Consider the following 57,455-nt stretch of genomic DNA (forward strand, 5'->3'; position numbering starts at 1 on the left):
CGGGAACACCGTAAAGAGGCAGTTCCTGTAGAGGCCTCGCAGTTCTTCATCACTTGGTTCGCGGATCAAACGAACCTTGCCGTCCAGATACTCCGTGTTCTCCATCTGCTGCATCAGATCTTCCACCATGGACGCAGGCCGCCCCGCAAAAACCAGCGTGGGAATATCTTCGTACGCCTTTTCACGCAGTAACCGCGCCCAGACCTGAAACATCAGAATATGATTCTTGCGTGCCTCAAGGGTGGAAACAAAGAGAACATAGTTCCCGGCAGGAGGTAGCCCCGGAGCCTCTGCCTCTCTGGTCGCAACCGTCATATCCCCAAACCCCCCACCCATGGGCACGACCCACGGCGCCTGATTCAGATGAAGCCTGCGTTGGACAAGGAAGTCCTGAACATCCTTTCTCGTGGCCTCACTGATCACCATGATATCGCTGCATTGCGGCACCACATTCTCCAACCACGCAGAGAATGTTGAGACCACCTGCGGGGGAAACCATTCTGGACATGTCAGTGGAATGAGATCGTAAATCAACAATACCGGCTTGAGGCCATATGTCTTGCGGATCGCGTGAAGCCGCTCGCCAAAAGCAGCATCCGCCCATGCAGCGCCCATAACAAGAAAGATATCTCCAGGCTTCATGCCTCCTTCGCAAGAAACGGGTCCCGCTATCCGAATGGGTGCCCTTTGCGAAGATGTCGAGTATCGGACAGCGGACCGGCTTCTTAAATCCCTTGCCATCCGCAGAACGCGCATCTGCAGAGTGCCCGCTCGCAACAATGGCCGCCCCAGCGGCTCCGGCATCTGCTCAAAGTTTCGAATCAACGCGTGCCGTATTCTATTGAACTGTCTGAAAACCATTGCTTTGGCAGATGGTAACTTCAGATTTTTCGGAACAGACGGCGCTTTCCGAACAGACTCAGTGGCAGCGCTCGCTTCGTCATCCGCCAGTGAAGCAAAGAGATTTTTGACATCCTGAGCGGACACGATACAGGCAGGGTTTCCATCAACACCCTTGCGCACATACCCGATATGCACCTCCTCCGAATGAGGAATGCATCCGTGCAAAACCTGGAGAATTTCATAGACCTGACGCTGTATACCACTCGGTCTGCGATTATGCTCCGCGTACTGGAAGATATCCTGCATATCAATCCAGATGGTATATGCCGCCATGCTTCTCCCTGATCTCAGGCAGCCGCCCGATCACCTGTCTTTAATGGTTTTTTAACTCAACTGGCCGGTGGTATGAAGCACGCTTCTCAAGAATACAATATGGCATCGACAGTTGAGACATCGCACCTGCCGAAGTTATGAAATTCTTTGAAATATTCTAAGATTTACAAGCTACATAGATCAGCAACAGTCATGCCAATTTCTTAGGAACGCTCTCTCGTCTGACATCGCATTGCCTGTCACACTTTCACAAGACTTAAGAGGCCACCCCCTCAACTCCGGCTTCGGGCGCGAACCATGCTGAAAACCAGCTTCCTGCCGATCTTATTGCTTGCTCGAAAATTTTTTACATTTCGATCAATGATTTTATAACGGAATCCCGGCGCATTCTTGAAAATGCAACGTTCGGTCATAAAATGTGAGTTTTGATTTTCGCATAAAAGCCTATCTCTGAGGCCGATAAGTTACAACGATCTGACAGTGATGAAAGTTTCCCTCCCCTGATGTCGGACGAACAACCGTCTCTACAGCCACTAAAAGCGGTCGGCGGCCGGCGTGTCATGAAAAATGTGAGCGTTCTTTTGGGAGGGCGCGCCATCAATGCCCCGCTCAGCCTCGTTCACATCTGGTTGGCAACTCACCTCCTGGGCAGTCATGGATTTGGCTTGGTCGCCATGATGTACGCATTTGCACGGACAATGAGTGATCTCGTAGATTTCCAGTCCTGGCAAACGGTTCTGAAATATGGACTACATCCTTTGACTGATGGAGATTTCTCCGGTTTCCAGCGCGTTGTAGCGTTCAGTTTTCTACTGGATGGCATTGGCGGCCTGACAGGCTGTATAGGAGGCATCACCATCAGCCTGTCAGGCATGACGCTGCTGGGGTGGCCTCCGGAAATTCATGTCATAGGTGTCATTTTCTGTGTTTCGATCCTCTTCATGGCCTCAGCGACCCCGACAGGACTACTCAGCGTCTTTAACCGGTATGATCTGATTTCCATTCAGGGAGTAGCTGCGACAATTGTCCGCGTGATCGGCACAGCCGCACTTACCTTCACTGGCGCATCCGTCATGGCGCTCGCTACAGTATGGATTTTAGCGGAAGTTGTTGCGTGGGCCACTTTAAGCGTCATGGCCCTGCGTGAACTGATGCGTCGGAACCTGATCCGAGGTCTCCCTACGGAACTTTGGAAGCTTCTGCCGGATCTTGCCAACGGATTTTTTTTTCGCACCCACCCGGGCCTCCGGCGGTTTGCATTGGCAACGAACCTCAATTCTGCTCTGGCCCTGACTTTCAATCATATCGGAACGCTGGTCGTCGGGGCCTATGCGGGACCCGCCAGTGCGGGCTACTGCCGCATCGCCAGCCAGATTGCTTCTGGCATCGCCAAACCGGCCTCCATCATACAGACAACGGTTTACCCTGAAATGGCCCGCTTGTGGCGTGAACATGCCATGACCCGCCTGTATCGACTAACCTTTCAGGTAGCTCTGGCAGCCGGCGGCATTGGCACATGCCTGCTGATTGCGACGCTACTGGCTGGAAAACCACTTCTCCAACTCTATATTGGCCATAGCGGAGCGGTTCAGACACTCCCCGTGATCCTGTGGCTCCTTGCTGCAGAAGTCGTCGCTGTCTGGGGGCTTCCGCTGGAGCCTCTGCTTTTCACAACCAATCGCTCGGGGGCGGCCACTTCTGTCCGCCTTCTGGATTGCCTCGTGTTTTTCCCTGGTCTGGTACTGGTTGTTCGCCGCTATGGACTGGACGGTGTGGGCCCCATGACTCTCTTGGGCGTCACACTCCTGATCGGTCTGCAGCTTTTCCTTGTCCTTCGAACCCCTACATTGCGGACGGCAAACGGACTATGAAAGTCGTCTTTCCCTTGATTGCACAGCGTCATCAGACGCTGCATGCCCTGCCAATCGCGCTCGAAATGTCCGCGCGGTACCCTGAAATATCCGTGCATGTTGCCTGCCTGACCAGCAGCCATCTTGAACTGGCCCGCTCACTGGCAGCCCTCTACCCGGAATCGCGGGTTCAGTTCGATCTTCTCCCCATTTCGGAGAATCTGCGCCACCGCATCGAAGCTCAGGGCCTCCGTGTACTGGACAGACTTCTGGGCCTTTTCTTTTCACGTCGGTATTTCCGTGGCTTCGAAGCAATCATCGTCCCTGAAGCAACCTCCCTGCAGCTTCGCAACATGGGTGTGCGCACACCTCGCATGATCTGGACAGGCCATGGCGCAGGTGACCGGGCTATCGGCTTTGCACAGCATCTACGGAAATTTGATTACCTGCTTGTGCCAGGCAGAAAAGTCGAAGACCGCATGCTGAAGAACGGTATTATCCGTCCGGGATTTTATCATCGTGGAACATACGCGAAATTTGATCTGGTTCGGCGAATGCATGCCCGCAGACAGCCGCTGTTCAGCAATAATCGCCCAACGGTTCTGTATAACCCGCATTTCGTACAGCGTTTCTCATCCTGGAAAGCCATGGGGCGTGACCTTCTGGACTTCTTCGCCAGACAGGACCAGTACAATGTGATCTTCGCGCCGCACTTCCGTCTCTTTGACAATAATCGTGATGAGGGAGAAGCCCTCAAACGGGATTATGAGAGTGTTCCGCACCTTATCGTTGATCCTGGCAGTCAACGCAGCATCGATATGACCTACACCATGGGTGCAGATCTCTATCTCGGGGATGTCAGCAGTCAGGTTGCAGAATTCATGATAAAACCCCGTCCTTGTCTGTTTCTGAACGCTCATGAGGCAGACTGGCAGAATAATCCGAATTATCAGTCATGGACGCTCGGGCCTGTTACGGATAATATCACTCATCCCGCTGATGAAATTGTTAAGGCGTTTGAGACGCACTCACGTTTCCTTGAGATTCAGCGTCAATATGTACTAGAGACATTCGAAACTCTAGGCGAACAGCCTACGGCACCTGCTGCTGCGGATGCCATCGTCGATTTTTTACAGAAAGCCGCCTGATGTCCGGCGACCCCAATGGAGCTAGTCTAGGTTTGACCGAGGACAACCAGAACCCCATCGCCCATCCCGCTCCAACGCCAAGCCGTTCAGGTCTGGTCAGACGGTACGGAGATTTCCCAAGCTTCGCCGCAGCGCTTGATTATGCAGCCCAGGGCGAGAGTGGATTCAACATCTACTCCGGACGTGGACAGCTTCTGGAAGCCCTGCCCTACCGCGTCCTGCGCGAACAGGCGATTTCGATGGCCCGACGCCTTCTGGGCCTCGGACTGGCTCCCGGAGACCGTGTCGCGATCGTCGCGGAAAGCGACGGCGATTTCGCCCGCATTTTCTTTGGCTGTCAGTATGCAGGCCTGGTTCCTGCTCCCCTGCCCCTGCCGGTCGCCTTTGGCGGCAAGGAAGGCTATGTCTCCACGCTTCGTGGCATGATCCAGGTGGCAGCAGCCCGCGCAGTCGTTGTGCCAGATGTCATTGGAAGCTGGACGTCCGATATCGTGGACGGTCTGGACCTGATCTTTGGCGGCTCTCCCGCCGATCTGCATCGCCATGCCGAGGCTAGCGTCGATCTGCCGGAAATCAGCTCTGAAGAACTGTCCTATCTCCAGTTTTCGTCGGGCAGCACACGCTTTCCGATGGGTGTTTCCGTCACCCAGGCCGCCGGTATGGCCAATGCCCGTGCTATTGCCCGGGATGGTCTGAAGGTTCATCCGGCAGAAGATCCCCGCGATGATCGCTGTGTGTCCTGGTTGCCTCTTTATCACGATATGGGGCTGGTCGGCTTCTTCCTGACGCCACTGACATGCCAGTTGACGGTCGATCTTCTCCCGACACGCGAATTTGCACGCCGTCCGCATGTCTGGCTGGATCTGATTTCCCGCAATCGTGGCACAATCGCCTACAGCCCCTCTTTTGGGTACGAGCTGTGCTCGCGCCGTAGCGGTCAGGCCGATCTGGATCTGTCCTGCTGGCGTATTGCAGGCATTGGTGGCGACATGATCCGCCATCATATCCTCGAAGGATTTGCCGAGCGTTTCGCCTCAAATGGCTTTGATGCACGCGCTTTCGTTGCCAGCTATGGCATGGCCGAAGCCACGCTCGCCATCAGTTTTGCTCCACTGGACACCGGCATCCAGACCGATACGATCGACCTGCGGACTCTGGAGAAGGATGGACTTGCCCAGCCTTCCAACGACCCGTCTCATGCTCTCCGAACATTCGTCCTCTGCGGCGAGCCTCTACCTGAGCATGAAATCGAAGTTCGCGATCCGTCAGGAAAAGTATTGCCTGACCGCCATGTCGGATGCGTCTTCGTGCGTGGTCCCAGCCTGATGTGTGGCTATTTCCGGCGCCCTGAAGAAACGGAAGCGGTTCTGGATGCTGATGGCTGGCTGAATACCGGTGACTTGGGCTATCACCTGAACGGACAGATTGTTGTCACAGGGCGCGCCAAGGATCTCATCATCATCAATGGCCGCAATATCTGGCCTCAGGATCTTGAATGGTCTGCCGAAAGCGAGATCAGCACTCTGCGCTCCCGTGACGTTGCTGTTTTTTCGGTTGAAACCGAAACTGGCGAGAACATCGTGGCTCTGGTGCAATGCCGCGCCACCGAAGAAGAAAACCGCAACAGTCTGCGTGATGAGGTGACAACTCTTTTCCGTCGCCTTCACGGCGTTGATGTGAAAGTTGTTCTGGTTCCCCCGCGCACACTGCCACAGACATCTTCCGGAAAGCTGACGCGTGCCCGCGCCAAGGCCATGCTTCTCTCGGGTCAGTTCGATCTGGAACAAGAGACAAGTTCAGCAGCCTGAAAAAACGTCAGCCCGCTCCCCCTTGCACAGATGGGGGTAGCGGACTGACGTGCTTTGACGCATAAAGCGTCCCCAAAACTGCACAGAAGACCGAGAGTTCAATTTCATGACTGACAGCGTCGCCGGCATCTCCGGCATGATCATCGAAAAACTGCTCGCCAACCCGAAAGTTCCGCGGGACATCAATGGCAACAGCAAGATCGTCGAAGATCTGGCTTTCGATAGCCTCGCTGTCATGAATTTCGTCATGGAGATTGAAGACGAGCTGGACGTCTCTGTCCCGCTCGACAAACTGGCCGATATCCGGACCATTAACGATCTGGCAGCATGCCTGCACACTCTCAAGGCCAGCCAAGCGTGATCGATATCTTTGCCAAACATGCCGCACTTCGCGCTGCTTATGAAGGATTGACGGCGGTCTCGCCCCGTAATCCTTTTGAAGTCGTGATTGAACGGCCGCTTTCGGCAACCGTAGGGTTGATCGAAGGACGGGAGACACTCCTGTTCGGCACGAACAACTATCTTGGTCTTAGCCAGTCTTCGCGCGCGGCTGAGGCTGCCATTGAAACTGCCCGTACCATGGGTGTTGGCACGACAGGTTCCCGAATTGCCAATGGCACGTTCGGCTTACATCAGCGGCTTGAACAGCGCCTTGCGTCTTTCTTTGGCCGCAAGCATTGCATGGTGTTCTCGACCGGATATCAGGCCAATCTGGGAACGATCTCCGCGCTTGTGAACAAGGACGACGTCCTGCTTCTCGATGCCGACAGCCATGCAAGCATTTATGATGGCGCAAAGCTGTCCGGCGCGCAGGTCATCCGGTTCCGCCACAATGATCCGGTCGATCTGGAAAAGCGTCTTGCACGCCTGAAAGACCATCCGGGCGCGAAGCTGATCATTGCCGAAGGCATCTATTCCATGACGGGGAATGTCGCCCCGCTGGACAAGTTCGTGGACATCAAGACGCGTTACGGCGCTTACCTGATGGCAGATGAGGCGCACTCTTTCGGCGTCCTAGGCGAGCATGGCCGGGGTGTTGCAGAAATGCAGGGATGTGAAGACGGGATCGACTTCATTGTCGGCACGTTCTCCAAGTCTCTGGGCACGGTTGGTGGCTACTGCATCACGGACCATGACGGCGTAGATCTGATGCGCCTGTGCTCACGCCCTTACATGTTCACAGCATCCCTCCCTCCGGAAATTATTGCTGCAACCCTTGCGGCTCTGGACGACATGGAAGCGCATCCGGAACTGCGCGTGAAGTTGCAAGAAAATGCCGCCCGCCTTCACGCAGGCTTAAAGGCTGCCGGACTCCAGACAGGTGAACATATTTCTCCGGTCGTGGCTGTGACGCTTGAGACCATTCCGCAGGCCGTTGGCTTTTGGAATGCCCTGTTGGAAAACGGCGTATACGTAAACCTGTCGCTACCGCCAGCAACGCCTGACAACCGCCCCCTTCTGCGGTGCTCCGTCATGGCGGCACACAGCGCTGAGGAAATTGACAAAGCCGCAGCCGTTTTCAAGGCTGTAGCAGAACACTTCCAAGCCTGAAATTGCTCATCCAGGCATAAAAAAAGGACCTCTTCGGAGGTCCTTTTTTGTGTCTCAGTTTTGCGTCTGAGACTGCTTTCTTAAACGCTGCATCCGTTTCAGAAGAATAGGCAGAAATATGAGTGGGTGCTTTCTTTCCGCCTCGGAGAGGTTGAGATCCAATCCTGTATGGCGGTGAATTTTCCAGGCAAGATACGATGCGCCGTTTTCAAAAGTAAAAGCTGCCTTTACCAAGCGTACCACATTCCGAGGTTTCCCTGTCTGTCCGACCAGGGCCCATCGTCGAGCCGCACGCTTACGAGCGGAGAAAGACAAAACGGGTTCCAGCCTGTTACCAGTAGCCGAGTAACGCAAATGAGCCCGCGCCCATCCCAGCGGAAGCATCGCAGCAAACCGCTCTTCCTGACCAGCGATCAGACTGTGCCCTCGCCCCTTCTTTTCAACCCGTAGTTCAGAGGCATATGTCCGCGCGAAAAGAGATTGCCAGTATTCAACAGCCGTCATGCCCGGCTGCCCCAGAAGAGCCGCCCAGCAAGACGCCGTCGTCACGCATCGGGCAATCAGATCAAGCAGCGTATCAGCTGCCTTGGCGTTCCGCACCCAGATGAGCCTGACAGGCTGACAAAACCTGGCCCACAAAGTCGTATCTAGTGTGCCGAGCGTTGTCCGCTCTTTAAACTGCTGTTGTGACAGAACGGCGATCTTGGCACGTAAAGTGCGCTGTCCGGCCTTAAACTCCGCATAACGCACATTGGGCGGTAACAGAAGATTGCCCGTTCGCGAGATTAATCCGCCTGTAAAGCCGGAGGCATCTTCCGTGACAATATAGAAATCGAGAATGCCTTCGAAGTCTTCCGTCCTCAGGACAGAGCCGTAAAACAGAACGCCAAGAGGCACCTGCGGGCAAGCCAATGCCAAAGCGTCCGCAAAAGCCACGACATCCGGATAAACCGGGGTCGTCAGTTCCCCGATCAGGAACTTTTCAAGCGCGTCAGGCATGGAGAAAACGGAATGCCGGTCCGCGCTCAAGGCGGATCTGCTCATGCTCGGACGGAGTAAAAACCTCTCCATCCAGAACGAAATCGCTTTTCGTCGTCAGCATCATGTCATCCGTCCGACCACTGACATAGTCCGGATGGCGACGCAGCCAGCGGGGTGCACGACCACACAGAAGTGCAGCAGTTGCGCGTGAGAGATTTTCCGGATGAGCGCCGACATCAAGGTAGCGAAGCCCCTCGACATTCGGTTCTGCATCCCAGAAAGGCCAGATCCCGCGTGAAAGTTTGGACAGGCCAGTCGTTAGGAGCATGAAGCTGTTTCCATCATAGGCATGACCGGACGTTTCAACCCTGAGAGGCTCACCCTCGAGCCAGCTTTCCCGGCTTTTACGAAACATGAGACTGACAACGGTACTCAGCAGCGTAAAGCCAACAGCCAGATCATGGGGAGCGAAACGTACCACTGTCGGGGAATGCGCAATCCTGACGGCCCGTGCATACCCTGTACAGCCGCCAAAAAGCCCCAGAACCGGAACACGATCTGTCTGCGGCCACGATAACCGGATCGGCGTACGGATACTGGAGCGCATGGCGGCCCCTTGCTGAAGGCGCTGGATCGCCTCCATCCCGCGCAGCCCGAACCCGACATCATTGGCGATCAGGTTGGTATTCCCGGAAGCCAGAACAGCAATATCCGGCAAGCGGTCTGCAGGATAGGCGCGAGCGATCGCTGTCAGCACTGTACTGACAGTGCCATCTCCACCATCAATCACGATCGTCCGCACATCCCTTTCGCAAAGATGGCGAACATGTTCCGTCATGCCCTCCCGACTGTCTGACGGAACAAAATTTTCGCCCAGAAGAGTCTTGGCTTCCGCAGCAAAGGCGGAGCCGCCGCGCCTGTTCTTGCGGCTGCGAGCATTATGGATAAGAGCAAATCGCACTATGAGGGAATTCTTCGTGTTATGTTCGGAGCTATGCGGGCGGGTCTAGCACGGCTATGATGCTTCCACCAGAATATGGGTATTCCCTTCTGGTGGAAAGACTGACTAAGGCCACGTTTCTCAAATGTCCCATACACGTCCCGCAGAAACACGCAGTCCGCGGAACACGCGTGCCGTCACGCTGGCCCATCTGTCAGACCCTCATCTTCCACCACCACCCGTGCATTGGCTTCAGGCTCTCAACAAGCGGGCTCTGAGCCTTCTGTCCTGGAAAAAGCACCGACGCCATGTGCATCTGGCTGCAACCTGCTCGGCCATCGTGGAAGACATTGCCAGAAATGATGTGGATGCCATTCTGGTCAGTGGCGACCTAACGAATTTTGGAACACCCGATGAATTTGCCCTCGCTGCGAACTGGCTGAAGCAGCTTCCGGCAACCGCCATGGTCATTCCTGGAAATCATGATTGCATGATTCGCCAGCCAGCCGAAAAAGGCCTCCTTCAATGGAAGTCGTGGTCTGCCGCGTCGTACCCCTACGCCCGCACTCAGAATGGGGTAGCCGTTATCGGCGTGAATTCAGGCGTGCCGACGCCGCCTTTCATGGCCTATGGCCGGGTTGGCCGCAGACAGCTTGCACGGCTTGAAATTCTCCTGACCGAACTTGGAAATGCGGGGTTATGCCGCGTGGTCATGATTCATCATCCCCCAAGACGCGGCTTGGTAACCTGGCGGAAATCGCTGCACGACTACAGAGCGTTTGCGCAGGTTCTGAAGCGGACGGGAGCGGAAATCGTTCTGCACGGACATTCTCATGATGCGACCCTGACCCATATTCCCGGAACAGATATTCCCCTACTCGGCGTAGCGTCAGCCTCCCTCACTGACAAACGCGAACATCGTCAGGCCTGCTGGAATCACCTTGTTATTCATCCGCAAGGTGATGGCTGGGCCATTGGCATGTCACGCCGTAAGCCAGATGGCCAGATTACGGAAAAGGCATCCTGGGTACGCCCCCGGAACAGCCAGGCATGAAGCAGCGCGCAACCATTCTGGACCGGTATCTTTTGACACAGATGATACCGCCGTTCATCATTGCCCTCGTTGCTATGCTGGTCGCTCTTCTGCTGGAACGGCTGCTGGTTCTGTTTGATTATCTGGCTTCCGCGGGCAGTTCTCTGGCAACCTGCATCAAGCTGCTGACAGACCTCCTTCCGCATTACTTTGGAATTGCGATCCCCGCCGCGCTCTGCATTTCGGTTTTTCTCACCATTCGTGGAATGAGTGATCATAACGAAATTGATGCACTTGAGGCCGGGCGTGTTTCTCTTCTGCGGATCAGTCGGCCCTTCATGTTCGTAGGTCTGGCGCTTGGAGCTGCCAGCGTCCTGCTTTATGGGTATATCCAACCTGTTGCCCGCTATGATTATCGGGCAGGCTTCTATTTTGCCGCTCATACGGGATGGGCGCCCCACCTTCAGGCTGGCATGTTCGCATCGACATCCAGCACGGCTGTCATGACAGCCGATAATGTGAGCCATGCTGGCACAAGGATGAAGCGGATCTTCATTCGGGAAGTTAACAAAAACGGTATTGCTCACATCATCACAGCAAAAACAGGCGAACTGACCATTTCCAACAAGCTTCAAAGCACTCAGCTTGATTTATGGAATGGGGAAATCGTTGATGATCCCTTCCCCAACAGCGGAAATTTCAAACCTACAGTTACGCATTTTTCCCATGTCGTTCGCATCATTGATCGCCCGACGCAGGAAAACTCCTTCCGCTCCCGAGGCGCGGACGAACGCGAACTGACCCTCTTTGAACTGGCGCATGATCTGCGATACGGCGTACCCGGCATCGAATATCGCACACTTCGTGCAGAAATGGATTTCCGTGTTGCGCACGCTCTGGCCATTCCTTTCATCCCGCCTCTGGCAGTAGCGCTGGCCATTGGCTCAAGGCGACGCAGATCGGTCTGGGGACTGATCGCTGTGTCCGCCATTCTCGTTGGATTCGATCAAACCCTGATGTTCGGCCATAGTCTGGCAGCTACAGGGCGTCTTCCGATCTGGCTGGCCATCTGGGTACCTCTGGCCCTTTTCTGTATCGCGTGTCCCGCCACACTTCTTCGCCGTTCGCGCGGGTCGTGGAGGCGTCGCAAGCTGGTTCGTCCCTCATGACTGCACATGCTCCACAACATGTGCTGTACCGATATCTGAACCGCTCCTTGCTGGGCCGTTTCATGCTATGCGGTGCAGTCCTTGTTTCCCTGCTCGAAATTCTGGCACTCCTTGAAAAAACGACGCTCATTCTGAACCGGAATCTGGGCTTTCGTGGTATCCTCACATTTGCGTTCCTGCATCTTCCTGCACTGAGTGTAGAGATTATGCCGCTGGCTTTCATGGTCGGGGCGCTGTTTCTACTCATGCAGATGACGCTCTCGTCGGAAATGGCCGCACTTCGCGCATCCGGCCTCTCGACCGTAGGTCTGTACCAGCGGCTTTTACCAGCCGTTCTGATTGTCGGATTCACAGCGACAACCCTTCAGTACTGGGTTGTTCCTCCCTGCGAAAATGCTCTTGCGACGTGGTGGAACAAAACCGATCCGGATGCAGCAAAACCAGATGCACCGACAAAACGCCTTCTCTGGTTTCGCGCGGGACCGACCCTTGTGCGCATCGGACAGTATGCGCACGGAGGATCGTTCCTGCGGGACGTCACGATTTATCACCGGGATGCGACAGGTCTTCTGACCGGCACAGAGCATGCGGCCACCCTCTCTTACGATGGTCAGTTCTGGCACCCTACAGGGGCGCAGGATCTGACGCTGACGGATAATGGTGCGTTTGTAAAAGTAACGGGAGGCGACAATCGCTTCGATATCCCGGCTACCCCCGGAATGATCATGACCCTCTCCGAAGACAATGCTGCTGTTACCCCAGCGCAGATCGGAGCTATTCTTCATAAGGGCGCGCCTGCCAGTCTGCCGCGTGCGACCTATCGTATGGCCCTGTTCAGCGGGATTATTCTTCCTCTTCAGATTGCAGTAATGCTTCTATTGGCGCTGCCAGTGATCTATATCCCTCCACGGGCAGGACTTCGAAATCCACTTCCGGTCTATGTACTGGCGGCCGGGATGGGTTTTGTAATCCTGCAAGGAATGATTTCCGCACTCGGAAACGCCGGGACGCTTGCCGCGCCACTGGCGGCCAGTGCGGGACCGCTGCTGGGCGCCCTCCTCGGGTTGACCTGGATTCTGCGGCTGGAGGGAAAATGAGCACGTCCAAACCCTGGCATAACATGTCGTCCCTGCGCACAGGTCGCAGTTTTGATCTTGGCAAGATGTCGCTACCCCAGTTGTGGATTGCCTATCTCACCTACCCGACGATCCTGCTATATTTTGCGCTGATCCTTGCAGCCGCTTTCGGCGCCCTGCATTTCTCGCACAGTCTCTGGAAGACACTGATCCCTGTACCAGTCGTCATCGCCGTGTATCCTCTGGCCTGGTACATGATCCATCGCTACATCCTCCATGGACGCTGGCTGTACAGGAACCACTGGACCGCGGCGCTGTGGAAGCGTATCCATTTCGATCATCATCAGGACCCGCATCTTCTGGATGTGCTGTTCGGCTCACCGCTCAACACGGTTCCGACAATGGCGATCATCACCATGCCAATCGGGTATCTCATCAGCGGCTGGAGCGGTGCGTTCTGTGCTCTCTCCACAGCGCTGGTCATGACGTGCATTTACGAGTTCTTCCACTGCATCCAGCACCTGGCCTACAAGCCACGCTGGAAGTGGGTGGCGCATATCAAGCAGCTTCATGTCCTGCATCATTTCCACGATGAAGACGGCAATTACGGCATTACGAACTATGTGCCAGACCGTCTTTTCGGCAGCTTCTATCGTGAATCTCGTGATCGCGCCCGCAGCCAGCACGTCTTCAACCTCGGCTATGATATTGAAGAAGCCAAGCGTTACCCTTGGGTGATGGATCTCACGGGATCTCCGCCGAAGGACCGCCCAGACGGCGCTCGCCCTGTCTCTGATCGCAGTCGCACGGCGTGACTCTTCCGGTTCTGGTTCTTGCCGGTTCCCGTGATGGTGAACGGGACGTTCTCGCCCAGCTCGGAAAAGTGTCTCACAAAGCGCTTCTCCCCATTGCTGGAGAGCCCATGCTTGGGCGTGTTCTCAGAGCACTCGCACTCACGCCGGATCTCGGCTCGATTACCATCAGCATTGAAGCACCCGACCGCATCCGTGACATTGCTGGTACGGCTGAGATTCTGAAAGCCGCCGCTTCCCCCAGTGAGAGTGTTGCTGAGGCGTTAGACCGCATCGGTACCCCCTGCCTTGTCACCACGGCAGACCATGCGCTGCTGCGGCCCGAATGGATCACTGAATTTCTTGGAAAAACTCAGGACTGCGATCTGGCCGTCGGCGTTGCGCTCAAAGAGACAGTCGAACGTGATGTTCCCAATACGAAGCGTACCTATATCCGACTGTCGGATATGAGCTTTTCGGGGTGCAATCTTTTCTGGATGGGAACACCACGCGCCGAAGCCGTCGTAGAACTCTGGAAGCGATTGCAGAAAGACCGTAAACGCCCACTAAAAATGGCACGGACACTTGGGTTCGGAACCCTTCTTCGTGCCCTCTTGGGCCGTCTGGATTCCAAAGCACTCTGTCAGCGTATCGAAACTCTGACAGGCGCACGCGTCCATCTTGTACCCTTGTCGAACGGTCAGGCCGCCGTGGATGTCGACAAGCCAGCCGATCTGATTCTGGCCGAAGAGCTTCTGGCACAGCGATCCTCATGAAAATTGCCTACGTTATCAATTCTCTGGAATGTGGAGGGGCGCAGCTTCCCATCCCTGACATCATCTCCGTTCTCCAAAGTCGGGGCGGCGAAGTCACGGTGTTCAGCCTTGAGAAGCGTGACGGTCTTGCTATCCCCGTTCTGGAGAAGCAGGGTATCAGGGTCCACGTCCGCTCCGGCGGCAAGAAAGACCATCTGGCAGCATGGCGCTGGCTGCGCGCTGAAATGGATGCTTTCCAGCCCGATCTGATCTGGACGTCCCTGACGCGCGCAACCCTTCTGGGCCAACGGGCAGCCAACAGGCTGGACGTCCCTGCCGTTCACTGGCAACACTCCGCCCGCCTAAAGAAGGCCAACAGCATTCTGCTGCGCCTGTTATGTCGGAAAGCCGCCCTCTGGGTTGCGGACTCTCCTACGGTTGAAAGCTTCTCTCGCAAATGTCTTGGCCTGCGAAGCAAGGTCATGGCCTGGCCCATCTTCCGGGCGGACCCCGCCAGCCCGAAAGCCGCAGCATGGAAGAAGGGAAAAATCATCCGGATCGGGAGTCTTGGTCGACTCCATGCCGTCAAAGGGTATGACCTACTGTTCGAGGCGCTGGATCTTCTCCGCGATCATCCGGATCTACCGCCTTATCGGGTCGTACTGGCAGGTGATGGTCCTGAACGAGACTCCCTTGAGAAGGTCGTACAGGACAAGAAACTACCAGTCGATTTCCTCGGCCACTGTGAAGACCCTTTCAGCTTTCTTCCAACCCTGCATCTCTATGTTCAGCCCTCTCATTGGGAGGGCATGTGCGTGGCCGCCCATGAAGCAATGACCTGCGGATTGCCTGTAATTGCTACTCCGGCTGGTGAGATCCCTCATACAATGGAGGACGGGCACTCCGGCTTGGTGGTTCCCTTCAACAATGCCCCTGTTCTGGCCAGCGCTATTGCAGAACTCATCATGCAGCCGAAGAAACTGCATACCATGGGCACTTTGTCCCGCAAGCTAGTGCTGGACCGCTTTGGCCCAGACGCCTTCCTACGACAAGGTAATGCGGTTCTGGACCGGCTGCCAGGCTTCAGCCCAGCCCCAGACGACGCTTCACGTTCATAAGGTCCCGCTTGGGACCAAACCCCACACGCTTCACGTCGACAAGAGTCACCTGCCCTGCGGCAGACAGCGTATGAAAACCATCCGGGAAGCGACGACGGAGCACGGCAGGCGCATCCAGAACTGCGTCGGGCGTAACCTTTGGTAATCCGCGTTCCAGTCCTTCGATCTTTAAAAGACGGATACCACGACCGTATGTGCTGCGGCAGTCCTGCGTTGGAAGGAAAATTTCTCCATCGACCACGATGGGGGTGCCGCCCGGGCGCGCGCCTGCTCTATCATTCAGGAAAAGACCCAATGAGGTCCACGGCCCCACAAGGTCATCAGCCACCGAAAGATACAGCGTGGACTGACGCTCTTCCCGCGTACCGGCAGGCGTCCAGAACATCCACCAGCGTCCGGCATGGTAAAAAGGCGTCGCGTCGATGGCCGCTTCGGGGAAATCGAACGCCTCGACCTTTTCCCACCCTAAGGGAAATTGTGTCGCCCGATAGAGAGTCAATCGACCGGACGCACTGGCTTCCGGCAGCAGATACGTCTCTCCCTCATGCTCGAACACATAGGGATAAGAAAGATGCCAATCTTCGCGCAGGACTTCCTCACGCTCGATCAGCCGTCCGGTGCTGTCATAGACCAGGACCTCAATAACGCCTTTCGGGCTGCGATAATCATAGGCTTCCGCAAAAACATGCAGCCTTCCACCACGCCATAATCCAAACGGATCTGCGAGAAACCGGTGATCTCCAATGTCTGGTAGCGTTGTAACCTCAAATCCGTTCAGGCTTCCTGCCCGGATCAGATCGGCCAGAGGAGCGTGGATGATGGCACAACGCCAGTGGTCCGTGCGCAGAAACGGCATGCCGACTCTCCTTGAACATACAAACAGGGAAAAACGAGAACAGGGGCAGACGTAAAGCGCAGATCGGGGCAATATGGAACCATGAGTTCGGTTCTTTCCGAGATGACACCCGGTTTTCCAGAAAGGCAACTCGCCATAAGGCGGGCTGTTCTGGGACTTTGCCGTACCATGGGCTGGGCCGCGATCAATGAATTTTCCCTTCCGTCCGCAGGGCGTCGGGCGGACGTCATGGCGCTTCTGCCGGATCACAGCCTGACCTGTATCGAGATCAAATCCGGCATTCGTGATTTCCAGACGGACCAGAAATGGTCCGACTATCGAAGCTGGTCGGACAGACTGTTCTTTGCCGTGGATGACGACTTTCCGCTGCACATCCTGCCGGAAGACGTCGGCATCATCACGGTCAGCCTCAGCATGGTTCCGGACAGCATGTTCCACAGCATCGTGGCAGAATGCGCTGTTATCCGGGAACCCGCGGAGCACAAGCTTGCTGCGGCCCGCCGAAGGACAATACTGCACCTGTTTGCAACGACAGCCGCCAGCCGCCTGATGTCTCTTGAAGACCCCGCCCTTACTGCCTCCCTGCGTGCCGCGCGCCGCACAGAATAGGACATGCCCCAATGAGTTTCGATCCTGTCGCCGTACGTCTTGAAGCTGCTCGCAGCGTTGTTCGCGACGCTGCCGCACTAGCCCTCTCGATGCGTCCGGCTCCCGGTGGACCAACGGGTACTTTGAAAGGACGGCAGGACTACCTGACGGAGGCTGATGGGGCCGTTGAAGCTCTTGTCAGCAAACGCATTCAGGATCTTTTCCCGGAAGATGGTTTTCAGGGCGAGGAAGGTGGCGTTACGCGTCAAGGCCAATTCCGTTGGGTTGTGGACCCGATTGACGGAACGTCCAACTTCGCGCGTGGCCGTGACCGGTGGTGCGTTTCACTGGGGCTTCTCAAGGGAGACGAACCCGTTGCAGGCATTATCGAAGCGCCTGCGCTCGGTGAAGTTTTCACAGCACAGAAAGGCAAGGGCGCCTTCCTGAACGGTAAGCCTATCAAGGCCTCCCCCATCAGCAACCCTCAAGAAGCGATGATTGAAATGGGATGGTCCAGCCGCGTCTCAACCGAACTTTTCGGCGAGAAGATCGGCGCGATCATGGCCCTTGGCGCCATGCCACGCTCAGGAGGTTCCGGCGCTCTGGCTCTTACAGACGTCGCCTGTGGCCGCAGTGACGGGTATCTGGAAATCGTGATCCAACTCTGGGATGTCGCGGCAGCTCTCATCATTTTGGAAGAAGCAGGCGCGGCTGTTTCCCCCTTCCTCCAGGCTGGAGGCCTGACAGGCGGAGCTACTATTCTTGCGGCCGCTCCCGGGATTGCCAAAGTGCTCTCAGATGCGGTTCAGGTGGAAATCTGACCCCTCCTCCATTCCCTATTCGTGATTTGGCCGTATTTCCCGCATAGTGCGGGAAGACTTCAATTTTGCCGTTAGCAGAAGGTAAGCTTTATGACCCTGTCCGGTCTCCTGCGTTCGACCGTTCTTGCCGCCACAGGGTGTGCAACGCTCGCGGCGTGCTCTGGTACGTCTACCACCACAGCCAGCGAACAACAGATCGTTGTCGACAAGGCGACAATCGCCCTTCAGGACCTGTTTGCAAAAACCACGTCAACCTCCCGGTCCCAGCAATTACTCGCTCAGGCCAAAGCTGTGATGGTGTGCCCCTCCGTGCTGAATATGTCTTTCGGGCTCGGCGGTTCGGGTGGTCGTTGCGTTCTCATGAGCCGGGATGCGCGTGGTTCGTGGTCTGATCCGGCATTCTATCGTCTGAGCTCAGGCTCGCTCGGCATCCAGGCCGGTGTGCAAAGTTCCGAAATGATCTTCTTCATCATGTCGCAACGTGGGATTCAGGCCCTGCTGGACAGCCAGTTCAAGTTTGATGCAACGGCTTCCGCTTCGTTCGCAACCATCGGAACCGGTGCTGAAAGCAGCACGGCAGGCGCCAAAAATACGGATATCTACGCCGCCCAGAAAGCACAGGGCCTTTATGCAGGGCTTTCTCTTGGCGGCTCGAAGCTGACAGTGGATAGTGGTGCAAACCGGGCGTATTACAACCAGACAGTCGGGCCCGAAGACATTATCATCACCATGCGCGTAAACAATCCATCGGCAGATCCGCTCCGCCGTATGCTGATGAATGTCGCCAAGCTGCCAACCGCTTCGACGGCTCACGCTACAGCCGCCACAGCTCCGGCTTCACAGAGTGCCACAACAGACGTTGATCCCGTAAGCAGCAGCCCATATCCGAGCAACTACGATACGTCGCGCCCTTACAGCACACAGACGCGCGGCGTACAGAGCTCGTCTCTCGCGCCCGTGCACTAAAAACGGAAAACCCCGCCTTCCTTGGAAAGCGGGGTTTCTCGCCTCATTGAGGTGAAGCGGTTTTTGATCGATAAGCCCTTATATTCTGATCCTGCTCCTGCAGGGTCTCCGCAAAATTATGCCCGCCCTCACCTGTGGCGACAAAATAAAGGGCCTTGCTCTCCGCTGGATGTGCAGCAGCTTCCAGAGATGTGATCCCAGGCGAGCAGATTGGCCCCGGCGGCAGCCCAGCCTCAAGATAGGTATTATATGGCCCCGGCGTTTGCAGATCTTCATGCAAAAGCGGACGATCCAGCGTTCCAAGCCCGTCACTCAGGCCATAAATCACACTTGGGTCCGTCTGAAGACGCATTCCGAGTTTGAGGCGGTTTAAAAAAACCCGCGCCACCATCGGTCGCTCTGACGGTACACCCGTCTCCCGCTCGATCAGGGAGGCCAGCGTCAGAAGCTCCTGTGGGCTCTGAATCAGGCCATCCAGCGCTTCCACATCCCGTTTTTCCCAGCTTGCCTGAAGCTGCTTGTCCATCATGCGGCACAGACGGTCCACGATGGCCTGCCGGGGTGTTCCCCAGACATAAGCAATCGTCTGGGGCAGAACTGTTCCTTCGGGGATCTCAGGAACATCACCCGTCAGCACGGGGGCCTTACGGATGATGTCCTCAATCTTCTTGGCCGTTAGACCTTCAGGAACCGTCAAGGGATGAGAGACGGGCTTACCATGGCGAAGAATTTCAAGGACATGCGCGACAGAAACACGGGAGGGAAACTGGAACTCAGACGCATGAATCTGACCGTCACGGTGGGTCAGAAAGGCCGAAATACGGAAGAATGCGCCAGAAGCCCATGTTGGTGACAGGATACCGTCTGCCTGAAGTGCCTTCGTAACCGTGGCGTTATTGCCATGAGGAATCACGAACGCTTTGGTTTCAGGAAGAGGGCCGGGGTCAGTGTAATGCCCATATCCGGCTACCGCTGCTGCGATACAGAGCAGCGGAACCATGAAGATTGCCAGCTTGCGACCAGCCTTGGGGGGAAGAAGTGGTGTTTTGTTCTCTTCGCCGTCCGGCTGGCTGTCAGGCATAGACCAATGGAACTCCGCTCAGCCCTCGCAGCGCTTCAGGATGATGCTGGCATTCGTGCCACCAAACCCAAAGCTGTTGGACAGAGCCACGTCGACCTTGCGCTTCTGAGCCTTGAGAGCCACACGATCAATAACGCTCTCGCGTGCCGGGTTCTCAAGGTTCAGCGTGGGAGGCACAATGCCATCACGGATGGCCTGAAGGCAGAAGATCGCTTCCACGGCCCCTGCGGCACCCAGAAGATGACCAATGGCAGACTTCGTGGAGGACATGGCAATGTTCTTGGCGTGATCGCCGAAGAAACGCTCAACCGCATCCAGTTCCAGATCGTCAGCCATGGTGGACGTGCCATGGGCGTTGACGTAGTCGATGTCCGACACCTGCAGGCCGCTGTTCTTCAGCGCAGCCTTCATGGCGCGGAATGCACCCTCGTGGCCTTCAGCCGGGGCTGTGATGTGATGGGCATCACCGGACAGGCCATAGCCGCCGATTTCACCATAAATCTTGGCACCACGAGCCTTGGCATGCTCGTACTCTTCCAGAACGACAACACCGGCACCCTCACCCATGATGAAGCCGTCACGGTCCTTGTCCCACGGGCGAGAAGCCTTGGTCGGGTCATCGTTGGACCCCGTGGAAAGCGCACGGGCCGAGCAGAAACCAGCAATGCCCAGAGCGCAGATGGCTGCCTCAGCACCGCCAGCGATCATAACGTCTGCATCACCATGCTGGATCAGACGGGACGCATCACCAATGGCATGTACGCCTGTTGCGCAGGCTGTAACGACGGCATGGTTCGGTCCCTTGAACCCGTAACGGATCGAAAGGTGACCGGAAATGAGATTGATAAGGGCAGATGGAATGAAGAACGGTGACAGACGACGGGCCTTGCCGCTCGAAACTGTCAGAGAACCTTCATAAATTGTTTGCAGACCGCCAATGCCGGAGCCGATCATCACGCCTGTAGCGCATCGATCATCTTCCGTCTCAGGCTTCCAACCCGAGTCTTCAACGGCCTGGATGGCAGCGGCCAGACCAAGATGGATGAAGCGATCCATTTTCTTCTGGTCTTTGACCGGCACCCAGTCAGACAGCGTGAGACCGCCTTCTTCAGTCGGTCCCTCAGGAACCTGACCAGCGACCTGCGCAGGGAGTTCGGAAGGATCAAAATGGGTGATACGCCCGATACCGGACTGCCCTTCGATCAGACGCTTCCACGTCAGTTCCGCACCCACCGCAAGTGGGCTGACAACACCGATACCGGTAACGACGACGCGTCTTCCGTTGTTTGCATTCCCGCTCATCGATGCCTCATGTCTCACGTTGTAAACGACCAGTACGTCGCAGCCTCAAGGCTACTTCGTTTATCCGCCCCTACTGTGGAGGGCGGGATGGGACCAGCCTGAAGCCAGTCCCGAAAGCGCCTCAGGCAGCCTTCTGCTTTTCGATGTAGTCAATCGCATCCTTGACGGTGGCGATCTTCTCAGCTGCATCTTCCGGGATTTCGACGGAGAAAGCTTCTTCGAAAGCCATGACCAGCTCGACCGTGTCGAGGCTGTCTGCGCCCAGATCGTCAATGAAAGACGCATCCGGCGTGACCTTGCTTTCTTCAACGCCGAGGTGCTCGACAACGATCTTCTTTACCTTGTCAGCAATATCGCTCATCTGTTCGTTCCTTTTGCCCGTGCCGGGCGTTACAAAAAACTCGTTTTGCCGTCTGCCAGTCCGGCAAGCCCTTTCGAGCCTTCCAGCGCAGGCCACCTCTCCTTCCGGAAAGGCGTTGCCACCGGCCGAACCGGACATCGGCCTTCGTCAGACCGGGCAAAGCAGCGCGCGATTAGCACGCTTTGACCTGAAACGCCAAGCGTCTCAGACCATGGCCATGCCACCGTTGACGTGCAGGGTCGTCCCGGTGACCCATGCAGCCTCGTCAGAAGCCAGATACACCACTGCCGCAGCGACGTCATCCGGGTTTCCCATCCGACCGAGCGGAATGGAGCCCACCAGCTTCTCGCGAATACCTTCGGACAGTACATCCGTCATCGGCGTTTCAATGAAACCAGGAGCCACGACATTGACCGTCACACCGCGCGGACCAGCTTCCTGCGCCAGAGACTTGCTCATGCCGACGATACCAGCCTTTGCAGCCGCATAGTTGGCCTGACCGGCGTTCCCTGTCGTTCCAACAACGGATGCGATGGAAATGATACGACCGGCACGACGGCGCAGCATACCCTTAAGAGCCGCACGAGCCAGCCGGAACGGGCTTTCCAGATCCACCGTCATGACCTGCGACCAGTCACTATCCTTCATACGGATGGCAAGCGTGTCGCGCGTCAGACCGGCATTATTCACCAGAATGTCCAACGGTGCCCCGGCCACTTCCTCAGCCTTGGCAACGAGACCATCAGCTTCGGACGCCTCTGACAGATTGGCAACCGCAATATGCGTGCGCTCACCAAGGCTATCTGCCAGTTCCTTCAGAGCTGCTTCACGCGTGCCACTGAGAACAACCGTTGCACCAAGAGCGTGAAGCTGACGGGCGATAGCTGCACCGATACCGCCAGATGCGCCGGTGACGAGAGCGGTCTTGCCAGAAAGAGAAAACATGGGTCGTTGTCCTTACAGAGCCTTGAGCAGAGCTTCGATTTCAGCAGGGGTACCAGCATTGTCTGTTGCCAGATCCGGCGCAATACGACGAGCCAGACCGCAGAGAACCTTGCCTGAACCCAGCTCGTGCATAGTCGTCACGCCCATGGCGGCGATGGCCTGCACGCTCTCGCGCCAGCGAACAGTCCCCGTCACCTGCTTGACGAGCAGATCACGGATTGCCTCTGGGTCGTTCACCTTGGCAGCCGTGACGTTGGCAATCACTGGCACTTTAGGAGCATTCAATGTCGCCTTGGCGAGAGCCTCTTCCATTTCACGAGCGGCCGGAGCCATCAGCGAAGAATGGAACGGCGCGGAGACTGGAAGCTTCACAGCGCGTTTAATTCCACGCTCTTTTGCCAGAGAAATCGCGCGATCGACTGCGTCCATATGGCCGGAGACTACGATCTGGCCACCACCATTGTCATTGGCGATCTCAAGGATCTGCCCCTGAGCGGCATCATCGCAGATTGACTGGGCCTGCTCGGCTTCGACACCCAGCAGAGCAGCCATGCCGCCCTCACCAGCCGGAACCGCACGCTGCATGGCCTGACCGCGCAAACGCAGAAGACGTGCACCTTCCGCAATCCCCAACGTTCTGGCAGCCGCAAGTGCGGAATATTCTCCAAGTGAGTGACCCGCTACCAGCGCCGCCTTGTCCGTCAGGGCAAAACCCCCTTCGGATTCCAGAGCGCGAACAGCAGCCAAAGAAACGGCGAACAGAGCTGGCTGCGTATTCTCCGTCCGGGTCAGTTCGTCAGCGTCGCCGGTGAACATGAGCTTGGAAAGGTTCTGGCCCAGAGCGTCATCAACTTCCTGAAAGACGGCGCGAGACGAGGCAAAGGCATCATGCAGGGCCTGCCCCATTCCAACTGACTGGCTGCCCTGACCGGGAAAGACAAAAGCGTGAACGGACATGGAGCCCCCTGCTGGCATGAAAAACAGGCTCAGGGTGATGCTGTTTCATGCGCGTTCTGTCAAATCCTGCGTTATCTGTCCGGCGTGAACGTCAGATACGCGTCTCCCGGAATTCTGACGCGAACCTGAGCAAAAGGCTTGCTGGAGCGGAAAATCGTGTCTTCCGGATAATCCTGCGGACGCAACAGGACTGTCATGGGTTCTTTCCCCTCGTTGTTAGCCAGCATAGTCACATGACCGCCCGTCACGGCCTCAAAACGCGCGCCGGGGGCAAGGTCAATCTTGAGCCGATGCGCATCAGGCATGAACCAGGACAGAATCACGCCTGTCAGATCCCGAATGCAGGCATTGATTTGCGTCAGCCAGTGGCGTGCCTGAACGCCTGTAAACCTATCCCCCTGCGGCACTTCCACGCGAAGAGACAGTTCTGTCCGAACATTATGACCAATCGACTCTGTCTGAAGAATTGGAGGATTTTCTGCTGCCAATTGGGTGGCACGCGGGAAGTGCATCTCCCGGTCTGTTCCGAAAAATAGTGGAATATCACCCTGCCTGCTGTGGATGACGAGCCGCGCTTTTGACGGAAGCTCGTGATCCGGCAGCAACTCACCTGTGAAATGAAGCGATATTCCCTCACGCGCCGCAGCCGGAAATTTCTCGAAGCGTTCATAAAAATGCGCGACATCTTTGTAGGTCGCCACGCGAACAACAGGTTTCCCCGAGACGGTCACATGCTCATCAGCAGCGTAAACAGCATACACCGGGAGACAGAAGAAAGCAGTTACAAGACCGACTGTCCGAAAGATGCTGATCATCATACCCATTCATGACAAATGATGTCTTATCCAATCTTCTGCAAGACAATCAGAACCTGCGGCAATCGTACAGGATTATCCAGATACTCGATCATGCGGAAAAGACCGCCCCATGTCTTCAGGACATAATTCCGGGGAATAATGGCTTCGCCGTAATGGGCCTGAAAATGTGGGGGCTTTGCAGAAGAGGCATGCAAAAACCGACCGGCCTCGAAATCCGAATTGGCACGGGCTTCGTCAACGAAACTGTCCGCACAGGCTTCGTGCCAGGGATGTTCCAGCCGCATCCCAGACGCCCGACGCAGGCGCTGCTCTGCGCAGAACGCCAGAAACCGCCGACTTTGCGTTGTCATGACAACCAGTCCACCAGGTTTTAGGAGACGGTGAAACTCCTGTATCCACTGGCCAGATAAAAACTCGTCCAGATGGGAAAAGGTGGACCAGGACGTCACCAGATCCAGACTTTCAGACACCATCGGAAGTGGAGGCACTGGCCCCGCCTGAAGAAAGCCCAAAGCTGGATTGGCACGACGCGCGGCCATGAGAAAACGATCCGTATTTTCCACACTCACAAGAGACTGTGGGCGAACATCCTTCATGAACAGACGCGCCGTACGCCCCCAACCGCACCCGAAATCCAGCAGAACTGTCTCAGGCCGAACAGGCCGACCAGCATAGGCACAGTAAGCCTTGATTTCCCTATAGAAAACATGGGCTTCATGGATGGAGACTTCCCCATGATGGCCATGAATTTCACGTTGAGTATCGTCTGGGGGAAAGTCGGGCATCCGAACACCACAAACCTCCCGTGTTGAAACGGAAGCCGTCAGAACATGCAGCCATTCTTCATCGCTGAGACTGTGAAATGCCTCAAAAACCGCATCCGTCCTGTCGGAATGAGTCATTCTTCTACCGTTACACCATGTCAGTAACGATTAATTAACGTATCTTCTCCAACAAGAGAACCGGCCGAGGACGCTTTCCGGGGGCGCTCGCTTACCTCGATCCGTCCAGAAATCCTTTTCACATGAACTGGATATGGCTTTTGAACCCCAGCAAAGCCGCATCCCGAAGGTTATATTGGGCATTCGGATGAATGTAATATTCGAAGAGCGGCGTGAAAATAACACCCCTCACAACATGAATTGCATAGTTAAATTCCATCACGACCGTGTCCCTCTGCACTCCGGTTGCATGATTGGGGAGTGTCCCTCCCTTCCGAATGAGAGCTGCTTCGGTCCGGCTGACACCGGACGCAATCTTCGTATAAGTCAGGGAAAAGCCCAGCGTATCGTAAGGACGGGACGCAAAGAAACCGCGATTGATAAGCGCCCCGTAAACCAGATAGCGCCGTAGCGACGTATGGGGATCATTGTAAATGAGACCGGCCATTCCAGTCAGGCCAGACCCTTTGGCCTTATAGTGAAGAAACTGCTGATCCAGCATGACCCATGTCGACCAGGAAGCACTCCGCTTCTTCTGCGCCAGCCCCGTAACTGCATAAGATCCACCATACAGATCGTAATAATTATCGACCTGTGGCGTACTAAAAAGCTGAGCACCAAATTTGTAATGCCCAGGCAGTTTCCCCTGTCCGAATACAGGTTCCCAAGCAGTTTCGAGCGGGGCCGCATAACCAATGATATTGGCGCCGTTGAATTTAAAGCCGGTCCGATGCTGATAAACTTGATAAATGCCGTTTTCGATCGGATACACGCCCGTCTGTACATAAACGGAACGCACAGGCCTCCCGCGTACACGAAAACCCCATGTCGCTGCCGGATAACCGGCATCAAAATTGGTATCGGTAATGCCCTTGGGGCGGCCGCAGAAACTTCCGTTCTGAAAATTACAGAACAGCGGACTGGCAGCAAAATCCGAGATTTCCGACATTCGCCCGGCCGCTATGGCAAGTCGACCGCCGTAAAGCGTCTCTTCGCCATACATATAAACAAGATGCACAACGACATTGCCGCCTCCGCCGTAATCTTCGGAAGCATGATTAAGCCAGTCACCGAACATACGGTTCGCGGTGCTGCCGTAACGCCCAACCGTAATCATATGCGTGGCAAATCCACGAAGACCCGCAAGCTTTTCCCAATTAATGTCGAACTGCATTGCATACTGCCCTGCATTGCTCGCACCTTGCTTGTAATTCTCAAAACCACGAGTGCTGCCTTGCGTCGGCCTGGTAATGGCTCCCGCAAATTCATTGGTATTGTCGACGAGGAAATTGATCCCTCTCTTGCGCAGCCAATCTGATAGCGGATTGGAAACAATAGTTTCCGGATGGGAAAACTCTGGCACACTGGTTTTGCGGGAGGCATTTTTCGGTAAAGGCGTCGATAGAAGAAGGCTCGGAGCAGAACCCACATCCCGATCCATCACCTGCCCCGACGCCACACCTGAGACGAAAAGGCTTCCAAAAAAAGAAAAACCGACAATACGGAGAAAATTTTCAACGAGCACACCAAAGCGCAAGCTTTTCATCCCCCAGCCCAATACAACACAATCATTGCATCACAAATTCTTGCAACCAATACTACAGGAAATCACCCCATAGCCGCAGAAGTACCATGGCAAATTTTCAGGATAAGAAAATTTTATTTTTGACAGCTATCGCGGAATTGACTTTTAGAATGATAATTCACGAAGAATATAAAATTAATTTTAAATATTATTCCACAAACAAATCAAAGTATATATTTTCCATATTAAATAATCACCGCGTTCAAAATCGTTATCGATAAAATTTTAATTATGTACGGAATGTAATATCAGCGTCATGCGAAACACATTTTTGTGGTTATTTCCGAAAACGTGTCTTTTTTTGTGGAAAATCAAAGACAGGCGGCAGAAGAAGTTTATCGTTCATGTGAACCACATGTTGTGGCACGTGAAGAGAGAGGAAATTTCTGCATGTCTCTTTCTGGTAAAATTGCCGCTGTAACCGGGGCGGCTCAGGGTATTGGCAAAGCTATTGCGCTCCGTCTGGCCCGTGAAGGCGCAGACATCATTCTGCTTGACGTCAAGCAGGAAACCGTTGAGCAGGCTGCAAAAGAAGTGGAAGCTCTTGGCCGCCGCGCCATTGCTTTGACTGCGGACATCAGTAACCGCGATGCATTTCAGGCCACCCTGAAAGATGCCGCCGATCAGCTTGGCGGCCTCGACATCATGGTAAACAACGCTGGCATCTGTCAGGTGAAGCCCATTCTGGACGTGACGCCGGAAGAAGTTGAGAAGATCTTCCGCATCAATGTGCAAGGCGTTATCTGGGGCATTCAGGCCTCGGCCAAGATCTTCCAGGCCAGTGGCAAAAAGGGCAAGATCATTAATGCCTGCTCCATTGCAGGACATGAAGGCTTCCCTCTCCTCGGTATTTATTCTTCCACAAAATTTGCCGTTCGAGCTCTGACGCAGTCAGCAGCCAAGGAACTGGCATCTTCTGGCATTACCGTGAACTCCTATTGCCCGGGCATCGTCGGAACGGACATGTGGGTCGAGATCGACAAGCGCATGTCTGAAATCACGGGTGCCGAGATCGGCGCAACGTACAAAAAGTACGTCGAAGGCATTGCTCTCGGCCGCGTTGAGACCGCCGATGACGTTGCAGGCTTCGTCGCGTTCCTGTCCGGCAAGGACTCCGATTATATTACCGGTCAGTCCATTCTGATCGATGGCGGCCTCGTTTACCGCTGATCCAGGACCATAAAAAAGGGCCGGATGTTCTCCGGCCCTTTTTTATTTCAGGCATCCCGCGGAATTAGGCGACCGCGCTGCCAAGCCTCGGCGGCTTCATCCGGGTCCTGCCCTTCCACCCCAATCATGTAATCCAACGCGCTCATGACCTTGTTGCCGAGCATCATTTCGGAAAGCTCGTCCAGCAGGTCCGTGTCCGCTTTGCGGGCTACGTCTTCACGCAGGATCATGCGGGCGGACATCTCCCCGCCCAACAACTGACCCGGATCTTCAACTAGTGTCAGCAAAGACGCATGGAACACGGCATGAGGCTGCGTGGCCACGACAAGCGGCGCTTCCCCTTCAGACTGTGCTTTTTCCAGTCGGGCGATCAGAGCCGCTTCCCCGACCACTTCCATCGGAAGAGCGGACAGCGCGGGAAGCTGCTTCAGGGCTTTTTCCAGAGCCTCGCGACTGTCATCGGCAACAATAACCCGATCGACGTCAGCGGAGGTCAGGGTATTAACCGGACCAAGAGCTTTCAGTGCAGCAAAGGAAATCTGTGGCTGGTACAGGTCTCCGATAACGCGGGAACCAGGCCCGGAGAATTTTTCGTCTCGCGGGAACCAGGCAGAGACCAGAAGATCGACTTCTCCCTGTTCCAGCGCGTCTTCAATATCTTCCGGATCAAGATCGACAAATTCGACCTCCACCTCATGCGCTTCGAGAACACGCGCGACCGCACTGGCGCACCCGGCATGAAGCGAGGTGTACAGATGGCCGATCGTCATTTGCGTCATGAGGCAGGTCCGTCAGTCAAAAAGTTGAAACGTGAGACCGTGAAATAGGCCTCACGCTTCGTTTTGTCACGACCCTTACCAGATCTTTACGCGCTGATCCGGAGCCAGATAGAGCTTGTCGCCCTCTTTCACGCCGAATGCATCATACCAGGCGTCGATGTTATGCGCTGGCATGTTCACGCGCGTTACGGCTGGAGCATGCTCGTTGGACAGCATCTGCTGACGGAGCGCATCCGGACGATCCTTCTCACGCCAGACCTGCGCCCAGCCCAGGAAGACGCGCTGATCGCCCGTCAGACCGTGGACCTTGGTTTCCGGCTTGCCATGCAGGGAGTCATGATACGCCTGCAGACCAAGATTCAGACCGCCGGAATCCGCGATATTCTCGCCCATCGTCATCTTGCCGTTCACATGCGTGCCCGGCAAAGGCTCCTGTGCGTCATACTGTGCGCCCAGACGATCTGCGAGCTTCTGGAACGCATCCGAAGACGCCTTGCTCCACCAGTCGTTCAAACGACCATGCTCATCGTAATGACGGCCCTGATCATCAAAGCCATGGCTCATTTCGTGACCAATCACGCCGCCGATGGCACCATAGTTCACAGCCATATCGCCCTTCGGATCGAAGAACGGCGGCTGAAGAATGGCTGCCGGGAAGACGATTTCGTTCATCGTCGGGTCGTTGTAGGCATTTACCGTCTGCGGCGTCATGCCCCATTCGTCACGATCCACCGGCTTGTCGAGCTTGTTCAGCTCATGCTGCCAGTTAAACGCAGCACCACGCACGGCATTGCCGTACACATCACCCTTGCGAACGACGAGGTTGCTGTAGTCCCACCACTTCTTCGGATAACCAACCTGAATGGCGAAATGATCCAGCTTGTTAAGAGCAGCCTTGCGGGTCGGCTCGTCCATCCATGTGTTGTGCTCAAGGCGATCATGGAAGGAAGATTTCACTTCCTGCACCAAAGACGTGATCTGGGCCTGCGCGGACGGTGGGAAGTACCGAGCCACATAGATCTTGCCGATCGCCCAGCCCATGGCACCATTCGTCACACGGGTTGCACGTTTCCAGCGAGGGGACTGCTGCGCAACACCCGAGAGCGTCTTGCTGTTGAAATCAAATGAAGCGTCCGAAAAGTCGTGTGACAGATAGGTTGCTGCATTATCGGCGAGATGGAAGGCAAGCCAGGCCTGAAGAGTGCCGTAATCTGTGGCCTTCAGAACGCGGGCCATGGCCGCAATGCCTTCTGGCTCGCGCACGTCAACCTTGCGATCCGCCAGCCCTTCAGCCGGCAGACCCGCTGTGGTCAGGAACGCCGCCCAGTCAAAGTCCGGTGCAATCTTCTGAAGCTGGGACACTGGCATCGGGTTGTAGATCTTCAGCGGATCACGGGTCTGGTCACGAGGGACCTCAACCTTGGCTAGCGCCGTCTCCAGATCCACCACAGCCTGCGCATTCTTCGCAGCGTCCGGCCAACCTTCAAGCGTCAGCATCTTGGCGATATACGCCTGATAGGCCTTCTTCTTGTCGGCCAGTTTGGGGTCTGTGTAGTAGCTGATATCCGGCAGACCAAGACCGCCACTGACACCGATGCTCATGCCCTGATCGAGCATCAGCATGTAGTGTTCCGGGTCCTTCTGGTCCTGCTCGACGCCAATCTGGAACGTCGAGAACGCCATGGACTTCAGGGACGATCCAAAAGCTTCTGCAAGGCTCTTGGCGTCACTGACCTTACGGATCTTTTCCAGATCGGTCGCCAGCGGCTTGGCACCAAGCGCGTCTACAGCTTTCTGGTCCAGAAAGCTGGCGTAAAACGTGCCAATCTTGCCCATATCGTCAGACGGTTCTGCCGAGACGTGCTTCTGAGCTTCGCTCAGGATCGCCTTCTGACGCTCCATGGACAGCTCATAGAGAATACGGAACGGCCCGTAGCTGCTCATATCCCCTGGGATTTTCAGGTTCTTGAGATAGGTGCCGTTGGCATATTCGAAGAAGTTGTCGCCCGGCTTCACGCTTCGGTTCATGCCGGCTTCATCGAAGCCCCAGCCTGAATTGTAACCGGCAGCCTGCGCGCTGACAGATGTCAGACCCATGGCCAGCGCAAGTAAGCTCGCGCTCTGCGTCAGGCGACGTTTAACAGAAACTGTAGTCTTCACATTATGCCTCATGTTCTGGCGGTTGCCGTAGCATGAGGCATAAAAGATCACGTCGTCAAAAAGCCGTCCATACAGATCGAGATTTTTTGTTACTTTCCGCTTCTGCGGGAGGCCTTCCGGGCCTTTTCTGCCGGTGTCGACACAGCCAGCACATCATAGTCAAAAACCATGACCTTATCGAGATACGGGCCTGCAAACTCCTTAAACGCTTCATGTGCTGGGTCAAAGAAGGCCGGGTCCGTCACAACAGGCTTGCCCACATAGTAATTGCGATCGCCTTCAGAACGGAACGTCACAAGGAAAGCCTGCTGTAAACCGCCCTCAACGCCTTCGCCGCTGTTCTGAAAACCTGTCTCCAGGCTCACGACAACGGGGCGTCCATCCGGACGACGGCTGTCCTGCGCCAGATGCAGGAAGCGGGCGGCCACTTCGGCGCGCTGAGCAGGTGTCGCGTCCTTCTTGTACTTGAACATGACCATGTGACGCACCGTGCCAACATGCCAGTCCGCAGCCGTAAACTGGGCGTATCCGACCTGACGTGCCAGTTGCTGGCTCGCCACAGTTGCGACCGCAGGCGCGTCAGTCTTGATCGGGCCGGACGTTGCAATCGGGAGGGAGTATGGGTCCGCTTTTGCGGCGAACCCCTGAGACAGTCCGACCACGGACATCAGGGCTGCGGCCCCCCAGATGAAGCGGCGGGACAGAAGTGAACGGACGTCCATTCTCAAGCTCCAGTATTCAAGACAGAAAATGCGCTTCTTCATGCCATGAAAACGCATCTGCCGTCTTGTGAATTTCAGTAAGGTACTCTGTCTGTCAGGCCGCGATCTGCCGCTGGAATGCCCGCTTGCGCCACTGGATCAGGCGATAAACGCCATTGGCCGCAAGTTTCTGAAGCTTTGAGTGGGGCGTAAAGCCGATCGTCTTGAAGATCATGGCCGTCACACGGTCAATATGCTTCTGCTGATAGAACCCCATTGCCTTGGACATATAGGCCGCGATGCAGCGTTTGTGATCGTAGGGAACGTCCTCCCCTTCATTGGTCGTATGGTAAGCAGAGGCGAGTTCATCATCCTCGCTCTCCGTCACACGGCCCAGCGCAATACGGGTTCGCGCCCAGACGCTCAGCTTTTCACGCTTCAGGTAACGGTGCATATGGTCGTAAAATAGCTTGAAGTGCCTGTATTCGTCGGCGGCGATCTGTTTGCAGATGGCTTTCAAAAGCGGCTCATCCGTCGCATCCGCCAGAGCCGTATAGAATGAGGATGTTCCTGTCTCGACCATGCATCGCGCGATCAGTTCGCCTGTGCGGGACCCACGGATGGATGCGTCAACGTCTGCATCAATCTTGTAACTTGCCCTGTAGCGGTCAAAGGCTTCTTCATAGTCCCAAGTCGGGTCCGCCAGCATTGCCCAGCGACCCAGCGCATCACCATGCTGCACTTCTTCCACCGCCCAGTTGGCCGCGGCAGCACTGAAATCAGGATCGCCGACAAAGACCCGACGCAAATATTCCGCGTAGTCCAGACCGTTCTTTTCCACGACTGAAGCAGACTTCACCAGAGGAATGATATCCGGGTCCACGCGGGATGGATCAAAAGAATCCCAGTCCATCTGCTCGATACGCCAGTGTTTCATTGCTTTGCCTCGTCCGTTTTCCGGCTCATAATCATGACGATGAGATGACACGCCGGGGCCATTTTGGGTAGGTGTGACGCAACAACGTTGGAGAAAGCCCCGTGACGGCTCAGAAAATGACACAGCCAGACGTCCGCCACGACTGGACGCGCGCTGAGGTTGAAGCGCTGATCAACCTCCCCTTCCCGGACCTGATGTTCCGCGCCCAGGAACTGCACCGTCGTTATTTCGACCCCACAAAAGTGCAGATTTCCACGCTTCTTTCGATCAAGACGGGTGGCTGCCCGGAAGACTGCGCCTACTGTCCGCAGAGCGCACGCCACGAAAAAAGCGTGAAGGCCGAACGCCTGATGGCGCTCGACAAGGTCATGAAAGAAGCTCGTGCCGCCAAGGCAGCGGGTGCCGGCCGATTCTGCATGGGCGCAGCATGGCGCTCCCCGAAGGACCATGATCTCGATTCTGTTTGCGAGATGATCGAAGGCGTCAAATCCCTCGGCCTCGAAACCTGCGTCACGCTCGGGATGCTGGATTCCACGCAATCCCAGCGCCTCAAGGATGCCGGGCTGGACTATTACAACCACAATCTTGACACGTCCGAAGAGTTCTACGGCTCCATTATCTCGACCCGTACCTATCAGGAGCGTCTCGATACGCTGTCCAACGTGCGGGATGCGGGCATCAATGTCTGCTGTGGCGGTATTGTCGGTATGGGCGAAGACCTGTCTGACCGCGCTGGCCTGCTGATGACGCTCGCCAATCTGCCGAAGCATCCGGAAAGCGTGCCGATCAATCTGCTGGTGCGCGTCGAAGGTACACCTCTGGGGGACGCCGAAGCCGTCGACCCGATCACCTTCGTACGGATGATTGCCACGGCCCGGATCATGATGCCGCAAAGCCATGTCCGTCTTGCTGCTGGCCGTGAGAATATGACGGATGAAGCCCACGCCCTGTGCTTCCTGGCTGGTGCGAACTCCATCTTCTGCGGTGAAAAGCTTCTGACGACGCCGAACCCCGCAGAACACCGGGACCGTCAGCTTCTGTCGGCTCTGGGCATGACACCAATGGTGCAGTCCGAAGCGGAAATGGGCACGCTGCGCCCTGCCGTTCCGGACGTTGCTGCCTGCGAACCTGCTTTATCCTGAAAGCAGCAGGAGGTTGCCCGGTTTCCCGGCAACCTCCAACCAGTTGATCAGACCTTCAAACGGGCCGCAATATCAGCGATACGCTTGCCATAATGTTCAGCTGTGATCAGGTCACCTTTCTGAACACCATCAACGCCCGCATTTGCGGGAGAGCGCGCAAGCAGACCGACTGAACCGCCCAGATTATTCGGATCATCCGCTGTTGCTTCGAGAGTATTCGATGGTGGCATACCAAGGCTGACCCAGATCCCTCCATGCTGGGACGCAAGCGTCTGCAGGGTAATCAGTGTGACCTGCTTGTCTCCATTCGAGCTCGCCGAATTAGTAAAGCCGCCAAATACCTTGTCCTGCCATCCACGCGTGAACCAGATTTTGGACGTGGCATCAGCAAACTTCTTAAACTGCCAGCTCACATTGCCCATATAGGTGGGCGTACCAAAAATAATGGCATCTGCCGCATCGAGGGCTGCCCATTCTGCATCGGTAATTTCACCCTCCGCACTGATGGCCACCACCTGCGCCTCAGCGCCTTTTGCAACATGTTCGGCAACAACTTTCGTGTGCCCATATCCTGAATGATAGACGACCAAGACTTTCGACATTGTTTTGCCCTTTCACATAGCAAAAACACATTTTGATACGTGGTTTCTTTTTGATACCAACGCTCCAGTCGTGGTAGATCGTTCAGACATTCTGAAGCAAGAAGGCACTTTTTAGACACATGGTCACCTCCGAGAAACCTGCGTCACGCCCCCAGTCCCTTTGCTTTAACGTCTATGCCAAGGATTGCCCCACGCGGATGGTCCTGGATCGGCTGGGAGACAAATGGGCGCTCCTCGTCCTTGACCGACTTCAGAATGATGTTGTGCGTTTCAACGCGCTCAAACGGGATATTCATGGGATTTCCCAGAAAGTCCTGTCAAAGGTTCTGAAAAATCTTGAGCGGGATGGACTGATTTTACGAACAGCCTATCCGACGGTGCCTGTGACAGTGGAGTACAGCCTCAAACCACTGGGAACGACGTTGATAGAGGCAGTCTCCAGCCTGACTCACTGGGCCGAAACGCACATGTCAGAAATCCAGGCTGCCCAGCACCTCTACGACGCATCAAAAGGCTGATCATTCCTGGAGATCTTCCCGCCTCTCCCAGATCGTACTTTATTTTTCTCTTGGCGCGGCTGCCGTTCTTTCCTAAACCCTCGCCCTTCGCGAATTCGGGACGGGACGGGACCAGCCAGCATGACGACGCATTCTTCCACAGCGCCAAAAATTCGCGTCGGCATCGACTTCGGCACGACGAACAGCGTTGTGGTGATTGCAGACGAGCGGGGCAATACGCAGCCTGCCGTCTTCAACTTCATTGACAGCCCGTCTTCCGAAACCTGTCGAACCCTGCTCTGCCTCTGGCTCGATCAGGATGGGAAAAAGCGCGTTCTTCAGGACGCCATTGGGCTCGATGCGATCGAAGCCTATCTGGACGATCCGGCGGAAAGCCGCCTCATCATGTCCATGAAGACCTATCTCGCGCAGGGTTCCTTCCGCGAAACCCGCGTCTTTTCCACCACCATGACGCTTCAGAACCTGATTGCCCGGTTTCTTCGCTCCCTTATGGACAAGGCAGGAATCAGCCCGGATCAGGTCAGCGCCACTATTGGTCGCCCCGTGCGTTTTGCCGGTGAACTTGCAGACGACGAACTGGGTGTAAAACGTCTCAAGGAGAGCTTCGTCGAAGCTGGCTTTGCCGAACCGAATGTCGTGCTTGAACCGGAAGGTGCGGGATGGCGCTTCATGCAGCGTCTCGATGCCCCCGCGACTGTTCTGGTGGGAGACTTTGGGGGCGGAACCAGTGACTTCTCAGTCATGCGCTTCGACCCACACGGTTCTCCCCGCACAGTCACGCTTGGCCATTCAGGCGTTGGCATTGCGGGAGACCAGTTCGACTTCCGCATCATTGATAATGTCATCGCCCCGGCCCTCGGACGCGACACGACCTACCGCGTCATGGGTGGGCAGCCCCTTCCCGTTCCGATCGAATGGTATGCGAGCCTGGGCCGCTGGCACCGCCTGTCCCTGATGCGCACGCCACAGACCCTCCGCAGTATCGAGGATGTCGCAAAGACAGCGTCAGACCCGCAGAAGCTCCGCAATCTGCTACGTCTGATCGAAGATCAGGAAGGGCAGAACCTCTACCGGGCCATCGGTCAGGCCAAGACCGAACTTTCCCGGCAGGACAGCACCGTTCTGCGCTTTGCGCACAAAGATCTTAAAATCGAGCAGACAATCACACGCGCCGATTTCGAAAGCTGGATCAGCCCGGATCTGGATAAGCTGGCCGCCGCTATTGATGACGCACTCGAGCGAACTGGCCTGGGAACAGCCGGGATCGACCGCGTCTTCTTAACGGGCGGAACCTCCTTCGTGCCGGCCGTACGTCAACTGTTTATTGATCGCTTCGGGGCAGAACGCGTCGACGGAGGCTCGGAGTTCGTCTCCGTTGCCGAAGGCCTGACACTCATTGAAGTAGAAGCAAGCGCCACGGCCTAAAGGCTACAAAACGGCCTGCCTCTGTTACGATCAGCGAGCAGTGGCAGCGCGGACACTCGTGGTGGAGACCGTGATGGACGCTTTCTCCACATGCCCGGTTTCCTGAACACTGCGGCTCGACAATTCCTGCTGGCGCAAGGCTGCGGCAGTACTCGTATCTCCCTGTGCCTCGGCGGCCTGAGCCGCCACGAGAAGGGCGCGCCGCATCCCCTCATAATCCTGCGCATCCCGTCTTTTCTGCGTGAGGGACATGGCCTGATCCAATGCAAGTGCGGGCGCATGATTGAGGAGTGCCAGACGGGCCGCGAGATCCTGATGATCCAACATCGCGGCAGTCTCTTTCGAAGGCGCCAATAATGCTTCCATCCGCGCCAACTGTGTTGTGTCCCCCTCATCGGCCGCGCCCAGACCAGCCAGATAAGCCGCCCGGTTCCGGACCTGCACATCCGGTGATTGAAGCGCAACCAGAGCCGACGCCTCCGATCCCGTCAGATCATGTTGCCGGTATAGGGCTGCACTTCTGACAAGCTCCAGATCACTGGTCTGGCTATACTGACGAAGTTTCAGAGCTTTTTCCGTCCGATCCAAAGCCGCCAAGGCGTCCGCAGGCTTGTTTTCCTCCAGCAACGCAGTGGCGAGATTGAACCCCGCATCATGAATCTGAGCAGCATCATCCCGGATCAGGGCACGATCCATGGCGGTTCGATACTGAATTTCGGACTGATCGGGATGACCAAGCTCGAAAGCGCTCCGACCGGTTTCCATCGCATTTTCATAACCCTGATCCGGATCAGGGCCTTTGCTGACTGAGGAACATCCGGCCATCAACAAACACAGAACCATCATGCGCTTCATGGTCGAACGGCCTCTGCTGGCAGACGATGAGACGGCGTTTTCTGTGCACTTCCTCCGAGGAGCCACAGGCCCCGCAACTGATCTGTCAGCTTGCGCAGACTGTTTGCACTCGCTTCCGCCTGTGAAATCAAAGCCGGGATCTGGGCCGTAGCTGCGTTGGTATGGGCGATCGTTTCCTGAACCTGCGGCATGCTCTTTTTCAGTGTTGCAGACGCAGACCGGGCGTTTTCCATCGTGCCATCAGCCTTGGTCATGACCCCCCCAAGCTGCTTCTCGATCGGCGGAAGACGCGCAATGACCTCGTTCAGATTTTCCAACGCCTGATTGGCGCGCTGAAGCGTGTCATCCTTGGACAGAAGACCGCCGACAGTGCCCTTGCCTGCCCGCATATCCGTCAGCATGTCGTTGACCTGCTTGGTGATGGCCTGAACGCTGTCCATGGCAGGGACCAGCTTGTTCCGAACATCTGTGACAGTCTGGGTGATAACGTCTGCCGGGTTGGCTTCTACCGTTGCGTTCAGGACGGCATAGCCCCAGTCCATGTCCTCGCCTTTCCCTCGTCCCAGCTCGATATAGCTTGCACCAGCGACAACAAAACGGTGTCGGATGACGGCGGAACTGTCCTGCTTGATGAAGGGGACAAACTGCGGTTCGATATAGCCTTCTGCGTACATGCGCCCTGTGCTGTTCAGATCCAGATGACGGATCTCACCCGCATGAACGCCCATAATTTCGATATCATCGCCAATCGCGAGGCCAGCAACGCCTGTTTCTGGCAAAACGAAATGGATCTTTTTTTCCGGCGTCAGCCACTGCTTGAGGAAACCAGCTTCCGCAACGGCAACAGCAAAAAGAATGATGGTCGCAAGAACAAGCAGCCCAACCCACTCATCCGCATAGCGGTTCTGGAAAAGCGGGCGGGCAGTGTCGGGGCGGCGTACGCGAAACATCAAGACCCTCGCATCGAAAACAGTCCATCATCGTAAAGACGCAGGCGTATGCTCGCATCCGTTTCATAGGCCCGCCAACTGGTGTCATCCGGTGCGAGCCAGACAACCGCACAACCACGATCCCGCGCATCGGTCAGAGCCGACAGAAAAGCGTTCAGAAGGGGGGGATTGGCGTCCCCCATCGGGTTTTCAAGCAACAGCAGGGACGGCTCCCCCAGGAAGGCCCGCACACAGTCCGCACGGCAGCGATCCAGTGGAGATAACTTCCCCGGAGAGACGACAGGCAGTCCGGGCAGACCAAACTGCATACCGAGTTGAACAGCCCGCTGCATCAGGTGCTCTTCGGGCACACGGGTATGATACAACTGCGGCCAGAGAATGTTCATGTGCGTGCCGTACAGATCGATCCAGCCACCATTGGCGACCATCCGGCCGATACGCCCCCGAAGGGCAGCGGCCCGGCGCTCATCCAGATCGCTCCATTCGAGACCCATGCACCGGACCAGTCCGTCTTCCAGATCAACCAGGCCAACGCACATATCCGCAAACAGACTGGCCTGCTGCATATCGCGGCATTCAATCAGGGCACAGTCCCCGGGATTCAGGCGCAGATTGTAGCGCACGGAAGCCAGCCCACTTCCATCAAAACGGGGACGCGCATCCACCAGTTCGAGAACCGGATCAAGAATGGTCAGTTCAGTGACGGGTGCTTTGCTTTCGTCTGCCATATCAATCCAGCCAGACGCTCAGAACGACGTTGATCGTCATGATGGACAGAATGCCGCGTGCAAAACCGCGCGGCAAAAGAGAGGCGAGATCATCTTCCGTTGTGGCGTCCATGCCGGACAGGCAGGAGCACACACCGACAGCAAACCCGCTGAAAACGAACTTTGCCGGAATAGCGAAGTAATCCACCGGGTGCATACTGCTCACGACCTGATCCAGAAAAGCCCAGACCGGCATGGTAATAACGTCTTCCACCCGGCAGACAGCATATCCCACCAACAGGGCTGTTAAACTGAAGATGATCCCCAGCGTAAAGCCACTGATGGTCATCGCAAGACTTCGGGGCAGCAGAAAGGCCACGAACGGGTCAATACCCATCCCTGTCAGTACCCGCATCTGACCACCCGTTGTGAGTGTTCCCAGTTCCGTCAGCATCAACATCCCGGACCGCCCCAGCAGGATAACGCCCACAAGAACCGGCGCAATTTCACGGACCATGACGGTTGAGAGAATGGAGCCGGTCATCTGCGCCATACCAGCAAAGCCCAGCCAGTAAACCGCCTGAGCCACAATCCCGAACCCGGTCAGGGCCGCAGTGACCAGAACGCTCAGCAACCCGCCGCCGGTCGCCTGCTGGAGCGAATGCCAGAACTCTATTCGAACGGTTCTACGCCAGGATGTCGGTGACAGCCCAAGCCGCAACACTCCCCACGCAGCCCCGATGACCATAAGCGTAAAGCGCATCTGGGCACGCGTAACCCGTCCCAGAGAAGCAAGTGCATTCTGAATTCGGGAAATACGCTCAAAGCGACTTCTCATCGCCGCCCCGCCAGAATAAAGCTACGCGTTACACCGCTATTGGGCAGATAAAACATCCCGCGTGCGCGAAAAAGAAAATGCTCCCGAAGCTGGAGATAAGCCTGCTCGGAAACCTGAATTGTTCCCGCATCCGGTGCACTCGCAGCCAGCAACTCGGCAACATTGATGGCTTCACCCCACAGATTGAAAACGGCAGGATCACGGCCCAGCATGGCCGCCATTACAGGCCCGACGTCAATGCCCACGCGGAAGACCGGATCAATATCCACCGACGCCAGAAGCGACAGACACGCCTCACGGATAGAGACTGCCGCATCTGCAAGGCGCAATACGGCATTCAGGTCCGGCTCTTGTGAGCAACCGCCCACCAGCACGAGACGGTTGCTGACAACCTGTACGGAAAAAAGCCCCGTCTCCCGTGAAATACGCTGGATATCCTCACTGAGCGACGACACCACTTTCATCGCTCGCTCGGCGCTATGACGATCCATGGCATAAGGGTCTGCAAATGCAATGACCATGACAGGCACCTGCGGATAAATCCCGCTGGGCACAGCTTCATCCTGAACACCGGATGCTGGCGGCAGAAGAAATCCTTCGTCGTAACGCGTATCTTGCAGTTGATGGGTTACGCCTGGGCGGGCATCGGTCTGATGATCGCTCTGATCCAGAGCCTGCGAAAAGCGCAAAGCTACAACCGACGAAACAATCGCTACGATATGTTCCATCGCATCCGCTCTGGAGGGATTTTCCAGCACGATGGCACCCACAGCCTGATGACCACGCGTAACAGGATGAAACACCAGCGATGTGGCTTCAACGGACCTCATGATGATGCGCTGGAAATTCTGGCTGCGCTCATCCTGTCGCGCGTCGTCAATGGACAGGGAATGTCCTTCAAACAAGGCTTCAAACAGCAGGGCATTTTCACGTTTCGTAATCTCGATGCCCGTACTGTGAACATCCCGGACAGGATCAAAAGCATCCTCACAGAGCAGCCGCTCTCCATCAGGGAGCAGTCGCCACAGACTGGCACGACGCGAATTTGTGCGAGCGGCCAGGGCTTCCGTCAGGATCGGGACATCGTGAGACGCTTCGAACAGATCCGGCGTGCTGGCAATCTCGTAAAGCGAAGCATTTTCCGCGCGCATCTGCTCACGACCGATTTCAATGCGCCTGCGAAGGCGTTCAATACGGCGCCCCTGAATGATCAGCCCCAAAGCCAGCAAGGATGCAAGCCCGACGACCAGCGCTGAAAACCACATGTTCTGCCGACGCGCTGTAATGGCAAAGTCCGAGAAATCGTTCTCCGGAGCATTCAGCAACAATACCCATCGGCGATGCACGAACGGCAACGCTGTCGCAATGGTGACGTAATTTTTTCCTCGCGCCGCCACAAGGCCCGGACCGGGACCTCTCACTTTGAAGGTATTCAGGGCGCGGATGAAAACCGGCTGCGTCTTCGGGTCCAGATGCATATTGGCAGGATCAAAGGTCGGCTGCGTTCCGTCATCACCCGCTGTCTGACCGGCGATGATCTGACCATGCATATCGACAATGACAGCCTTCCCGCTTCGCCCGACCTGAAGGTTACTCAGGAAGGAGGTCAGTCGATTGAGGGCAATGTTGGTTGCAAAAACAGCCTGATGGCCGTCGCTCGTCTGGAAGGCCATGGAGGCCGTAATGGTGAATTCCCGAGCGGCCAGATAGGCATAGGGATCTGTCCAGTAGAGGGCCCCTTCTCCGCGCCCGATCCGCTTGATGGCTCCACGGAACCATGGTCGAACCGTAACATCATATCCTTCCGCCGGATCAAATCCTGTCCCGATGGGTTTGCCGCTCTGGTCAACGTAAGTGTGACGATAGACACCATGGCCATTTTCGATCTGGAAATGGGTCTGCTCGTAATCCTTGCCGTGCCGGGTAACCATCCAGAACTGCTTCTGGTCACTGGCCAGATAGAAACTGTCGACCTGCGGCATGTGCGCCAGCATGGAGCGTCCATAGAGCATGAAGGCATCTGGCGAAGCATCCGTGAGCGGCTCATGAAACATATCCTGCGCGATGGCAGCACTGTCTGAAGCAGGAGAAAGATAATTCCTGACTTCTTCCGTCACATATTTCTGCTGGCTTCGCAGCAGATCGCTGGACAGGGAGATCGCTCCCTGACGGGTGGTCCGGTAATTGTGAAGGCTAATGGTAATAATTGCCGCAATAACAAGCAGAACGCCAATAATTGGACCGAGAAACTGCAGGACCTTCTGCCGGCTACTGGCAGGACTCCGCGTAGGGTCAACAATCTCAGCGGCTGACAAGGGCTTTTACTCCGGGATGATGGATACTCTGATGTTATTCCCAACATTCAGTAACATGCCAATATCTCTTGCTCCATGATGGATCGCAACCCGCCTGACGGGTGACAAACGCATGAGACCATAAAATTTTTACTTTTCGGCAATAAAATTTCGTCAATTCCTGACCCTGTACAGAAAGACTATAATCCGTATCATACCGGTCCAGTTTCGCTGCGTCCCATGTGCCACTCAAGGCCTTCCCCGAGCGTGTCACCCTTCAAGAACTCCGGTGCTTCTCCATGCTTGATCTGCTGTCCTACCGTTCCGTTCTGGCCTTCACAGGGGCTGATCGCCTTTCCTTCCTGCAAGGATTGATCACGAATGACGTCCAGCTTCTGACATCTGACACGGCTCTTTGGAGTGCACTTTTGACGCCGCAGGGGCGGTGGCTGAGCGAGTTTTTCCTGTTCAGTACGCCAGACAGCATTCTGATGGATTGCCCGTCGGATCACGCCGACATGCTGGTTAAAAAGCTGTCCCGCTTCCGCCTGCGCGCTGACGTTAAAATCGAAGCAACGGATTTTCAGGTCATCGTCGGACAGAACAGTCCGGCTCCGGTAGATGCCATTTGTGCAGCGAACGATCCACGCTGTGACGGTGCAGGGTGGCGGGCCGTGGTACAGCAAACCCCGACAGAGGCAGGACATGGAGGCATCTGGTTAAAAAAACGGCTTGAAAAAGGCCTCCCGGAAGCTGTCGACTTTGAGAGCGAAAAGACGCTGGCTCTTGAGGCCAATATGGATCTTCTGCACGGTGTATCGTGGAAAAAGGGTTGCTACATGGGTCAGGAATTGACGGCCCGGACGCATTATCGTGGGCTTTTACGCCGTCGCCTCCTGCCCGTTCAGATCCAGGATGGGGCTTTTCCTGAAGCAGGCGGGACGCTCGTTACGGGCGACAAGGAGGTCGGAGAACTACGCTCCCGTCAGGGATCGCGCGCCTTGGCTATGCTACGCCGTGAAGCATGGTCGTCTCCGGACCTTGCTTTTGAAGGCAAACAGGTCTCCGTTGTGTGGCCTGACTGGTTCCCTCTGGAGATGCGTTCGTGACCTACACCTCGCCTGCCCCCGCCGTCGTTGATGATATTATCAGCCAGACGAAGTTCGATGCGAATGGCCTGATTTCCGCTATCGCGCAGGACACGAGGGGCGTTATCCTGATGCTTGCATGGATGAACGCAGATGCCCTGCGGGAAACGCTGCTGACAGGCCGCGTCTGCTACTGGTCCCGTAGCCGTCAGTCCCTGTGGCGGAAGGGAGAAACGTCAGGCCAGCAACAGCATCTTCTGGAAGCCCGACTGGACTGTGATATGGACGCAGTTCTGATGATCGTGGATCAGACCGGCGTGGCTTGCCATACGGGCCGTAGAAGCTGCTTTTATCATGGGGTCACCCCGGACGGGCTGCGTGACACCTCGCAGCCCGAAATCAGCGCCGAAGAACTTTACGGACGCTGATCCGTCACGGCCGCCTGTGCTCCAGAGAGCGGCCAGCCCGGCATCATAAATGTTGCCGGGCAGTTATCCTGCACCTGCGGAGATGACCGATAAGACCCATTGGCCGGGAAGGCCGAGAGCTTCTGCGGATCGAGTGTAAACCAGAGCTGCGTCAGAACGACTTTCCCATCATGATCGAGTTCGCACTGGAACTGGAGCGCCCGACCTTCCCGCACACCGGTCAGTTGTACGAACATCGCCAGCATGTCGTCTTTCTTCACCTGAAAACCGCTATGCTGCGCCAGCCATTGCCCGTAGGCGGATGACGCAAAACGATCCCGCAACTGCATGGATGTGACGAAGAACTGGTCTGCATCATATCCAAAGCAGCGGGCGTGCTTGGTATATTCATGCACATGCAGCGGATGCTTCAGATGGGGAACCACGTTCGCAAGGGCATTTTCCGTCGCAGGCTGGAGCTTGGGCGGTGTGTCATCGTGATCGTAGATGTCACACCCCTTCATCCACCACTGCTGAACCGGGACATTCTGCGCTTCAAGGGCATGCGGCTCGGACGCCCAGAGGCCATGCAAACCAATCAGATGACTATGCGGCTGAGTGGCCATACAACCCCCGCCACTTGCGCAGAATCCTGGCTGCCAGGTCAGGGCCAGCGTGTCGTGACTAAAATCCGTATGCGTGACGGGTGTCAGGGATGGGCCTACAGGTGCCTGTGAAGAAACGCATCCTCCGAGAACAAGGAGGGCAGCGACAACCAGGCGCTTCATGCCTTCAGTCCTTTGGCGTGATGGATCAGATGATCGGCGATGAAGGTCTGGATGAACCAGTAGGAGTGATCGTAAACGTCGTGATGGCGCATTTCGAGCGCCTGCCCGCTTTCCTTGGCCGCTTCGACGAGAGCATCCGCCCGCAGATCGGAGAGGTACTGGTCCTGCAATCCCTGATCCACGAGAATTGTAGACGGGTGCTTATGGCCGTTCCGCAACAGCAGTGTGGGGTCACAGTCGCGCCATTTCGACGGGTCTCCGCCGAAGTAGGCATCAAAGGCCTTCTGCCCCCACGGGATCACACTTGGATGACAAATCGGGGCAAAGGCGGAAACTGTTTTCCAGAACTCGGGATAACGAAGCGCCTGAACGAGCGTGCCCATGCCACCCATGGAATGGCCCATGATGCCCCGACGGTCCCCATCCAGCGGGAACAGCTTTTCCGTCAGAGCGGGCAATTCCCGATGGATATAGCTCTCCATTCGGTAATGTCGGCTCCATGGTTCAGACGTGGCATCCACATAGAACCCCGCTCCTGAACCAAGGTCATATGCGTCGTCTTCGCCTGGAGTGCCTGTATCACGAGGTGAGGTATCCGGAGCAACCAGAGCAATACCATGCTCCGCGGCGAAACGAACGGCATTGGATTTGATGAGGAACGTCTCATGATTGCAGGTCAGACCGGCGAGCACATGAATGACCGGAACCTTCTGTCCGGCCAACGCCTCTTTAGGCAGAAAGATCGAGAACGTGGCAGGCACGCCCAGCACGTCTGACTGATGTTTCAGAACACGCAGGGAGCCGCCACAACAGGCATGTTGAGATAATGTCTCAATCGACATGCTCAGAACTCCACAACGCTGCGAATACTTTCGCCACGCGCCATCAGATCAAAACCGTGATTGATTTCGGAAAGCTTGAGTTTGTGGGTGATGAGGGAATCAATGTCGATCCGCCCGTCCATGTACCAGTCTACAATTTTCGGGACATCGGTACGGCCCCGCGCACCACCAAAAGCAGACCCAATCCAGCGACGACCGGTCACAAGCTGGAATGGGCGGGTGCTGATTTCCTGTCCGGCTCCTGCAACGCCAATGACGCAGGACACACCCCAGCCACGATGTGCACTTTCCAGAGCCTGGCGCATGAGCGTGACATTCCCCACACATTCGAACGTATAGTCTGCGCCGCCACCAGTCATTTCAATCAGATGACCAACCAGATCACCATTCGGACCCAGATCTTTCGGATTCACGAAGTCTGTCATGCCGAACTGACGCGCCATGGCTTCTCGAGCAGGGTTGACGTCCACGCCGATGATACGGGTTGCGCCTACCATTTTTGCGCCCTGGATCACGTTCAGGCCAATCCCGCCAAGACCAAAAACCGCCACGGTTGACCCCGGTTCGACCTGCGCCGTGAACATCACAGCACCAATGCCCGTCGTCACGCCGCAGCCGATATAGCAGACTTTGTCAAAAGGGGCGTCCGAACGGATCTTCGCCAGTGAGATTTCTGGCAGAACCGTAAAGTTCGCGAAGGTAGAGCACCCCATATAGTGATGGATTGGCTGCCCCTTGTAAGAAAAACGTGATGTGCCATCCGGCATGACACCCTTGCCCTGCGTGGAGCGGATGGACGTACACAGATTCGTTTTGCGAGACAGGCAGGATGGACATTCCCGACATTCCGGCGTGTAAAGCGGGATCACATGATCTCCCGGCTTCAGATGCTTCACACCTGGCCCGACTTCGTGAACAATCCCGGCACCCTCGTGCCCCAGAATAGCAGGAAACAGCCCTTCAGGATCCTGCCCCGACAACGTGTACTTGTCAGTATGACACAGACCTGTCGCCTTGATTTCGACCAGAACCTCGCCTTCCTTTGGCCCTTCGAGCTGAACGGTATCGATTTCGAGCGGCTTGCCCGCTTCAAACGCGATTGCTGCAATGACGTCCATGTGCACTGACTCCCTGATGCGTTGCGACAAGGTGTCGCATTCGGGAAACCGGACGCAAGAGGCGCGTTATGCTTTCCTGTAGCCTCGTGAAACAAAGCTGTTGTGCGGGAAAGTTTCTTTCCCGTTTTGACTGGCAAAACTGCGCAAAACATCAGAAATCTTTTGGTGTTGGCCGGTCATACTTTTCACGGTTAGTTTCAGAGGTCATATCGCATTCAGGCAAGGAGCCTTCTGCTTGATCGTCAATCGCCAACACGGCCTGGCTATTCTCTTCAGAGAATCCCTGCCACCTATCCTTCTGCTGGCCCTCTGGGATCTTGTAGTCGTTATCCTTTTCCAGATTTACCATCAGGAATGGATGGACCAGCCTGCCCTCCCCATTTCCCTGATGGGCTCTGCGCTGGCCATCTTTCTTGGCATGCGTAACAACGCTGCCTATGCACGCTGGTGGGAAGGGCGAACCCTCTGGGGTTCGATCACCAACAACTGCCGGTCCTTTGGCCGTGAAGCGGCGTCCCTGCTGGGCGGTCGCCCCGATCTTGCACGGTATATGGCTGCCTACCCGCACGTCCTGCGAGCAGCACTGCGGGGAGATTCAACCGGTGAGGAAGTCGAAAGACTGCTCCCGGCTGACGTGCGCAGCAAGATCTTTGCCTGTTCCAACACAGCGAACGCCCTGCTTTACGAAATCGGCCTTGGCGTACAGCAGGAAGTGGAACTCAAGGGTATTGACGGTGCCGTTCATGGCACGGTGGATCGTATTCTTTCGGATATTGCCAACGCACAGGGCGGTCTTGAGCGTATCCGTAACACACCGCTTCCGGTGCAGTATTCCGTCATTCCTGAACTGGCCACGCATCTGTTCTGCATCATTCTGCCCCTTTCAGCCGTTCAGACACTGGGCTGGATCACGCCGCTTGGCTCCAGTGTGATCGGTCTGCTGTTCCAGATGCTGGATCGCAGCGGCCGCGACCTTCAGGAACCGTTCATCGCCAGCGTCCATGCCTTGCCAATGCACACCATGGCCCGGACCATTGAGCGGGATCTTCTGCAACCCATTGGAGAGCCTGCGCCCGCTCCCATCCAGCCCAAACACGGGGTGCAGGCATGATTCAGATCGGATAATGCAGGACAGGAGGGGGTTTTTCTGGTATTGTCCACAGCTATGAACACCTTCAAGACCCCCCCGAAGGGCGGCATGACCGACGAAATGGCTCGTGCCGCAGCCAAGAATACCGCCCGTCAGACCGATCCCGAGCACGGTTCAGATCCGTTCAGCGAGGGTGACTCCATCGTTTACGCAGCGCATGGCGTAGGCCGGGTGGACAAGATCGGTATGGTCGAAGTGGCCGATACCATGATCGAGATGATCCAGATCTCGTTCCCTGGCAACCAGATGACCCTGCGCATCCCGCTGGCCAAGGCCCGTAAAGCGGGTCTGCGTAAAATCGTAACGCGTGACATCGTCGACAAGGCGATGACAGTCATCAAGGGCAAGCCGCATGTCAGCAAAGGCATGTGGGCTCGCCGTGCTGTCGCTTATCAGGAAAAGATCAACTCAGGTGATCTGATCCAGATTGCGGAAGTCCTGCGTGATCTGCGCCGCAACGTGGACAGCCTCGATGGCAGCTTCTCCGAACGCAAACTGTTTGAAGCTGCACAGGAGCGCTTTGTGGCTGAAGTGGCTGTTCTTGAAAACACGGACCCTACCACCGTTCTCGAGAACCTGACCAAGACCATGAAGGCCGCCTGAGCCTTCCCCAATTCTGCGATGTTTTCCTTTAATTATGAAAACATCGCAGTTTGAAAAGCATCCTTCCCCTTTCTTCCGCGTTGGCGACACGGAAAGCTCTTTCAGGATGCTTTACTCCATCATTCAAAATCCCTGACGTTCAAGGAGAGGTGAGGACCTATGCCCGCCCCTTACAGCAATCGTTTCGCCGAAAAAAAAGTACTCGTTACGGGTGCGTCCCAAGGTATTGGTGAGGCCACAGCCCTTCGTTTTGCAGAAGAAGGCGCTCAGGTCGCACTGAATGGCCGCAAGGAAGACAAGCTGATTGCTGTCCGCGACAAGCTTCCAAAGGTTTCCGGCGGCGAACACCCGATCGCCACGGGTGACATTTCTAAGGAAGAAGACGTCCGCCGCCTGATGCGCGAGAGCATTGAAGCCATGGGTGGACTAGATATTCTGGTCTGCAACGCTGGTTACCAGATCCCGTCTCCGTCTGAAGACATCAAGCTGGAAGACTTTGAAGGCGTGATGGCCGTCAATGTGACGGGTGTGATGCTACCGTGTCGCGAAGCGATCAAGTACTGGCTCGAAAACGGTATCAAGGGTGCAATCATTGTGAACTCTTCCGTTCACCAGATCATCCCGAAGCCTCACTATCTCGGCTATTCCGCCTCCAAGGGCGCTGTGGGCAACATCGTCCGCACACTGGCGTTGGAATATGCAAGCCGCGGCATCCGTGTAAATGCAGTCGCGCCAGGGGCCATCGTAACGCCAATCAACATGTCGTGGATCAATGATCCGGAGCAGTATAAAGCCGTTTCCGATCACATCCCGATGAAGCGTCCGGGTGAGAGTCGCGAAATTGCTGATGCCGTCACGTTTCTTGCCGCCGAAGACAGCACCTATATTACGGGTCAGACCCTCTATGTGGATGGTGGTCTGACGTTGTATGGTGACTTTGAAAAGAACTGGTCCTCGTAATCCATGACACCTTCCCTCACTGTTCTCATCATCGAAGATGATTTTCTGATCCGAACCTGTCTTGTAGAGTTCCTGCAGGATAGCGGACTGGACGTGAGGGAAGCTGGAACATGCGCAGAGGCTGTCGCCTGCCTCACGTCAGAGCCTCGTCTTGATGCGCTGGTGGCAGATATGGCGCTTCCTGATGGCGATGGCATGAGCCTAAGCCATCAGGCCCGCAAGCGCTGGCCGGATCTTCCGGTCATTTACATCAGTGGTCATGGTGATCTTCGCCGGAACGAAACATCCGGAGATCCAGCGCGGGACCGGTTCATCTCCAAACCTTATTCGCTCGCTGCCATTCTGAAAGCTCTTCAGGAGATGGCAGAGCCGGTTTCCGGTTAGGAACCGCTACGATGAACAGCCCCAGTGAGATGTCCTCCCCTTCTCCAGTCGAGCATCGCCTGAACGAAGCCGATCAGAGCCTTCGGGCGGGAGATGCTTCAAAAGCACTGGATTTGCTTGCGCCCCTTCCAGACAGCCATGCCGTCCATCTGTACAGAGGACGTGCGCTCTTTAGGCTAGGCCGATATCAGGATGCGGCGGCGGAGCTTGAGAAAGCGACCCATCCCTTTGGGGGTCATGCCGTTACAGCTATTATTGACGAAGCAGTGTCCCTGCGTCGCAGATCCGACCTTCTGCATCTGTTTTCGGAAAGCCGAAAAATTGCTCCGCATGATCCGCGCCTGCTGGATGCACAGGGGAATATCCTCATGCACCTTGGACGCTTTGACGAAGCAGACATGTGCTTGAGGGAAAGCCTTAAACGGCGCCCCAATGACAAGGGCACTCTCAATCTTCTGGCCATGAATTTGACGGAACAGGGACGATTCGATGAAGCTCTGGCCATTCTGGATGGCCTCCGTCAGCGAGCCCCGGAAGAATGGGGGCCGGGCTGCAACATGGCTGCTATTCTCAACAATATCGGGCGCCTTGAAGACGCGGCAAACATTTATCGAGAGACCATTCCTCTCGCGCCCAACGAGGCTGCGCTCAGGCTGAATCATTCCATAGCGATGCTTAAAAGCGGTCGCATGGCCCAGGGGTGGGCCGAGCATGAATGGCGTTTCGGTTTACCTGGACACACCAACCTGCCGCAGAGCCGTCTCCTGCCCAATATCACGCCTTTTTTGAACCTTGAAGGCAAGCGCGTCCTCGTGACGCAGGAGGAAGGTCTGGGGGATACATTGATGTATCTCCGATATATCCCGGCTCTCGCACGAACAGGCGCTATTGTTCATATCTGGGGTACATCCACACTGGCTGGCCTCTGCCGCCGTGTCGAAGGCACAGCCATCGTGCAACATGGTGGAGAGACGCCGGACTATGACTACCACTGTCCCTTCATCAGCCTTCCGCGTGCGTTTTCCGCAACGCCTGACGCCATGGGCGCACCCGTTCCCTATCTGAAGGCCGATCCAATCAAAGTCCTCCAGTGGAAGAAAATTCTCCATTCTGATCGAAAATTACGTGTCGGCCTGGTTTGGGCGGGCGGTGCGCGCCCTGAAAATACAGGTGCACAGATGGTGGATCGTCAACGGTCCATGCCGCTCTCCGCGCTTGCGCCTTTGGCCGACCTGGAGGGCATCAGCTTTTACTCTCTTCAGAAAGACGAACCTGCCCTGCAAAGGCTCGATTTCCCGGGCACGCTGATCGACTTCATGCCGCAATGTCTGGATATGGATGATACGGCGGCCCTCGTCTCATGCCTCGATCTTGTCGTATCTGTGGATACATCCATGGTGCATCTGGCAGGAGGGCTTGGGAAACCTGTCATCATGATGGACAGGTTCAACAACTGCTGGCGCTGGCTTCATGGCCGGGACGACAGCCCGTGGTATCCGAAAATGAAAATCGTCCGCCAGACCCGTTTCCGGGACTGGTCGGACGTTGTAACCCGGGTCAGGTCTTTGCTTGAAGACGTAGTCAGCGCTCAGTAATCGAATCCGTAAGACAGACCAACGCTTGAGCCCGGATCGTTTTCTGGCGTTGTAAAGCCCGTTACCTGCCCGCCTGTTCCGACCGTCGTGTTAAGCTTGAGGCGCTTGGTCAGGTCAATCTGAACCTGCGCCTGCGTACCCGAACCAGATGTGGCCTGTTTCGCCCCCACATAGACGCCCTTCATGACGTATTTTCCTGCTTCCACACTGGTCCCCCCGTTATCGACGCCACTACCGCCACCTACGGCGAGACGATCAAGCCCAAGCGCATTCCGCACTTTCCCGAGTGGGTCAAAAGACGAGCCCCCGGCAAGCTGAGCCACCGCAGCAGCAAGTTCAGCAAGCTGTGTGGTCGAGAGGGAATGTGCGTCTGTTCCGAAGAGCAGGATGGCCAGAACTTCATCCCGAGGCTGTGTCGGCACTGATGCGAAGTCGATCCTTGGCGCGCTGGCATACCCAGTCACCAGAAGGCTCGCCAGCGTTCCCTTGGCATTACGGTCTGCGCGGAAATCTAGTGTCGGATCAAGCTTGTGGTTCACGCCCGTGCCATTGAACGCGACGCGTCCATGCGTGAAATTTAGGTTGATCCCGGCAAGGTTGAAGTTACCGCGCTTAAGGTCGAACCCGCCCGTCACGGACGGCGCGCTGCTGGTCCCACCCACATGCAGTTTGCCCTGCATTTCTGCATCCAGACCATGTCCCTGCACCACAAACTGGCCCGGCGAAATCACATCAATCGCCAGACCAATAATCAGTGCGCTGGTCGTGTCGGGTGCCTTCTGGCCCGGACGCACTACATCAAGCTGCGCCACAGAAGCCGGCATGGAATTGGGGATATTGACCGTCACGCTCGGCAGAACGATCTTCCCGTCCACATCGACACGGGTGGTGGCCTGTCCATGAATATGCAGGTCCGTGTTGATCGTGGCTGTTACCAGATCACTGGAGATCGGCCGCGCTTTGTTGGAAATAACCTTGATATCCACCGGCAGGCCCGGTCGGAACACACCGACAGTTCCCGTCAGACCAATCGTTCCCGGACCTGCGTGGGCCAGAACATTCTGAAGCGTCAGAGTGTCACCTGAGGCCACAATCGCACCGTTGATGTCCGTCAGACGGACGCCCTGTGCGTAATGATCGAAAGAGACATTGTGCAGGTCAACCTGTCCGGTTGCCCGAGGCTGGGTTGCGTTTCCAGCGACATTTAGATTGATCCCGATCTGACCCTTTGTCGCCATGCCGCTCGCACCCAGCACACCATTGGCAACGGACAGGTCGACATGACCAGTCGTGTTCAGAGCAATCGCGCCATCCTTCGACGTAGGCGCCGTTCCACGAACCGCGAGAGCCACTTTCGGGCCAGCCGCAAGGGTTGCATTCACCTTTGCCGTTTTTCCGGCCAAGCCGATATTCGCCAGAATTTCCGCAGCTGGGAGCGACGCTGCGGGACCGGTCTGCATTTTCAGACCATGCGCCGTCAGAGACACGGTTCCGGTCGGGGCATCCAGCGTTCCACCCAGATTGGCCTTGGCGGAAATGGTGCCGCTGGCTGCGAGATCCGGGGCGAAGGGTTTGGCAATCGCAGGCGTCAGACGGTCCACCGTTGCCGTCAACGCAAGACGTGGCTTGATCGAGCCCACAACATCAATCGTTGCCGGTGCAACACCCTTCGGAGCCAGCGTGGCGCGCAGATGATCCACGCCCATGACATCACCGAAGGACACATTGGCTGGCCCACCCAGGCGGATATATTCGTCTTTCGCCATCGCCGTCAGACGATCAATGCGGACGGTCTTCTTTGGCAGGTTGAGCAGAACAGCCGCATCGACATTGGCCGGTGCGCCCATAACATTCTGGGAAGCCCCATTCAGCGTCAGGGCCATGGCGGACTGCGGCCCTTTGACCGTCGCCCGCGCCTTACCCGTAATGTCCTGCGAGCGAACGCCTGCCAGATCGAGCGTCAGATCCGGGGTTGGATCATCAATCGGATTGGAAATCAGGCCCTTCAATGTCAGGGACTGCACGCTCGCCTGCGCCATGGCCAACGCACCGTCAAGTCCGAGTTTGACCTGCGGCGGTGCGCCTTGTGGCTCGGTCGTATGAATAGCAAGAGCCAGATGCCCCTTGATGGCCTGACCAATCAGACGCTGGAAATCCGCAAGGTTCCGGATGCTGAGATCCAGATCACCCAACGGCACCTTGGCACCGTTAGGGAGACGGAGTTTGCCCTGCCCGGTGAGGCTGTTCCAGCTCAGCTTGTTCAGATCGACATGGAATGCGCCATCATCCGTTTTCTGCACGGCACTATCGAGCACCAATGGTGCATGATCCAGCGTTCCATGCGCCGTCAGGGTACCCTGTGGATGCGAGGGCAGATGCTGGAAATCAGCATCCAGCGCTACTGGCCCCTTCGCTACATCCTTTGTTCCAAACTCGCCTTCCAGCCCGGCTTTGACCGCCAGATCATCGGTCGGCCCGTCCGCCGTGGCCGTCAGGGTCGTATTCCCGAGAAGTGTCGGGCTGACCTGTTTCAGATCAGGCAGCGCAACCGTTGCTTTTGTCTGCATCCGGTTGCCATGCGCCATATCCACGATGGCCGACACCAGAACATGGAGCGCCTGACCATCCAGCCCGAAATTCTTCACCGTCAGAACATTGGCCGGGGACTTGCTGAGTTGCAGAGCCAGATGACCGTCCTTGCCGATCAGGTGCAGAGCCTGCGGCTGACCACCCGTGATGGAAATCGTGCCTGTGCTCTGGAGTGTCAGATCATCATGATCCGTCACCGGCATTGCGAAATCAGCCGCCAGTGCAGCGTTTCCGCTCAGGTCCGTGCTACCCATGGCAGCAAGCGGGTGCAGATCCGGCAATGTCAGCGTGACGTGACCGGATGCTGCTGGCTTGAGCGTCGTGTTTGCGGCCATCTGGATCAGCGGGTGACTGACTGTCGCCACCACCGGCATGGTCGCTGCGAGCGGATGCGCCGTCACATCCAGCGTCAAGGGGGCGGACGCTAACAGGGTGGGGTGAGGTCCGGGCACACGCAGACCCGTCAGGGCGGCCTGAAGATGAGCAACCGTATCTTCAGGCTTGGGGGTTTCATTCCCGTCAAATGTCGCGTGCAGATGCCCGATGGAAGCACCACCAGCGGTCAAAGCGTCAATGTCCAGAAGACCCTGCCCTGCAGGAGCCTTCAGCGGTCCGTGCAGATCGGTGTTCAGGGCAATCGCATTCCAGCCAATTCCCGGCTTCAGGGTCATGGCAGGCGCATTGGCCTTAACGTGCAGGGTGGCAACATTGGTGTAGAGATTGATCTGACCGGTCGAAGACGCCGTAATCGGCCCGGCGCTCAGCCCGAAATCAAGAGCAGCAGCGGTGCGCGGTCCGGACAGATTCAGATGCGTGTCCACAGGATCAAGCTGCGGCAGTTGCCCAAGCGTGGTCGCAAACCCGTTGACGCCTTCCTTATAGGTGAGCGCCAGCACAATACGGTCTTTGGGGGTTTGAGCCGACAGCGTCATGCCACCCGGCGCATCCAGACGGTTCAGTTGCAGCGCGATATCCATTTTCGGAAGCGACTGCATTGTCACGCCATTCAGGAATGGCGCGATTGACGCGATATGGGCGTGACCACTCAGCGTGAAGACCGTGGGCTTACCCGTGAAGTCAGGCCCGATTTCGATACGGCCGACATTCAGCGCATCCAGATCTACCCGGATATTGAGCTTCGACGGGCCGGACTTCGTCTGCGCCTCGGTCGTCTGAGCCGTATCTGACACAGGGCTGCGCAGCAGTGCCAGACGGCTGGCACTCAGAACCTTGACGTGCGCATCCATGTGCAGAAGGGAGAGCGGAGACCAGCGGAGCTCAAAATGATCCAGCTCCAGCCAGACACCCTTGCTGTCCTTCACTCGGAGTTCCGCCAGCGTCAGATGCTGCGGAAGCGCGCCGGACAGCCCGGCGATCTGCACCATGCCCCCCGTCAGTGGGCCGACCTTGCTTTCGATTAGCCGCTGCCCTGGCCCGATATTGATGCCGATGAGCACAATCACGAGCGCCAGAACAACCAGTCCAAGCGGAACGCCGACAACGAGACCAACGATCCAGAGAATGATCCTGCGGGCGCGCATCAGAAAGTCTCCCCAAGACCGATATAGAGTTCCCATTTGTCGCCATAAGCCGGGCGGTTCATGGGAAGGGCAACGTCAACACGAATAGGTCCGATCGGCGTGAAGTAACGAACACCCGCGCCATAGCCAACACGAAGCGTGCCCTGCCCCGGACGGGAGCCAGTTCCGACCTGACCGGCATCGACGAAAGCCGCCATACCCAGATTCATTGGCAGCCGCTGGCGAAACTCGACCGTTCCCGCATCCAGAGACGTACCGCCAATGGCATATTTCGTTCTGCCATACTGCGGCCCCACGCCCTGATACCGGAAGCCACGAACCGTCGCAGGTCCACCCGCGTAGAGCCGCTGATCCGGCGGGATCTGGTAGGTGGATGCCCCCTGAACCGACCCAACCGTGCCACGCACCGCAATGATGCTCTTACCGGGTTTGGTCAGCCCGATCCGGGCAAGGTCAAAGTATGTTGAGACCTGCGCAGACAGGAGGGTGAAGAAGGACGTTCCATTTTCCAAAGATACGGACGGCGTAGCGGACAGGGCGGCCCGAATACCATGTGTTGCCGGGTCGATCGGATTGGAAAGCTGGGTGCTGTCATAGGTCGCGCTCAATGGCGCGGATACAATGAAATAATTCCGTGTATCGCCAAACTGCTGGATCTGCTCCTGCATCCCCATGAGGCCGCCGGACACGTACCAGAACTTGCCGAGACGCCGACCAATTCCTCCGCGAAGAATGAAGGCCGTCTGATGATAGGAATACAGAAGCTGCCGCACCGCTTCCACACGCAGGCTCAGGTTTTGGTTTTTATGCAGGAAGTCCGGCTTGCTGAAATCTGCATAAACATCGTAGCCCAGACCCTGCTGGGCTGAGCCGCCGAGGCCTGTCAGCAGAGCTGTCAGCTTGAGCTGCTCGGCATTCCCCAGAAGATTATGATGCGTCCAGGTGACACCGGCACGTCCACCCAGATCGGTCGAATACCCGGCCTGAACTGCAACGGTGCGCCGCTTGGCTTCCTTAAAATCGAAATCAACAGGCATGGCCTGGAAAACGCCGGGCACCAGCGTCTTACCCGGTCCAAGCGTGACGATCGGGGGCGCATTGTGAACCTGAACCGACGAAAATACACCCACAGCCGCGAGATCCTGCCGAGCCGCCTCAATCTTGGACGGCTGATACAGCTCGCCTTCCTTGATCGTCAGACGGCGGCGAAGGAACGACTGGTGCACACGTTGCAAGCCATCCATCCCGACGGGACCAATGACAACCTTTGGACCTTTTCCAACGCGAAAGACAATATCCAGCGTATTGTCATGCGGTTGAAGATAGGCAAGCGGCGTGGACACATCCGCGACCGCATACCCCTCTTCCTGCAACTGGGTGAGCAGATTTCCCTGTGCGGCAAGCACATCGGAAGCCACTGCTGGCTGTCCGGATTTCAGCTTGAACGCTTTCAGTTCTGCCGCAGTCAGTTCCACGGGTTCGCCCTGAGCCGTAGCGTCTCCCGCCGTCTCTGGCGCGCCCATTTTCTCTGCTGTCTGAGCCTTACTGTTCGCTGGAGCCGCACTTCCTTTTGGAGACGGTGATTTTGCAGCTGCATCAGATGGCTGAACTGCTTTGGGCGGCGGTGTTGTCAGGCTAATCTTGCCGAGATGGAATTGTGGCCCCATGGTAGCGGAAAGAGTAATGCTGACCTTTCCGCCTTTGGGAAGCGCATTCAGAGCATCTGGCAGCGCAGGATCACGCCCGTCCAGTTCCCGATCACCGACCTTGATACGAATTGTAACCGTACCCGCATAATAGCCCTGGGACTGCAATGCCGTGTCCACGCGGTCGTAATCCGCACGGATACGCCCCGCCAACGCATAAGGCCCAACAGCATGGGTCGTCTTCAGTGTTTGAAGCTGGGACGAGGCCTGGATGGCGGCATCGACCTCCGCATTTTTAGTCGGCTGAAGGGTAACAGAATACGGAACAGTTTTCTCGGCTTCCTCCCCGCTGGAGGGCGCATCTGCCCATGCTTTCTCAACATGACAGCAAGATGCCATGACGCCGAAAGCAAGGGAAAAGGAAACAACTGACGAGCGATGGCCTGGCTTCACCGGAGGTCCTGAAAATCCGTTTTGAGGAGGGATCGAACCGGGAAGGGTCGACCCTTTGGAGCGGATCCGCAAAAGACGGCCGCATACTCTTCTGGCTCTATCCTGAACACGCACGACAAGTCCACCGAAGACCCTCCCTATTATAGCCAATAGATACGCCTGAAAGACAAACAAGATTGTCTAGGTCTTCTGAAAACCGTATCACTCAGCACCCATGTCCCATCGTGATGCTCCTTCACCGTCCGGCCGCAGACGCCACAACCGACCGATCATTGATGAAAGTGTCAATTTTCCGGCCGATCAGGCAACAACGCAGTCCTCGATTTTCAGTCGTCTGAGCTGTATCGGGCGACTGACAGCCGTTTTGATATGGGCTTTCTGGGCGGGCTGCCTGCAGGCGCTTTTCATCCGTTTGCCTGGCTCAGCAAAAATCAGGCTTCCACGCGTTTTCTGGTACACGATTGGGCGTATTCTAGGGCTTCAGTTTCGTGTCATCGGGACACCTGTCGGTGGCATCAGAACCGCCAGGGATGTCCAAAATGGTGAACGCCCGATCGTTTATGTCGCCAACCATTGCTCCTGGCTGGATATCATCG

At 56.3% G+C, this 57,455-nt stretch carries 53 protein-coding genes (2 of these 53 only partly in view); 26 read left to right on the forward strand and 27 right to left on the reverse strand.

Going from position 1 to position 57,455, the window contains the following annotated elements; genetic code table 11:
• Positions 1-642, reverse strand: the 5' portion of a protein-coding gene (locus tag AC3B6F_RS11455; RefSeq protein WP_489824449.1) for a glycosyltransferase family 4 protein. 312 nt of this gene lie to the left of the window's left edge; the window shows 642 of its 954 coding nt (coding positions 1-642); it begins with the start codon at positions 640-642; the stop codon falls past the left edge of the window.
• A gap of 1,094 nt (positions 643-1,736) precedes the next feature.
• On the opposite strand from AC3B6F_RS11455, the gene AC3B6F_RS11460 reads away from it, so the two are divergent.
• From AC3B6F_RS11460 to spt, 5 genes are all read left to right on the forward strand, one after another.
• Positions 1,737-3,047 carry a lipopolysaccharide biosynthesis protein gene (locus AC3B6F_RS11460; RefSeq protein WP_489824450.1) on the forward strand — a complete coding sequence of 437 codons (1,311 nt, stop codon included), beginning with the start codon at positions 1,737-1,739 and terminating at the stop codon, positions 3,045-3,047.
• Positions 3,044-4,174, forward strand: coding sequence for a hypothetical protein (locus tag AC3B6F_RS11465; RefSeq protein WP_023945515.1), 1,131 nt, complete (start codon positions 3,044-3,046; stop codon positions 4,172-4,174). The genes AC3B6F_RS11460 and AC3B6F_RS11465 overlap by 4 nt, the downstream gene beginning before the upstream one ends.
• Complete coding sequence (locus AC3B6F_RS11470; protein WP_489824451.1) at positions 4,174-5,982, forward strand: fatty acyl-AMP ligase; 1,809 nt, start codon at positions 4,174-4,176, stop codon at positions 5,980-5,982. The genes AC3B6F_RS11465 and AC3B6F_RS11470 overlap by 1 nt, the downstream gene beginning before the upstream one ends.
• Positions 5,983-6,088: 106 nt before the next feature.
• Entirely contained in the window at positions 6,089-6,343 is a 255-nt protein-coding gene (locus AC3B6F_RS11475; RefSeq protein ID WP_007282203.1) for an acyl carrier protein, read from the forward strand.
• Positions 6,340-7,533 (forward strand): serine palmitoyltransferase, encoded by a 1,194-nt coding sequence (gene spt / locus AC3B6F_RS11480; RefSeq protein ID WP_489824452.1) that lies wholly within the window; start codon positions 6,340-6,342, stop codon positions 7,531-7,533. Before AC3B6F_RS11475 ends, spt begins: the two co-directional genes overlap by 4 nt.
• Before the next feature lie 54 nt (positions 7,534-7,587).
• On the opposite strand, the gene AC3B6F_RS11485 is transcribed toward spt, so the two are convergent.
• Together AC3B6F_RS11485 and AC3B6F_RS11490 are read right to left on the reverse strand one after the other, a co-directional pair.
• Positions 7,588-8,532 carry a hypothetical protein gene (locus AC3B6F_RS11485; RefSeq protein WP_489824453.1) on the reverse strand — a complete coding sequence of 315 codons (945 nt, stop codon included), beginning with the start codon at positions 8,530-8,532 and terminating at the stop codon, positions 7,588-7,590.
• Complete coding sequence (locus AC3B6F_RS11490) at positions 8,525-9,475, reverse strand: diacylglycerol/lipid kinase family protein (RefSeq protein ID WP_489824454.1); 951 nt, start codon at positions 9,473-9,475, stop codon at positions 8,525-8,527. The genes AC3B6F_RS11485 and AC3B6F_RS11490 overlap by 8 nt, the downstream gene beginning before the upstream one ends.
• Before the next feature lie 124 nt (positions 9,476-9,599).
• On the opposite strand from AC3B6F_RS11490, the gene AC3B6F_RS11495 reads away from it, so the two are divergent.
• From AC3B6F_RS11495 to AC3B6F_RS11520, 6 genes are read left to right on the forward strand one after another with little or no spacing between them, the layout of a single operon-like run.
• Positions 9,600-10,508, forward strand: a complete 909-nt coding sequence (locus AC3B6F_RS11495) for a metallophosphoesterase family protein (RefSeq protein WP_489824455.1) — start codon at positions 9,600-9,602, stop codon at positions 10,506-10,508.
• A complete protein-coding gene (locus tag AC3B6F_RS11500; RefSeq protein WP_489824456.1) occupies positions 10,505-11,656 on the forward strand; it encodes an LptF/LptG family permease in 1,152 nt (383 codons plus the stop codon). The genes AC3B6F_RS11495 and AC3B6F_RS11500 overlap by 4 nt, the downstream gene beginning before the upstream one ends.
• Entirely contained in the window at positions 11,653-12,753 is a 1,101-nt protein-coding gene (locus tag AC3B6F_RS11505; protein WP_034881260.1) for an LptF/LptG family permease, read from the forward strand. Before AC3B6F_RS11500 ends, AC3B6F_RS11505 begins: the two co-directional genes overlap by 4 nt.
• A complete protein-coding gene (locus tag AC3B6F_RS11510) occupies positions 12,750-13,547 on the forward strand; it encodes a sterol desaturase family protein (protein WP_489824457.1) in 798 nt (265 codons plus the stop codon). The genes AC3B6F_RS11505 and AC3B6F_RS11510 overlap by 4 nt, the downstream gene beginning before the upstream one ends.
• Entirely contained in the window at positions 13,544-14,299 is a 756-nt protein-coding gene (locus AC3B6F_RS11515; RefSeq protein WP_489824458.1) for an NTP transferase domain-containing protein, read from the forward strand. The genes AC3B6F_RS11510 and AC3B6F_RS11515 overlap by 4 nt, the downstream gene beginning before the upstream one ends.
• Entirely contained in the window at positions 14,296-15,396 is a 1,101-nt protein-coding gene (locus AC3B6F_RS11520) for a glycosyltransferase (RefSeq protein ID WP_489824459.1), read from the forward strand. Before AC3B6F_RS11515 ends, AC3B6F_RS11520 begins: the two co-directional genes overlap by 4 nt.
• Here AC3B6F_RS11520 and AC3B6F_RS11525 read toward each other — a convergent pair.
• Positions 15,362-16,252 (reverse strand): glucosamine inositolphosphorylceramide transferase family protein, encoded by an 891-nt coding sequence (locus tag AC3B6F_RS11525; RefSeq protein ID WP_489824460.1) that lies wholly within the window; start codon positions 16,250-16,252, stop codon positions 15,362-15,364. The genes AC3B6F_RS11520 and AC3B6F_RS11525 overlap by 35 nt on opposite strands.
• Before the next feature lie 81 nt (positions 16,253-16,333).
• On the opposite strand from AC3B6F_RS11525, the gene AC3B6F_RS11530 reads away from it, so the two are divergent.
• From AC3B6F_RS11530 to AC3B6F_RS11540, 3 genes are all read left to right on the forward strand, one after another.
• A complete protein-coding gene (locus AC3B6F_RS11530) occupies positions 16,334-16,861 on the forward strand; it encodes an MmcB family DNA repair protein (protein WP_489824461.1) in 528 nt (175 codons plus the stop codon).
• 11 nt (positions 16,862-16,872) lie between these two features.
• On the forward strand, positions 16,873-17,661 hold the full coding sequence (locus AC3B6F_RS11535; protein WP_489824462.1) for an inositol monophosphatase family protein: 789 nt from the start codon (positions 16,873-16,875) through the stop codon (positions 17,659-17,661).
• A gap of 90 nt (positions 17,662-17,751) precedes the next feature.
• On the forward strand, positions 17,752-18,627 hold the full coding sequence (locus AC3B6F_RS11540) for a lipid-binding SYLF domain-containing protein (protein WP_010502517.1): 876 nt from the start codon (positions 17,752-17,754) through the stop codon (positions 18,625-18,627).
• A 43-nt stretch (positions 18,628-18,670) separates the two neighbouring features.
• Here the strand turns inward: AC3B6F_RS11540 and mltG are convergent, their stop codons facing one another.
• From mltG to AC3B6F_RS11580, 8 genes are all read right to left on the reverse strand, one after another.
• Positions 18,671-19,708, reverse strand: coding sequence for an endolytic transglycosylase MltG (gene mltG / locus AC3B6F_RS11545; protein WP_489824463.1), 1,038 nt, complete (start codon positions 19,706-19,708; stop codon positions 18,671-18,673).
• Between the two features lie 18 nt (positions 19,709-19,726).
• Positions 19,727-21,010 carry a beta-ketoacyl-ACP synthase II gene (fabF, locus tag AC3B6F_RS11550; RefSeq protein WP_010502513.1) on the reverse strand — a complete coding sequence of 428 codons (1,284 nt, stop codon included), beginning with the start codon at positions 21,008-21,010 and terminating at the stop codon, positions 19,727-19,729.
• Between the two features lie 121 nt (positions 21,011-21,131).
• Entirely contained in the window at positions 21,132-21,371 is a 240-nt protein-coding gene (locus AC3B6F_RS11555; RefSeq protein ID WP_010502512.1) for an acyl carrier protein, read from the reverse strand.
• Positions 21,372-21,575: 204 nt separating this feature from the next.
• The gene (fabG, locus tag AC3B6F_RS11560) at positions 21,576-22,316 is read right to left on the reverse strand and encodes a 3-oxoacyl-[acyl-carrier-protein] reductase (protein WP_062025018.1); all 741 of its coding nucleotides are present in this window, start codon (positions 22,314-22,316) and stop codon (positions 21,576-21,578) included.
• A 12-nt stretch (positions 22,317-22,328) separates the two neighbouring features.
• A complete protein-coding gene (gene fabD, locus AC3B6F_RS11565; protein WP_489824464.1) occupies positions 22,329-23,273 on the reverse strand; it encodes an ACP S-malonyltransferase in 945 nt (314 codons plus the stop codon).
• 71 nt (positions 23,274-23,344) lie between these two features.
• Complete coding sequence (locus AC3B6F_RS11570; protein WP_489824465.1) at positions 23,345-24,091, reverse strand: hypothetical protein; 747 nt, start codon at positions 24,089-24,091, stop codon at positions 23,345-23,347.
• Between the two features lie 23 nt (positions 24,092-24,114).
• Entirely contained in the window at positions 24,115-24,993 is an 879-nt protein-coding gene (locus AC3B6F_RS11575; protein ID WP_023945484.1) for a class I SAM-dependent methyltransferase, read from the reverse strand.
• A gap of 118 nt (positions 24,994-25,111) precedes the next feature.
• Entirely contained in the window at positions 25,112-26,578 is a 1,467-nt protein-coding gene (locus AC3B6F_RS11580; RefSeq protein WP_489824466.1) for a carbohydrate porin, read from the reverse strand.
• Between the two features lie 429 nt (positions 26,579-27,007).
• Here AC3B6F_RS11580 and AC3B6F_RS11585 point away from each other — a divergent pair, with 429 nt between their 5' ends.
• Entirely contained in the window at positions 27,008-27,787 is a 780-nt protein-coding gene (locus tag AC3B6F_RS11585; protein ID WP_489824467.1) for an acetoin reductase, read from the forward strand.
• A 47-nt stretch (positions 27,788-27,834) separates the two neighbouring features.
• On the opposite strand, the gene AC3B6F_RS11590 is transcribed toward AC3B6F_RS11585, so the two are convergent.
• From AC3B6F_RS11590 to AC3B6F_RS11605, 4 genes are all read right to left on the reverse strand, one after another.
• On the reverse strand, positions 27,835-28,566 hold the full coding sequence (locus tag AC3B6F_RS11590) for a glycine betaine ABC transporter substrate-binding protein (RefSeq protein WP_062502383.1): 732 nt from the start codon (positions 28,564-28,566) through the stop codon (positions 27,835-27,837).
• A 75-nt stretch (positions 28,567-28,641) separates the two neighbouring features.
• Positions 28,642-30,801, reverse strand: coding sequence for a M13 family metallopeptidase (locus AC3B6F_RS11595; protein WP_489824519.1), 2,160 nt, complete (start codon positions 30,799-30,801; stop codon positions 28,642-28,644).
• A 14-nt stretch (positions 30,802-30,815) separates the two neighbouring features.
• On the reverse strand, positions 30,816-31,448 hold the full coding sequence (locus AC3B6F_RS11600; protein ID WP_211567305.1) for a Dabb family protein: 633 nt from the start codon (positions 31,446-31,448) through the stop codon (positions 30,816-30,818).
• Between the two features lie 94 nt (positions 31,449-31,542).
• Complete coding sequence (locus AC3B6F_RS11605; RefSeq protein ID WP_062502667.1) at positions 31,543-32,364, reverse strand: acyl-ACP desaturase; 822 nt, start codon at positions 32,362-32,364, stop codon at positions 31,543-31,545.
• A 116-nt stretch (positions 32,365-32,480) separates the two neighbouring features.
• Between AC3B6F_RS11605 and bioB the strand changes: the two genes are divergently transcribed.
• Positions 32,481-33,506 (forward strand): biotin synthase BioB, encoded by a 1,026-nt coding sequence (gene bioB / locus AC3B6F_RS11610; RefSeq protein WP_211567846.1) that lies wholly within the window; start codon positions 32,481-32,483, stop codon positions 33,504-33,506.
• A 47-nt stretch (positions 33,507-33,553) separates the two neighbouring features.
• Here bioB and AC3B6F_RS11615 read toward each other — a convergent pair whose 3' ends face one another.
• The gene (locus tag AC3B6F_RS11615) at positions 33,554-34,108 is read right to left on the reverse strand and encodes a flavodoxin family protein (RefSeq protein WP_489824468.1); all 555 of its coding nucleotides are present in this window, start codon (positions 34,106-34,108) and stop codon (positions 33,554-33,556) included.
• 119 nt (positions 34,109-34,227) lie between these two features.
• Between AC3B6F_RS11615 and AC3B6F_RS11620 the strand changes: the two genes are divergently transcribed.
• Complete coding sequence (locus AC3B6F_RS11620) at positions 34,228-34,626, forward strand: winged helix-turn-helix transcriptional regulator (protein WP_489824469.1); 399 nt, start codon at positions 34,228-34,230, stop codon at positions 34,624-34,626.
• 120 nt (positions 34,627-34,746) lie between these two features.
• The gene (locus tag AC3B6F_RS11625; protein ID WP_489824470.1) at positions 34,747-36,051 is read left to right on the forward strand and encodes an Hsp70 family protein; all 1,305 of its coding nucleotides are present in this window, start codon (positions 34,747-34,749) and stop codon (positions 36,049-36,051) included.
• Positions 36,052-36,081: 30 nt separating this feature from the next.
• On the opposite strand, the gene AC3B6F_RS11630 is transcribed toward AC3B6F_RS11625, so the two are convergent.
• The 5 genes from AC3B6F_RS11630 to AC3B6F_RS11650 are packed head-to-tail and all read right to left on the reverse strand — an operon-like array spanning position 36,082 to position 41,716.
• Positions 36,082-36,906: a hypothetical protein gene (locus tag AC3B6F_RS11630; RefSeq protein ID WP_489824471.1), complete on the reverse strand. Its 825-nt coding sequence runs from the start codon at positions 36,904-36,906 to the stop codon at positions 36,082-36,084.
• The gene (locus tag AC3B6F_RS11635) at positions 36,903-37,856 is read right to left on the reverse strand and encodes an MlaD family protein (protein ID WP_489824472.1); all 954 of its coding nucleotides are present in this window, start codon (positions 37,854-37,856) and stop codon (positions 36,903-36,905) included. The genes AC3B6F_RS11630 and AC3B6F_RS11635 overlap by 4 nt, the downstream gene beginning before the upstream one ends.
• The gene (locus AC3B6F_RS11640; protein ID WP_415514691.1) at positions 37,856-38,584 is read right to left on the reverse strand and encodes a P-loop NTPase family protein; all 729 of its coding nucleotides are present in this window, start codon (positions 38,582-38,584) and stop codon (positions 37,856-37,858) included. Before AC3B6F_RS11640 ends, AC3B6F_RS11635 begins: the two co-directional genes overlap by 1 nt.
• A gap of 1 nt (position 38,585) precedes the next feature.
• A complete protein-coding gene (locus AC3B6F_RS11645) occupies positions 38,586-39,401 on the reverse strand; it encodes an MlaE family ABC transporter permease (RefSeq protein WP_489824473.1) in 816 nt (271 codons plus the stop codon).
• The gene (locus AC3B6F_RS11650; RefSeq protein WP_489824474.1) at positions 39,398-41,716 is read right to left on the reverse strand and encodes an adenylate/guanylate cyclase domain-containing protein; all 2,319 of its coding nucleotides are present in this window, start codon (positions 41,714-41,716) and stop codon (positions 39,398-39,400) included. Before AC3B6F_RS11650 ends, AC3B6F_RS11645 begins: the two co-directional genes overlap by 4 nt.
• Positions 41,717-41,994: 278 nt before the next feature.
• Between AC3B6F_RS11650 and ygfZ the strand changes: the two genes are divergently transcribed.
• Both ygfZ and hisI read left to right on the forward strand, forming a co-directional pair.
• Positions 41,995-42,804 (forward strand): CAF17-like 4Fe-4S cluster assembly/insertion protein YgfZ, encoded by an 810-nt coding sequence (gene ygfZ / locus AC3B6F_RS11655; protein ID WP_489824475.1) that lies wholly within the window; start codon positions 41,995-41,997, stop codon positions 42,802-42,804.
• Positions 42,801-43,211, forward strand: a complete 411-nt coding sequence (gene hisI, locus AC3B6F_RS11660) for a phosphoribosyl-AMP cyclohydrolase (protein ID WP_489824476.1) — start codon at positions 42,801-42,803, stop codon at positions 43,209-43,211. Before ygfZ ends, hisI begins: the two co-directional genes overlap by 4 nt.
• Here hisI and AC3B6F_RS11665 read toward each other — a convergent pair.
• From AC3B6F_RS11665 to AC3B6F_RS11675, 3 genes are read right to left on the reverse strand one after another with little or no spacing between them, the layout of a single operon-like run.
• Positions 43,199-43,978 carry a ribonuclease T2 family protein gene (locus tag AC3B6F_RS11665; protein WP_489824477.1) on the reverse strand — a complete coding sequence of 260 codons (780 nt, stop codon included), beginning with the start codon at positions 43,976-43,978 and terminating at the stop codon, positions 43,199-43,201. The two genes, hisI and AC3B6F_RS11665, sit on opposite strands and share 13 nt — an antisense overlap.
• Positions 43,975-44,820: an S-formylglutathione hydrolase gene (gene fghA / locus AC3B6F_RS11670; RefSeq protein ID WP_426066056.1), complete on the reverse strand. Its 846-nt coding sequence runs from the start codon at positions 44,818-44,820 to the stop codon at positions 43,975-43,977. The genes AC3B6F_RS11665 and fghA overlap by 4 nt, the downstream gene beginning before the upstream one ends.
• A 2-nt stretch (positions 44,821-44,822) precedes the next feature.
• A complete protein-coding gene (locus AC3B6F_RS11675) occupies positions 44,823-45,938 on the reverse strand; it encodes an S-(hydroxymethyl)glutathione dehydrogenase/class III alcohol dehydrogenase (RefSeq protein ID WP_489824478.1) in 1,116 nt (371 codons plus the stop codon).
• Between the two features lie 235 nt (positions 45,939-46,173).
• On the opposite strand from AC3B6F_RS11675, the gene AC3B6F_RS11680 reads away from it, so the two are divergent.
• The 5 genes from AC3B6F_RS11680 to AC3B6F_RS11700 all read left to right on the forward strand — a co-directional run bounded on the left by AC3B6F_RS11680 (position 46,174) and on the right by AC3B6F_RS11700 (position 50,630).
• Complete coding sequence (locus AC3B6F_RS11680; RefSeq protein WP_023945445.1) at positions 46,174-47,049, forward strand: bestrophin family protein; 876 nt, start codon at positions 46,174-46,176, stop codon at positions 47,047-47,049.
• Between the two features lie 54 nt (positions 47,050-47,103).
• On the forward strand, positions 47,104-47,691 hold the full coding sequence (locus AC3B6F_RS11685; RefSeq protein WP_489824479.1) for a CarD family transcriptional regulator: 588 nt from the start codon (positions 47,104-47,106) through the stop codon (positions 47,689-47,691).
• A 159-nt stretch (positions 47,692-47,850) separates the two neighbouring features.
• A complete protein-coding gene (locus AC3B6F_RS11690) occupies positions 47,851-48,651 on the forward strand; it encodes an SDR family NAD(P)-dependent oxidoreductase (RefSeq protein WP_489824480.1) in 801 nt (266 codons plus the stop codon).
• A gap of 3 nt (positions 48,652-48,654) precedes the next feature.
• Positions 48,655-49,035: a response regulator gene (locus tag AC3B6F_RS11695; RefSeq protein WP_023945439.1), complete on the forward strand. Its 381-nt coding sequence runs from the start codon at positions 48,655-48,657 to the stop codon at positions 49,033-49,035.
• Between the two features lie 11 nt (positions 49,036-49,046).
• Positions 49,047-50,630, forward strand: a complete 1,584-nt coding sequence (locus AC3B6F_RS11700) for a tetratricopeptide repeat protein (RefSeq protein ID WP_489824481.1) — start codon at positions 49,047-49,049, stop codon at positions 50,628-50,630.
• On the opposite strand, the gene AC3B6F_RS11705 is transcribed toward AC3B6F_RS11700, so the two are convergent.
• Positions 50,624-54,760 (reverse strand): translocation/assembly module TamB domain-containing protein, encoded by a 4,137-nt coding sequence (locus tag AC3B6F_RS11705; RefSeq protein WP_489824482.1) that lies wholly within the window; start codon positions 54,758-54,760, stop codon positions 50,624-50,626. The two genes, AC3B6F_RS11700 and AC3B6F_RS11705, sit on opposite strands and share 7 nt — an antisense overlap.
• A complete protein-coding gene (locus tag AC3B6F_RS11710; protein WP_489824483.1) occupies positions 54,760-56,859 on the reverse strand; it encodes an autotransporter assembly complex protein TamA in 2,100 nt (699 codons plus the stop codon). The genes AC3B6F_RS11705 and AC3B6F_RS11710 overlap by 1 nt, the downstream gene beginning before the upstream one ends.
• Before the next feature lie 214 nt (positions 56,860-57,073).
• Between AC3B6F_RS11710 and AC3B6F_RS11715 the strand changes: the two genes are divergently transcribed.
• Positions 57,074-57,455: the start of a lysophospholipid acyltransferase family protein gene (locus AC3B6F_RS11715; protein ID WP_489824485.1), read on the forward strand. Its footprint extends 575 nt past the window's final position; the window shows 382 of its 957 coding nt (coding positions 1-382); it begins with the start codon at positions 57,074-57,076; its stop codon lies beyond the right edge, outside the window.

It is taken from the genome of Gluconobacter sp. ESL1110 (assembly GCF_058107395.1).

What these genes read in the sequence shown, in the direction of transcription:
- AC3B6F_RS11460 (WP_489824450.1), top strand. Translation starts at nt 1,737, where the DNA reads ATGAAAAATGTGAGCGTTCTTTTGGGAGGGCGCGCCATCAATGCCCCG.
- AC3B6F_RS11465 (WP_023945515.1), top strand. Translation starts at nt 3,044, where the DNA reads ATGAAAGTCGTCTTTCCCTTGATTGCACAGCGTCATCAGACGCTGCAT.
- AC3B6F_RS11470 (WP_489824451.1), top strand. Translation starts at nt 4,174, where the DNA reads ATGTCCGGCGACCCCAATGGAGCTAGTCTAGGTTTGACCGAGGACAAC.
- AC3B6F_RS11475 (WP_007282203.1), top strand. Translation starts at nt 6,089, where the DNA reads ATGACTGACAGCGTCGCCGGCATCTCCGGCATGATCATCGAAAAACTG.
- AC3B6F_RS11485 (WP_489824453.1), bottom strand. Translation starts at nt 8,532, where the DNA reads ATGCCTGACGCGCTTGAAAAGTTCCTGATCGGGGAACTGACGACCCCG.
- AC3B6F_RS11495 (WP_489824455.1), top strand. Translation starts at nt 9,600, where the DNA reads ATGTCCCATACACGTCCCGCAGAAACACGCAGTCCGCGGAACACGCGT.
- AC3B6F_RS11500 (WP_489824456.1), top strand. Translation starts at nt 10,505, where the DNA reads ATGAAGCAGCGCGCAACCATTCTGGACCGGTATCTTTTGACACAGATG.
- AC3B6F_RS11505 (WP_034881260.1), top strand. Translation starts at nt 11,653, where the DNA reads ATGACTGCACATGCTCCACAACATGTGCTGTACCGATATCTGAACCGC.
- AC3B6F_RS11510 (WP_489824457.1), top strand. Translation starts at nt 12,750, where the DNA reads ATGAGCACGTCCAAACCCTGGCATAACATGTCGTCCCTGCGCACAGGT.
- AC3B6F_RS11520 (WP_489824459.1), top strand. Translation starts at nt 14,296, where the DNA reads ATGAAAATTGCCTACGTTATCAATTCTCTGGAATGTGGAGGGGCGCAG.
- AC3B6F_RS11525 (WP_489824460.1), bottom strand. Translation starts at nt 16,252, where the DNA reads ATGCCGTTTCTGCGCACGGACCACTGGCGTTGTGCCATCATCCACGCT.
- AC3B6F_RS11530 (WP_489824461.1), top strand. Translation starts at nt 16,334, where the DNA reads ATGAGTTCGGTTCTTTCCGAGATGACACCCGGTTTTCCAGAAAGGCAA.
- AC3B6F_RS11535 (WP_489824462.1), top strand. Translation starts at nt 16,873, where the DNA reads ATGAGTTTCGATCCTGTCGCCGTACGTCTTGAAGCTGCTCGCAGCGTT.
- AC3B6F_RS11540 (WP_010502517.1), top strand. Translation starts at nt 17,752, where the DNA reads ATGACCCTGTCCGGTCTCCTGCGTTCGACCGTTCTTGCCGCCACAGGG.
- mltG (WP_489824463.1), bottom strand. Translation starts at nt 19,708, where the DNA reads ATGCCTGACAGCCAGCCGGACGGCGAAGAGAACAAAACACCACTTCTT.
- fabF (WP_010502513.1), bottom strand. Translation starts at nt 21,010, where the DNA reads ATGAGCGGGAATGCAAACAACGGAAGACGCGTCGTCGTTACCGGTATC.
- AC3B6F_RS11555 (WP_010502512.1), bottom strand. Translation starts at nt 21,371, where the DNA reads ATGAGCGATATTGCTGACAAGGTAAAGAAGATCGTTGTCGAGCACCTC.
- fabG (WP_062025018.1), bottom strand. Translation starts at nt 22,316, where the DNA reads ATGTTTTCTCTTTCTGGCAAGACCGCTCTCGTCACCGGCGCATCTGGC.
- fabD (WP_489824464.1), bottom strand. Translation starts at nt 23,273, where the DNA reads ATGTCCGTTCACGCTTTTGTCTTTCCCGGTCAGGGCAGCCAGTCAGTT.
- AC3B6F_RS11570 (WP_489824465.1), bottom strand. Translation starts at nt 24,091, where the DNA reads ATGATGATCAGCATCTTTCGGACAGTCGGTCTTGTAACTGCTTTCTTC.
- AC3B6F_RS11575 (WP_023945484.1), bottom strand. Translation starts at nt 24,993, where the DNA reads ATGACTCATTCCGACAGGACGGATGCGGTTTTTGAGGCATTTCACAGT.
- AC3B6F_RS11580 (WP_489824466.1), bottom strand. Translation starts at nt 26,578, where the DNA reads ATGAAAAGCTTGCGCTTTGGTGTGCTCGTTGAAAATTTTCTCCGTATT.
- AC3B6F_RS11585 (WP_489824467.1), top strand. Translation starts at nt 27,008, where the DNA reads ATGTCTCTTTCTGGTAAAATTGCCGCTGTAACCGGGGCGGCTCAGGGT.
- AC3B6F_RS11590 (WP_062502383.1), bottom strand. Translation starts at nt 28,566, where the DNA reads ATGACGCAAATGACGATCGGCCATCTGTACACCTCGCTTCATGCCGGG.
- AC3B6F_RS11600 (WP_211567305.1), bottom strand. Translation starts at nt 31,448, where the DNA reads ATGGACGTCCGTTCACTTCTGTCCCGCCGCTTCATCTGGGGGGCCGCA.
- AC3B6F_RS11605 (WP_062502667.1), bottom strand. Translation starts at nt 32,364, where the DNA reads ATGAAACACTGGCGTATCGAGCAGATGGACTGGGATTCTTTTGATCCA.
- bioB (WP_211567846.1), top strand. Translation starts at nt 32,481, where the DNA reads ATGACACAGCCAGACGTCCGCCACGACTGGACGCGCGCTGAGGTTGAA.
- AC3B6F_RS11615 (WP_489824468.1), bottom strand. Translation starts at nt 34,108, where the DNA reads ATGTCGAAAGTCTTGGTCGTCTATCATTCAGGATATGGGCACACGAAA.
- AC3B6F_RS11620 (WP_489824469.1), top strand. Translation starts at nt 34,228, where the DNA reads ATGGTCACCTCCGAGAAACCTGCGTCACGCCCCCAGTCCCTTTGCTTT.
- AC3B6F_RS11625 (WP_489824470.1), top strand. Translation starts at nt 34,747, where the DNA reads ATGACGACGCATTCTTCCACAGCGCCAAAAATTCGCGTCGGCATCGAC.
- AC3B6F_RS11630 (WP_489824471.1), bottom strand. Translation starts at nt 36,906, where the DNA reads ATGAAGCGCATGATGGTTCTGTGTTTGTTGATGGCCGGATGTTCCTCA.
- AC3B6F_RS11635 (WP_489824472.1), bottom strand. Translation starts at nt 37,856, where the DNA reads ATGTTTCGCGTACGCCGCCCCGACACTGCCCGCCCGCTTTTCCAGAAC.
- AC3B6F_RS11640 (WP_415514691.1), bottom strand. Translation starts at nt 38,584, where the DNA reads ATGGCAGACGAAAGCAAAGCACCCGTCACTGAACTGACCATTCTTGAT.
- AC3B6F_RS11645 (WP_489824473.1), bottom strand. Translation starts at nt 39,401, where the DNA reads ATGAGAAGTCGCTTTGAGCGTATTTCCCGAATTCAGAATGCACTTGCT.
- ygfZ (WP_489824475.1), top strand. Translation starts at nt 41,995, where the DNA reads ATGCTTGATCTGCTGTCCTACCGTTCCGTTCTGGCCTTCACAGGGGCT.
- AC3B6F_RS11665 (WP_489824477.1), bottom strand. Translation starts at nt 43,978, where the DNA reads ATGAAGCGCCTGGTTGTCGCTGCCCTCCTTGTTCTCGGAGGATGCGTT.
- fghA (WP_426066056.1), bottom strand. Translation starts at nt 44,820, where the DNA reads ATGTCGATTGAGACATTATCTCAACATGCCTGTTGTGGCGGCTCCCTG.
- AC3B6F_RS11675 (WP_489824478.1), bottom strand. Translation starts at nt 45,938, where the DNA reads ATGGACGTCATTGCAGCAATCGCGTTTGAAGCGGGCAAGCCGCTCGAA.
- AC3B6F_RS11685 (WP_489824479.1), top strand. Translation starts at nt 47,104, where the DNA reads ATGAACACCTTCAAGACCCCCCCGAAGGGCGGCATGACCGACGAAATG.
- AC3B6F_RS11690 (WP_489824480.1), top strand. Translation starts at nt 47,851, where the DNA reads ATGCCCGCCCCTTACAGCAATCGTTTCGCCGAAAAAAAAGTACTCGTT.
- AC3B6F_RS11695 (WP_023945439.1), top strand. Translation starts at nt 48,655, where the DNA reads ATGACACCTTCCCTCACTGTTCTCATCATCGAAGATGATTTTCTGATC.
- AC3B6F_RS11700 (WP_489824481.1), top strand. Translation starts at nt 49,047, where the DNA reads ATGAACAGCCCCAGTGAGATGTCCTCCCCTTCTCCAGTCGAGCATCGC.
- AC3B6F_RS11705 (WP_489824482.1), bottom strand. Translation starts at nt 54,760, where the DNA reads ATGCGCGCCCGCAGGATCATTCTCTGGATCGTTGGTCTCGTTGTCGGC.